The 57,671-nt window shown below is 75.3% G+C and carries 28 protein-coding genes and 3 pseudogenes (1 of these 31 only partly in view); 9 read left to right on the top strand and 22 right to left on the bottom strand.

Annotated features, from left to right (window positions below):
* Positions 1-74 precede the first annotated feature (74 nt).
* The 16 genes and pseudogenes from paaI to OU787_RS27395 all read right to left on the bottom strand — a co-directional run.
* Entirely contained in the window at positions 75-461 is a 387-nt protein-coding gene (gene paaI / locus OU787_RS27470; protein WP_030464574.1) for a hydroxyphenylacetyl-CoA thioesterase PaaI, read from the bottom strand.
* Between the two features lie 155 nt (positions 462-616).
* Positions 617-8,512 carry a WXG100-like domain-containing protein gene (locus tag OU787_RS27465; RefSeq protein ID WP_268660951.1) on the bottom strand — a complete coding sequence of 2,632 codons (7,896 nt, stop codon included), beginning with the start codon at positions 8,510-8,512 and terminating at the stop codon, positions 617-619.
* A gap of 6 nt (positions 8,513-8,518) precedes the next feature.
* Complete coding sequence (locus OU787_RS27460; RefSeq protein ID WP_268660950.1) at positions 8,519-9,493, bottom strand: WXG100 family type VII secretion target; 975 nt, start codon at positions 9,491-9,493, stop codon at positions 8,519-8,521.
* An 18-nt stretch (positions 9,494-9,511) separates the two neighbouring features.
* Positions 9,512-10,543, bottom strand: coding sequence for a hypothetical protein (locus OU787_RS27455; protein ID WP_268660949.1), 1,032 nt, complete (start codon positions 10,541-10,543; stop codon positions 9,512-9,514).
* The gene (locus OU787_RS27450; RefSeq protein ID WP_268660948.1) at positions 10,459-11,367 is read right to left on the bottom strand and encodes a WXG100-like domain-containing protein; all 909 of its coding nucleotides are present in this window, start codon (positions 11,365-11,367) and stop codon (positions 10,459-10,461) included. The genes OU787_RS27455 and OU787_RS27450 overlap by 85 nt, the downstream gene beginning before the upstream one ends.
* A 104-nt stretch (positions 11,368-11,471) precedes the next feature.
* A complete protein-coding gene (locus tag OU787_RS27445) occupies positions 11,472-12,098 on the bottom strand; it encodes a hypothetical protein (RefSeq protein WP_268660947.1) in 627 nt (208 codons plus the stop codon).
* Between the two features lie 278 nt (positions 12,099-12,376).
* Entirely contained in the window at positions 12,377-15,262 is a 2,886-nt protein-coding gene (locus tag OU787_RS27440) for an AfsR/SARP family transcriptional regulator (RefSeq protein WP_268660946.1), read from the bottom strand.
* A 339-nt stretch (positions 15,263-15,601) separates the two neighbouring features.
* The gene (locus OU787_RS27435; RefSeq protein ID WP_268660945.1) at positions 15,602-30,250 is read right to left on the bottom strand and encodes a WXG100-like domain-containing protein; all 14,649 of its coding nucleotides are present in this window, start codon (positions 30,248-30,250) and stop codon (positions 15,602-15,604) included.
* 4 nt (positions 30,251-30,254) lie between these two features.
* Positions 30,255-31,379 (bottom strand): hypothetical protein, encoded by a 1,125-nt coding sequence (locus OU787_RS27430; RefSeq protein WP_268660944.1) that lies wholly within the window; start codon positions 31,377-31,379, stop codon positions 30,255-30,257.
* A 49-nt stretch (positions 31,380-31,428) separates the two neighbouring features.
* The gene (locus OU787_RS27425) at positions 31,429-32,805 is read right to left on the bottom strand and encodes a hypothetical protein (RefSeq protein WP_268660943.1); all 1,377 of its coding nucleotides are present in this window, start codon (positions 32,803-32,805) and stop codon (positions 31,429-31,431) included.
* Positions 32,806-33,515: 710 nt separating this feature from the next.
* Positions 33,516-33,821: pseudogene (locus tag OU787_RS34905) on the bottom strand (WXG100-like domain-containing protein); the annotation flags it as partial.
* Positions 33,822-34,038: 217 nt separating this feature from the next.
* On the bottom strand, positions 34,039-34,770 hold the full coding sequence (locus OU787_RS27415) for a hypothetical protein (protein ID WP_268660941.1): 732 nt from the start codon (positions 34,768-34,770) through the stop codon (positions 34,039-34,041).
* Positions 34,771-35,117: 347 nt separating this feature from the next.
* On the bottom strand, positions 35,118-36,575 hold the full coding sequence (locus OU787_RS27410; RefSeq protein ID WP_268660940.1) for a WD40 repeat domain-containing protein: 1,458 nt from the start codon (positions 36,573-36,575) through the stop codon (positions 35,118-35,120).
* A 716-nt stretch (positions 36,576-37,291) separates the two neighbouring features.
* Positions 37,292-37,861 carry a GNAT family N-acetyltransferase gene (locus OU787_RS27405; RefSeq protein ID WP_268660939.1) on the bottom strand — a complete coding sequence of 190 codons (570 nt, stop codon included), beginning with the start codon at positions 37,859-37,861 and terminating at the stop codon, positions 37,292-37,294.
* Positions 37,862-38,134: 273 nt separating this feature from the next.
* Positions 38,135-38,347 (bottom strand): annotated as a pseudogene (locus tag OU787_RS27400) (LysR substrate-binding domain-containing protein); the annotation flags it as partial.
* A 162-nt stretch (positions 38,348-38,509) separates the two neighbouring features.
* Positions 38,510-39,222 (bottom strand): annotated as a pseudogene (locus tag OU787_RS27395) (LysR family transcriptional regulator); the annotation flags it as partial.
* 139 nt (positions 39,223-39,361) lie between these two features.
* On the opposite strand from OU787_RS27395, the gene OU787_RS27390 reads away from it, so the two are divergent.
* Positions 39,362-40,360 carry an NADP-dependent oxidoreductase gene (locus tag OU787_RS27390; RefSeq protein ID WP_030463043.1) on the top strand — a complete coding sequence of 333 codons (999 nt, stop codon included), beginning with the start codon at positions 39,362-39,364 and terminating at the stop codon, positions 40,358-40,360.
* A 49-nt stretch (positions 40,361-40,409) separates the two neighbouring features.
* Here OU787_RS27390 and OU787_RS27385 read toward each other — a convergent pair whose 3' ends face one another.
* The 4 genes from OU787_RS27385 to OU787_RS27370 form a co-directional block, all read right to left on the bottom strand.
* Positions 40,410-42,611, bottom strand: coding sequence for a DEAD/DEAH box helicase (locus OU787_RS27385; protein WP_268660938.1), 2,202 nt, complete (start codon positions 42,609-42,611; stop codon positions 40,410-40,412).
* A gap of 54 nt (positions 42,612-42,665) precedes the next feature.
* On the bottom strand, positions 42,666-43,931 hold the full coding sequence (locus OU787_RS27380; protein ID WP_268660937.1) for an HNH endonuclease: 1,266 nt from the start codon (positions 43,929-43,931) through the stop codon (positions 42,666-42,668).
* Positions 43,932-43,940: 9 nt separating this feature from the next.
* A complete protein-coding gene (locus tag OU787_RS27375) occupies positions 43,941-45,161 on the bottom strand; it encodes an MFS transporter (RefSeq protein WP_268660936.1) in 1,221 nt (406 codons plus the stop codon).
* 149 nt (positions 45,162-45,310) lie between these two features.
* Positions 45,311-46,063: an MBL fold metallo-hydrolase gene (locus OU787_RS27370; RefSeq protein ID WP_030463047.1), complete on the bottom strand. Its 753-nt coding sequence runs from the start codon at positions 46,061-46,063 to the stop codon at positions 45,311-45,313.
* Between the two features lie 217 nt (positions 46,064-46,280).
* Between OU787_RS27370 and OU787_RS27365 the strand changes: the two genes are divergently transcribed.
* Positions 46,281-46,913, top strand: a complete 633-nt coding sequence (locus OU787_RS27365; RefSeq protein ID WP_268660935.1) for a CGNR zinc finger domain-containing protein — start codon at positions 46,281-46,283, stop codon at positions 46,911-46,913.
* Between the two features lie 96 nt (positions 46,914-47,009).
* On the opposite strand, the gene OU787_RS27360 is transcribed toward OU787_RS27365, so the two are convergent.
* Entirely contained in the window at positions 47,010-48,449 is a 1,440-nt protein-coding gene (locus OU787_RS27360) for a glyceraldehyde-3-phosphate dehydrogenase (RefSeq protein ID WP_268660934.1), read from the bottom strand.
* Positions 48,450-48,858: 409 nt separating this feature from the next.
* Here OU787_RS27360 and OU787_RS27355 point away from each other — a divergent pair, with 409 nt between their 5' ends.
* The 4 genes from OU787_RS27355 (at position 48,859) to OU787_RS27340 (ending at position 52,655) form a co-directional block, all read left to right on the top strand.
* Positions 48,859-49,389: an EF-hand domain-containing protein gene (locus OU787_RS27355; RefSeq protein WP_030463050.1), complete on the top strand. Its 531-nt coding sequence runs from the start codon at positions 48,859-48,861 to the stop codon at positions 49,387-49,389.
* A gap of 241 nt (positions 49,390-49,630) precedes the next feature.
* Positions 49,631-50,848: an isocitrate/isopropylmalate family dehydrogenase gene (locus OU787_RS27350; protein ID WP_268660933.1), complete on the top strand. Its 1,218-nt coding sequence runs from the start codon at positions 49,631-49,633 to the stop codon at positions 50,846-50,848.
* A complete protein-coding gene (locus tag OU787_RS27345) occupies positions 50,845-51,573 on the top strand; it encodes a cysteine hydrolase family protein (RefSeq protein ID WP_268660932.1) in 729 nt (242 codons plus the stop codon). The genes OU787_RS27350 and OU787_RS27345 overlap by 4 nt, the downstream gene beginning before the upstream one ends.
* 143 nt (positions 51,574-51,716) lie before the next feature.
* Positions 51,717-52,655: an SAM-dependent methyltransferase gene (locus OU787_RS27340; RefSeq protein ID WP_081967233.1), complete on the top strand. Its 939-nt coding sequence runs from the start codon at positions 51,717-51,719 to the stop codon at positions 52,653-52,655.
* Here OU787_RS27340 and OU787_RS27335 read toward each other — a convergent pair.
* Entirely contained in the window at positions 52,652-53,686 is a 1,035-nt protein-coding gene (locus OU787_RS27335; RefSeq protein ID WP_268660931.1) for a hypothetical protein, read from the bottom strand. The genes OU787_RS27340 and OU787_RS27335 overlap by 4 nt on opposite strands.
* 71 nt (positions 53,687-53,757) lie before the next feature.
* On the opposite strand from OU787_RS27335, the gene OU787_RS34655 reads away from it, so the two are divergent.
* The 3 genes from OU787_RS34655 to OU787_RS27315 form a co-directional block, all read left to right on the top strand.
* Complete coding sequence (locus OU787_RS34655; RefSeq protein WP_327059427.1) at positions 53,758-55,320, top strand: PIG-L family deacetylase; 1,563 nt, start codon at positions 53,758-53,760, stop codon at positions 55,318-55,320.
* Positions 55,321-55,493: 173 nt separating this feature from the next.
* The gene (locus OU787_RS27320) at positions 55,494-56,519 is read left to right on the top strand and encodes a LysR family transcriptional regulator (protein ID WP_268660930.1); all 1,026 of its coding nucleotides are present in this window, start codon (positions 55,494-55,496) and stop codon (positions 56,517-56,519) included.
* A gap of 98 nt (positions 56,520-56,617) precedes the next feature.
* Positions 56,618-57,671, top strand: the 5' end (the start) of a protein-coding gene (locus OU787_RS27315) for a collagenase (protein WP_268660929.1). It continues 1,592 nt past the right edge of the window; 1,054 of the gene's 2,646 nt are visible here — the first part of the coding sequence; it begins with the start codon at positions 56,618-56,620; its stop codon lies off the right edge, out of view.

Raw genomic sequence — 57,671 nt, 5'->3', positions numbered from 1 at the left:
GACACGCTACGGGCCCCGGGCCGGGGCCCCGGCCGAGCCCCGGTCGAGCGGCGGCAAGGCGGCCGCGGGGCGGCTCAGCCGCTGTGCGGCACCCCGGCGACCAGCACGCTCTGCCCCCGGAACTCGGCCACCACCGCGCCCGCGGCCGTGCGCACCGTCACGTCGTACACACCCTGCCGGCCCGCCAGCGTCCGCTCCACCGCCTCCGCCACCAGCTCGTCGCCGAGCTGCGCCGGGGCCAGGAAGGTGACCTGCGCGCCCTGGGCCAGCGCCACCGGCCCGTAGCTGTTGCAGGCGTACGAGAACGCCACGTCGGCGAGCAGGAACACGTACCCGCCGTGCCCGATCCCGTGCGCGTTGGCCATCTCCTCGGTGACCTTCATCCGCGCCACCGCGCGGCCCCCGGACACCTCCCCGAGCACGATCCCCGCGCCACTGGCGGCCCGGTCGCGTTCGAACATTGCGTCGATCCTGGAACGTCCCACTTCGGCCCCCCGGTGAGCTGCGCGTTCAGCGGCAGCAGCATTAGACCGATCACGTTGACGGCCTGTCAATGACGCCACGGCCCGGCGCCGGCCGGGAAGCCCCCGACCGGCGCCGACGGCCGCACCGACCGCTACGGCACCTGCTCCATCCGGGGCGGCAGGGCCACCCTGGTCCGACCGGGCAGGCCGTCCGGGACGGGTTCCCGGACGAACCGCACCCCCGGGGCCCCGAGGGTCTGCGCCAGCCCGGCGACGGGGGGACGTCCGTCCCACCCCGCGTGGGTGCTGACGTGCGCGGTGCCGACCACCACCACGTACTTGGCGGGAGGCGGGGCCTCGCCCTGGTGGGTGGCGATCGCCTCGTGGGCGTAGGCGTTCATCCGCCGCGCCCGGAAGTACTTGCCCTCGTCCCCCGCGACGTCGGCGATCCCCTCCCGGTTGCGCCGGGCCGGGTAGCCGTCGATCACCCGGACCTCGACGCCCTGCCGGTGGGCCTCGACGATCGTGTCGAGGATGGCGTCCTCGGGCAGCTTCATGCCCTTCGACTGCCGGCGGGCGACGGCTGCCAGCTCCTCCCCGGGGGCCGTGCCGGGCGGCGTCGTGGCGAAGTACCGGTCCAGCATCGGCTGGAACGCCTCGTCGGTGAAGTGCTCCAGGTACAGGGTGCGGACGCCGGAGTCCCGGAGCTGCTGCATGTTCCCCCGCAGGAAGTCCCAGGTCCCCTGGTCTCCGTGGTTCTCGCCGAGGACGAACCCCTGGTGCTCCCCCAGCAGCGCCTGTGACTGCCCCTGGGCGCCTGCGGCGCTCGCCAGCAGGCCGTCCACCTCGGCGGGCCCGGGCTGCTCCGGCAGCCCCTGCCCCGCCAGCAGGTCCGCGTCGGTGTCCAGGTCGGCGTCCCGCTGCTGCTGCGCCTCCCAGTACCCCTGGGTCTCCGGACGGCTCGCCCCGTAGCGCCGCATGAAGTCGACGCTCTCGGCCGACTGGTTGTCCACGGCGAAGCCGTCGCCCCGGCTCCGCAGGCTGTGCACGATGAAGTCGCGGACCGCGGTGGGGACGGACTCGTACTGGCTGTTGAGCATCCCCGGTTCGATGCGGCAGACCACCTCTCCGGTGGCCTTGTCGAACGAGAGGTGGGGGGCTCCGGCCGGGCCGAGTTCGACGAGCGTGCCGGTCGTCCGCCCGCCCCGGTGGTTCATCCAGAACTCCAGGCTGTCCGCGTCCTGCTGCCACTGCTTGGCCAGCCTGCGCCGCTCCTGCTTCTCCGCCTCGTACGCCTTCTGCTCCGGCGTTCCGGGAAGGCGCGCCTTCAGGCCCTTGCCGGGCTTCGGCGGTTCGTCGACCTTCGGGAACCTGCCTTGGACGGGGTTGCCCGGCGGGTTCCGGTGGCTGACGCCGATGCCGTCGGACGGGTCGGTGCCGTGGGCGTTCAGGGTGCCGAAGCGGTCCATGAAGGCCGGGTCGTGCGGGCCGGAGAGGGTCTGCTCGTGCGGGTCGGCGACGGAGGCCCAGACCGTCCAGTCCTCGCCGAAGCCGGTGGGGAGCTCCCCGTCGGCGGTGGTGACCTTGCGGTCGGTCAGGTCGGCCCAGCGCAGCGTGCCGTCCCGGTCGTGGACCAGCGCGACCGCGTGGCCGTCGCCGTCCTTGCCGGCGCCGATCACGGTGGCGAAGCTGCCCGGGCCGCCCTCCTGCACCTGTTCCATCAGCTTCCGGACGGCTTCCGGCCCCTCGCCGAACCGGGCCGGGGCGTCGTGCCGCTTCCACAGGGCGTCGCCGCCCGCGTGCTCGACCTCGCCGTGCAGGCTCTGGCCGGAGACCCGGGGGCGCCCGAAGTGGGTGTCCCGGTACGCCTCGACGTTCTCCAGGCAGGCGTTCAGGTCCTCGGGACGCTTGCCGCCCGGGCCCTCGTGGGCCGGGGCCTCGTGGACCGGGGCCTCGTGGACCGGGGCCTCGTGCGGATTCACCTTGTGCAGCAGCGAGTTGCTCATCGGCGGGTGCAGCTTCGGCTCGCCGCCCAGGTAACCCACCAGCTCCTGCGAGAGCGGGTGCTCCGGCCCGAACGGCCGGAACCCGCGGCCCTCGATCACCGCCGGGTCGTTCTCGTACTCCTCGGTGCGGCGGGACTTCGCCGGGGGCGCGGAGTCGGCGGCCGGGGAACCGGGCTGCTCGTCCGGGTCCGGGGTGCGGTCGTGCTTCCTGGAGGACGGCGGCGGGGGCGGGGAGGGCGGGAGGTTCCCGGGGCTGCCGCCCTCGCCGTCGTTCTGCGGGTGCCCCTGCGGGGGCTCCGGCGAGGTCCGGGGCACGGCGCCGTGGTCGGTGGCGGCCGGGAGGCCGAGGCCGTTCAGCCGCTGGTCGAACTCGCCCACCGCGCCGAGGAACTCGTTGCGTCCCGCGATCATGGTGTCGGCGCTGCGGGCGCGCTCCGCGGCGGGATTCGCCGGGTCGAGCAGGTCGGCGCCCTCCTTGAACTTCCGGATGCCCTGGTCGGCCCGGTCGGCGAGCCCGGCCAGGTCCTCCCGCAGCACCGGGTCACCCGCCGCGGCGGCGATGTCCCGGCGGGCCTGGACGTTCTCGTGCAGGGACCCGGCGAGTTCGTCGGCGGTCCGCCGCACCATCGGGATCTCCTGCCGGACCTGCACGGTGCCCATCGGGTTCGGGTGCGCGGTGCCCTGTCCGGTGGCCAGGTTCGCCTCGTCGAGACCGAAGCTGCGCACGCCCGACATCGACAGCGTGGCGTGCCGGGCGACCTCGTCGGAGGCCCGGTCCCAGGCGTTCTGGAACCTGGCGCCGTGCTCGCCGACCGCGATCGAGCCGTCCGGCAGCAGCGCCGTGCCCTCGTGGTTGCCGGCCGCCCGCCACAGCTCGTGGAACTTCTGCTGGGCCGCCTTCGGGTCGTACGGCAGGCCCTGCCCCTCCTGCTGCCGCAGCCAGGCGGTGAAGTCCTTCTGGTAGGGCGGGTCGGACGGGATCTTCCCGTCCGGGTACCCCTGCTTGATCTCGTCCAGCGCCCGGAAGTGCTCGGGCGTCGAGCTCATCAGGTACCCGGGCGCGGCGGCGGCCTGCCCCTCCCCGGTCCTCGCCGGGTCGTTGCCGTAGGCCGGGCCGAGCTTCGGGTCGGACGCCGACTTCTCGGGCCCCGACCAGAGGTTGTACTGCAGGGTGCCGGTCGGGCCGTCCTCGCCCAGGCCCAGCTTGCCCAGGTTCTCCTGGATCTGCGCGTACACCTGCTCGGTGTGCACCTGCAGCGCGGTCATCCGGTCGCCCAACTCCTGGTTGGTGCGCGGGTCCTGGCTGCCCGAGAACGTCCCGACCTCGGTCAGCTTCGGGTGCACCGGCGGCGGAGGCGGGGGCGGGGAGGCCGGGCGCGATCCGGGCGGCGGCGGGGGCGGCGAGGAGGGGAGGTCGCCCGGCGCCTGCTGCACGGGCTGGACGTCCTGCTGCACGGGCTGCTCGTGCACGGGCTGCTCGTTCGCGGGCTGGACAGCGTCCTGGTGCACCGGCTGGACGGCGTCCCCGTTCACCGGGGCGTCGTGCACCGGGCTCAGCCGGAGACCGCCGGGCTTGGTCTCGCTCGTCGCCAGGTTCCCGTCCGGGCCGGTCAGCTTCACTCCGGGCACGCCCAGCATGTCGGCCGTGCCGCGGATCGGGGCGCCGCCGGTGACCGCGTGGTCGTGGACGTGTGCCATGCCGGTGACGAGCACGTACTTGCCCGGGTTGTCGTTCGTGTCGATGATGTGCCGCGCGTACGAGTTGAACCTCCGGGCGCGGGCCTCCTGCTCCTGCGTGGACTTCTGGGTGTCCGCCGCCGCGGGGTACCCGTCCACGGCACGGACGTCGATCCCCTGGGTCTTCGCTTTCTCCAGCAGACCGCGGAGCGAGCCGTCGGAGCCGGCGTTGTAATGATTGTCGTAGCTGGCCACCAGGCGCCTGAGCTTGTCCGGCATCGGGGTACCGTCCGGGCTGTTCAGGTACTCGTTCAGCAGGGGCTGCGCGGCCTCGTCCTTCAGCGCTTCCAGGTAGATGGTGTCGACGCCGGCGTTCTTCAGGTGCTCCATGTTCCCGGTGAGGAACCCCCAGGTGGCCGAGTGGTTGTGCGCCTCGCCCAGGACGATGCCCTCGTGGTCCTGGAGCAGTCGCTGCGTGCCGTCCAGCGCGGAGGGCGAGCCCGCCAGCCGTCCGGCGACCTCGTGCTCGGGCACCGGGTGCCAGTCGGTCTGCGCGTCCTGGTGGGCCAGCCGTTCCAGGATGTTGCGGCGGACGTCCTGCTGCGCGTGGTGGTCCTTGGTGCGGTAGTCGAGCCGGCTGCCCTCCTCCAGGATCCTGTTGTTCGCCACGTCACCGGGCGGCAGGTGCTCCTTGACCAGGGGGTTCACGTGGTTGGCCACGCTGCCGTAGACGGCCATGAAGGTCGCCGGGTCCTGCTGCACCTTCAGCGCGTGGTCCTTCTCGCTGTACCGGACCTCCGGCTTGTTGTTCGACCCGATCTCCGTCGAGCTGTTGCCGTGCTTGGGGTCCTTCTCCGGGAGGATCGAGTTGAACAGCTCCAGCCTGTCCGGGGTCGGCCGGAACTTGTTCGCCATCCGGTTCACGCCGAGTTCGAACGCGTTCTTGGTCGGTGGGATGACCATCGCCACCCCGCTCGGGTGGGCGTGCATGTACGCCAGCTCGTCGGGGGTGGGCGGCTTGTCCAGCGGTTCGATCTTCGGGCGCGGCCGCGACGGCTCGGGCGGCGGCGCGGGCAGTTCGTCGTCGGTGGCGCGGGGCGGCGGGGCTTCGTCCGACCGGGCGTGCGGCTGCGGTTGTTCGTGCGGTTGCGGTTCGGGGGTGTCGTGGTTGCCCTCGACGAGGTCCGTGAACTCGCGCAGGCCCGCGTACATGTCGTTCTCGGCGGCGGTGGCGTGCACCGGGTTGGCGCCGCCCTGCCGGTCCGGGGCCGGGCCGTACAGCTTCTCCAGCAGCGGCAGCATCTCGGGCTCGTTGTGCCGCACCCAGTCCACGCCGTTGTTGCGCGGTTCGCCGGTGTACGGGTCGGTGCCGTGGTTGGTGCCGAGGTAGGCGTTGGTGAGCTGGGCGAAGTACTCCTGCTCGTCGCGGGACGAGTAGTTCTTCTCGCCGTTCGCGCCCCGGCCCGGGCCGTCCGGCCAGACCGCGTCCGGGTCGCCGTCCTTCTTGCGGAAGGTCTCGGTGATCAGCTTCTGCCCGGCCTCGTCGAGGCCGTGCCGGTGCAGGGTGTGGCTGAACTCGTGGGTGGTGGTGGAGTACCCGTCCTCGTAGTGTCCGCCGTGCCCGATCGAGGTGTCCTCGCCGAGCAGGTTCTCCTCGGTGACCGCCGCGTGCCGCCCGCCCGAACCGCGCATGTCGTCGTACGCCCGGCCGGCCGCCGCGTCGGAGTCGTTCCGCACCGTGCGCAGCTCGTGCAGGCTCGGGACGTCGGTCATCCGGACGTCCTTCGGCACGATCACCACGTCCGCGCCGCTTTTCAGCAGCCGCGCCGCGGTGTCCGGGTCCTGGAGCATCCGGGCGACCTGCTGCTGCGCCTCCTGCCGCGCGGACGCGGCCCGTTCGGCCCGCGGGTCCACGTGCACCAGCAACTCGGACGCCGTCCGGGCGAACTCGTGCGGCGGCAGGCCGTTGCGCAGCGCGTCCACGGTCCGCGGGTCGCGCGCCAGCCAACGCCGGTTCTCCGGCGTGAGGTTGGCGAGCTCCTGGGCCCGCTCGTGCGCCGACATGCCCGGCAGCTCCTGCCGCAGCCGGTCGGCGTCCGCCGGGCGGACGGTCTCCGGCTTCGGAGCGCTGTCGGTGTGCTCGGTGTGCTCGGTGGGCTCGGTGGACGGGCGGTCGGTGGGCTCGGTGGACGGGCGGTCGGGGGCGGGGGTCTCCGGGCGGGCGGGGCGTTCCGCGTCCGTGCGGATCGTTCCGCCGGACGGGCGTTCGGTGGCGCCGGACGGCCGGACCGGGCCGGGCGTGACCGGGCCGGAGGCGGTCGGGCGCGGCGGCTGGTGTCCGCCGGTGCTACCGCCGCCGGTGTGGGCGCCGCCGCCCGTCGGGGCGGCTCCGAGGCCGCCCGTCATCGGCATCTGCACCGGCGCCTGCTGCGTACCGGTACCCGCCGGGGGCACCTGGTCACCGGCGCCGACCGGCTGTCCCGCCGTCGACGCCCCGTCGGACGGCGTCGGCCGGACCGTCGTCGCCCCGGCACCCGCCAACCGGGAGCCGCCGTCGATGTGCGTGGCACCCGCCAGGTTGGGCACCGAGCCGGTCCCGCCGCCCGGCACGGCGCCGGACGTGTGCGCGGCACCGGCCTGGGGGGCGTCGGCCCCCGACTCCCGCAACGGGACGCTCTCCTGACGGACCTCCGCCGGGGACGGCCGGGACGGCTGCTCCTGCGGGCCGCCGTGCCCCGCGTTCGCCTCGTGGACGGGCTGGGCATCCGGGCGGACGCTCGCCGCGGGCTGGGGCGACGGCTCGTGCGCGCCGGACGTGCCCGCGTGGCTGCCCGTGGTCTCGTGCGGCAGGGGCGCGTCGGCGGTGCGACCGGAGCCGGTGGGCGCGTCGTGGCCGCCTGTGCTGCCGGTCGTCTCGGGGTGGACGGGCGGGGCATCGTGACGGCCCGTCGCTTCGGCGTAGGACGGCGGGGTCTCGTGACGGCCGGAGCCGCCTGCCGTCTCCAGGCGGGAGGGCGGCGCCTCCTGACGGCCCGTCGCCTCCGCGTACGACGGCGGGGCCTCGTGGCGGCCGGGCTCGGTGGGCGCGTCGTGACGGCCGGCGCCGGACGGCGACTCGGTGGAGGACGGCGGGGTCTCGTGGCGGCCGGCTCCGGAGGTGGCCTCCGCGTAGGACGGCGGCGCGTCGTGGCGGCCGGAACCGCCTGTCGCCTCCGCGTAGGACGGCGGCGGCGCGTCGCTGGTGCGGCCGGAGCCGAACGGAGTGAGGCCGTTGGGCTTGCTCTCGCTGCCGGTGCCGGTGCCGGTGCCGCTGGCGGTGCTGCTGTTGCCCTCCGGGCCGTGGTAGCTGCTCTCGCCGGTGGGGGTGGAGTCGGGCTTGGTGAAGGACGGCGGGGGGCCGTCCTGGCGGCCGCCGGTGCCGGGGGCGGTGGGGCCGGGGATGTCGAGGTGCGGGCCCTCGCCGGGCTTGGGGGCGTTGGCGTGGGCCTTGGCGGCGGCGCCGGCCGCGTGCAGGCCGACGCCCGCGCCGCCGGAGAGGCCGGAGCCGAGCAGGGAGGAGCCGTCGACTTCGCCGGTGGTGATGAGCTGGGTGAGGGCGTCCGCGCCGACGCCGACGGCCGCGCCGGTGGCCATCTTGCCGACGGTGGAGCCGAGGGCGGCCTCCGCGCCGAGCTTCTTGCCGATGCCGCCGATGCCCGCGCCGAGCAGGTGTCCGGTGGCGCCGCCGATCGCGCCGCCGAGGGCGTTCTGGCCGACTTCCTTCATGTCGATGCTCTTGCGGTGGCCCTCGGCGAGTTCGATGCCCTGGGCGAGCAGGTTGATGGCGGCCATCTGGATGGCCTGCTTGGCCGCCATGGTGATCATCTCGGTGGCGAGCTTCTTCAGGATCCCGAGCACGATCTGCCGCTGGGTCTGGATCATCACCGGCACCTGGAGCATCGAGGCCCCGGCGGTGACCACCGACTCGGCCTCGGCGGTGGCGATCTCGAAGGCCAGGATGCCGAGTTGCACGACGATCTGGATCTTCGCGGTCTCGGCCGAGTTGGCCATCTGTTCGAGCATGTCGCCCATGCCGTTGAGCGCGTTGACCGCGCCGCCGAGCCGGCCGGGCTCGTTCTCGGTGCCCTTGCCGACCGAGAACTTCACCCAGTACGCGCCCAACGACTGGGCGGCGTTTCCCTGTTGGCCGTCCAGGGCGCGTTTGATCGCACTGTCGGCCCCCCGCGAGGCGTCCTTCAGCCCCTCGGCGGTCTTGCGGCAGTGCTCGGCCATGTCGCGGAGCTGGTCCTCGTCGGCCTCGGGCCAGCGGCAGCCCGCGAGCAGCAGGAGCACCCACTGGAGCGGTTCCGGGAGTTCGGTGGCCATCGTGGGTCAGTGCCTTCCGCTCTGGGTGAGGTGCGGCGTCATCGGGACGTGCACGGGGGGACGGGGCGCGGACGGCGCCGGGGGGAGCGGGGCGGCGCCCTGGTCCTGGCCGCCGAAGTCGGCGGTGATCGCCGAGTCCGCGTCCTGGTAGCTCTGGCCCATGGCCTTCAGGCCGTCCGCGATGGTCTTCAGGTCGCCGGACAGCTCCTTGAGGACGGCCAGGGTGTCGTGGCTGTAGCTCAGGTAGCCCTTCTCCCCCTCCGCGAACTTCTTGCCGGAGTCGTCGTTGCCCCAGGGGTTCTGGGACTCCAGCGACGGCAGGTAGCCGCTCAGCGCACTGCTCAGCGCGGCCACCTGCTCGGACGCCGCGAGCAGCGGTGAGACCGCCGCCAGGTACTGCGCCGGGTCGACCCGGAAGCCCGCCCCGGCGTTCCCCGCGCTCCCCGCGCTCCCGGCGGTCTTGGCCACGGCACCCGCGGGCTGACGGGGCGTCACCGTCGTGCCCGCCGGAACGGCGCCCGTCTCCTTCGCCACCCCGGGCACCGTCCCGGCCCGGTCCGCCAACACCCCTTCCGACGCCGCCCGGCCCACCTGCTCGGCCGGAACCGTCCCGTCAGCGGCCCCGAGCGGCACCCCCTCCGACGCCGGAACCCCGGCCCGGTACGCCGGGAACGTCCGCTCACCGAACTCCGCAGGCACCCCCTCCTCGGCGGGCACCCTGTTCTGGTACGCCGGGAAGGTCCGCTCACCGAACTCCGCCGGCACCCCCTCCTCGGACGACCGCGCGGTGTAGGCGGGGAACGTGCCGTCGGGCAGGACGGTGCCGATCCGGGCCGGTTCCACCCCGTCGGGCAGGACGGTGCCGATCCGGGCCGGTTCCACCCCGTCGGGCAGGACGGGTTGGGCGGGGACGGTGCCTTCGGGGTAGTGGCGGGCGGTGTGGGCCGGGGTGGTGAACCAGGCGGGCTCGTCGGTGGTCATGGGGGGTCCTCTGCTGGTTCAGTCGGTCGGGGCGGCGAGGCGGGTGAGGGCGGCGCGCAGGAAGGGGCTGGGGACCTGGTAGCCGCCTTCCTCCCGGATGGGTGCGGGCTTGGCCTCGGCGGCGGCGGTCGGGGCGGCCGGGGTGGTGGACGCGGTGGAGGTGGTGGCCACGTCGGGTACGGCGGGTGCGTCGGGGTGGCCGCGGCGGGCGGCGGCGGTCCTGGCCCGGTCGAGGTAGGCGTCGTCGCGGTCGGCGGCCTGGGTGGTGGCGTCCTGGGTCCTGGCGCCTTCGCCGCCGACGGCCGTCGCGGTGTCGCCGGGGCCGGCGGGGCCGTCGTCCGCGGTGCCGTCGGTGTCGTCGGTGCCGCGCAGGACGCCGGCCAGCAGGGCGAGGGCGTCGTTCTCGCTGGCGGGGGTGACGGGGGTCTCGGCGGGGGCGGCTTCGGTCCCGGGGTCGGTGAGGGCGCCGTCGGCGCGGGCGTCGTCGAGCCAGCGGCGGCGGGCCTGCTGCCACTTGCGGTCGCGCGGGTCGGTCTCGGCGGCCTGGCCGAGGATGCCGCGGTCGGTCTTCGGGAGGTCCTCGTCCTCGATCTCGGCGCCGAACCGGCTGGGGCTGAGGAAGCGGTTGCCCTTCTTGCCGTCCTTGCCGGCGCCGCCGCGTCCGCCGCCGCCCATGCCGCCGGGGCCGTGGGCTCCGGCGGCGGTGCCGCCGGGTCCGGCCCCACGTCCGGACCCGGCGGCGGAGAGGAGTCCGGCTCCGGCCCGGCCGACGGCGGAGGCGGCTCCGCCGAGGCCGTTGGCGGCGGCGCCGGCGGTCCCACCCGCCAGTGCGCTGCCGCTGCCGCCGAGGCCGAACGCCCCGCCCCCCGCCCCGCCGCCCGCGCCGCCGAACGGGGACAGCGCGCCGGAGCCGGAGCCCCCGCCGAGCGCGCTGCCCGTGTCCAGCCCGGACAGGCCGGCCAGGCTCAGCCCCCCACTTGGGCTGAGCGGGAGGGGGGAGTAGACCGGCAGCTTGCCGCTGCCGGAAGTGAAGTCGGGGACGGTCGGCATCGCCGGGGTGAGCGGCTTGAACGGCTGGATCGCGGGCGTCTTGCCCTTGCCCAGGCCCGCGCCGCCGCCGTGCGGACCGAGGCCGCCGGGCCCGCCCGCCCCGGAGCTGCCCGCCCCGGAGCCGAGGCCACCAGCGTCCGCGCCGCTGCCGCCGGGGCCGCTGCCCGCGCCGCCGTCCGCACCGGGGGCGGGGTGAGGCCGTCCAGGCCGGTGCCGGGGCCGCCGGCGGGGCCGCCCGCACCGGCGCCGCCGCCGTTGCTGCTGTTGAGGGCGCAGGTCTTGGCCATGCCGGTCATGTCGGTGATGTGGCCGGCGCTCTGCCGGAGCATGCCGTCGACGTTGCTGCCGACCTGGCCGATGTACTGGTGGTAGACCGCCGCGGCCTGCTTGACGCCCTCGGACTGGGCGATGTCGCTCTTCTTGCCGGCCGGGTGGGACGCCATGTACTCCTTGGCGTACTGGAGTTCGCGGATCATCTCGTTCTTGGTGCCGGTCACGGCCTGCACCGCGCCGTGCAGGCTCTGGGCGATCGCCTGCCCGGCCTGCAGGGTGGTGGCGACGTGCGAGCCGGCCCCGGAGGCGAACTTCTGCAGGTACTGGGCGAAGCTGTCGGCCGCGGGGCCGGACATGCTGGCCATCGCCCGCTGGGCGGCCTGGACGATGCCCTGCACGTGGCCGTCGGCGGCCTCGTTCCACCGGTCCCAGGCGGCGGCGAGGTCCGCGATCAGGTCCTCGTTCCCGTCGGGGAAGAAGATGTCCTTGCCGTTCTCGTTGTTCTGGACGGTCTTGAGCACGTCGGCGAGTTCGGCGGGCAGCAGGATCATGGCGGGCGGCTCTCTCGGGCGCGGACGGGGAGCGGAGCGGGGCAGGACTGAGCGGGGCGGACGCGGGGGCGCGGGGGCGCGGGGGCGCGGGGGGTGACCGGGCGTCAGATGTAGTTGCGCTGGCCGCCTCCGCCGCCCGAGTGGACCTCGGAGGGCGGGGCGGGCTTGTTGTAGTCGAGGTCGGGCGCGGTCGGGTCGTGGTACCCGATGCCGGGCGCCGGGGCCGGGGCGGGCGCGGAGACCGGCTGGCCGGCCGGGACGGACGGCACCTCGGCGGAGACCGGGACCCCTTCGGACGCGGGCACGGCGGGGGCGAGCGGCGCCGACAGCGGCACGGCGGGCTGCGTCCTGGCGACGGCATCCACCGCGGTGGCGCCGGTGCCGCCGGCCTCCGTGCTGAGCCGGCGCAGGTCGGCGGCGTGCTCCTCGTCGACGCTCTGGTGGCGGGCCGCCATGGTCTGGAGGTTGGCGGCGACCGCGGCGGCGTTCCGCAGGAACTCCCGGATGCCTTCCAGGACCTGGGTCTGGTGGGTGCCGAGGCCGCCGATGCCGGAGGTGTCGCCGATCAGGGACTTGCCGAGCAGGTCGCTGCCGTAGACCTTGTCCTGGACCTGCTTGACCTTGGCCTCGAGCTGGTTCATCGGGCCGTTCAGCTCGTCGAGCAGTCCGGCGATGGTCTTGGCCGCCGCCTGTACCTCGTCGAGGTCGATCTGCACCGTCTCGCCCGCCACCGCGCCCCTCCAGGGTTGTCCGTGTCCGATGGGACCGCGGACCGCCGGTGCGGTCCGTACGGTCCGTTCGGCGGCGGAGTGCCGGGGGCCGGTCCGGTCGGGCGGGGTCGGGTGGGCCGGAGCCGTGCACGCGCCTGGGGCCGGCCGGGCGGGTCCGCGCTGCCGTGCGGCCATCCTCCCGAGGGGCGTTTGCCTTTCGGCTGCGCCTGGTTAACGTTCCATTGTCAGGGTGGCGCGTGACGCGGATCACGCCCGGCGCGGGGCCGGTTGACGGGGCATCAGACGGGTGACAGCAGGTCGGCCCGGAGGCGGTGCGCGGCGGCGGCGTGGCCGTGTCCGGCGGCGTCCTCGGCGCGGGCCAGGGCGCGCAGGACCTCGGCGGTGGCCTCGTCGTGGCCGACCTGTTCGGCCTCGGCGAGGGCGGCGCCGAGCCGGGCCCGGGCCTCGGGGTGGCGGCCGAGCGCGGAGAGCGCCTCGCCCGCGGTGGTGTGCAGCAGGACGCGGCGCGGGTCGGAGTGGGTGCCGGTGCTCAGCGCGAGGCCGTGCAGGGCGTGGTCGAGGGCGGGCCGGGGGCGTCCGGTGCCCAGGTGGTGGCGGGCCAGGTTGAGCAGGGCGAGGGCGGTGGTGTGCGGGTGGTCGGCGGCCAGGGCGATCTCCAGGGCCTGGGCGAGTCCGGCTCCGGCGGCGGCGTGGTCGGCGAGTTCGGAGTGGACGGCGGCCAGGTTGATCAGGGCGATCGCCCGGCCGACCTGGTTGTCGGCCCGGGCGGCGAGTTCGGCGGCGGGGGCCAGGCAGGCGGCGGCCTCGTGCAGGCGGCGGTTGGAGACCAGGACCCAGCCGAGCAGGGCTCGGACCTGGCTCTCGCCGTCCAGGTCGCCGGCCTCCACGGCGGCCTCCAGGGCGAGTTGGAGCTGCGGCACCCAGCCGTCGCGGACCCGGCGCAGGATCAGCGGCCACTGGGTGAGCACCAGCCGCCAGGTGCGTTCGGGGGTGGCGGTGGCGATCACCTCGGCGAGCGTCTCGCGGTGCGCGCCGATCCAGTGCAGGGCGTCCCCGATGGTGGTGAACTCCGGTACGGCGCGCGGGCGGTGGCTGCCGGCGGGCGGTTCGCAGCACGGCTTGCTGCCGGGTTCGGCGCACTGCGCGGCGGCCAGGCCCGCGTACAGGTACTGGTCGGCGAGCCGGGCCCGGGCGGTGCGCTGCTCGGCGCGGGAGGTCTCGGCGGCGAGCTGGCGGGCGTACAGCCAGACCAGGTCGTGCAGGGTGTACTGCTCGGCGTCGGTCTCGGTGACCAGGTGGGTGGCCGCGAGCTGCTCCAACGCCTGGGCGGCGTCCGGGTGTTCGAGGTCGGCGAGGGCGGCGGCGGTGTAGGCGTCGACCATCGGGCCGGGGTGCAGGCCGAGGGCGCGGAACAGCCGGGCGGCGGTGGGCGGGAGCTGTTCGCAGGAGATCCGCAGGGCGCTGGTGACGCTGATCTCCTCGGCCGCCAGGTGGTTCAACCGGCGCTGCTCGTGCCGCAGTTGCTCGGTGACGGCGGCCAGGCCGCGGCGCGGGTCGGCGGCGGCCTTGGCGGCGGCGATCCGCAGCGCGAGCGGCAACCCGTCGCACAGGTCGGCGAGTTCGCGGGCGGCCTCGGGTTCGGCGGCGATCCGGGCCGGGCCGAGCACCCGGGCCAGCAGCGCCGAGGACTCCTCCGGGCCCAGCACGGACAGCGGGACGGGGCGGGCGAGTTCGGAGGCGACCAGGCCGAGCATCCGGTGCCGGCTGGTGACCAGCGCCGCCGAGTCGGCGCCGGCCGGGAGCAGCGGGCGGACCTGCTCGGACTCGCGGGCGTTGTCGACCAGGACGAGCAGCCGGCGGCCGGTGGTGGCCCGCCGGTAGAGGGCGGCGCGGCCGGCCAGGGTGGGCGGCAGGTCCTCGTGGGCGGTGCCGAGGGCGGCCAGGAACTCGGCCAGCACGTCGCCGAGTTCGCGGTCGGGGCGGTCGCTGAACCCGCCGAGGTCGGCGAACAGCACGCCGTCGGGGAAGCGGTGGCCGTGCCGGTGCGCCCAGTCCAGCGCGAGCGCGGTCTTGCCGACCCCGGCCGGGCCGGTGACCAGCGCGATCGCGCCGTCCGGCCCGGTGCTCAACGCGTCGCCGAGGGCGGCGAGTTCGGCGCCCCGGCCGTAGAAGCCGCGCGGCGGCCGGGGCAGCAGGTCGACGGCGGGCAGCTCGGCGGCGGCCCGCTCCGGGGCCTTGGCCGACGAGAGCACGGGCGTGGGCGCCGGGGCGACGGGCCCGGGCGCGGTCGGCCGCAGCCGGCCCCGCTGGACGGGGATGCCGGGCACCCCGACCGGCACCGCGGCGGGCCCGGCGGTGTCGGCGGGCCCGGCGGCGTGGTCCGCTCCGCCCCCGTGGTCCGCTCCGGCGGCCGCGGCCGCGGCGCCCTCGCCGCGCAGGATCCGCTCGTACGCGGCGTTCAGGGCCCGGCCGGGGTCGACGCCGAGGCGGTCGGCCAGCGACTCCCGGGTGCGGTGGTACCAGGTGATGGCGTCGGACTGCCGGCCGGCCCGGAACAGGGCGAGCATCAGCGCGGAGACCAGCGACTCGCGCAGCGGGTGGGCGACCGTCTCGGCGCGCAGCAGTTCGGCGGCGCGGGCGGGTTCGCCGAGCCGCTGGAGGTGGTCGGCGAGGGTCTCGACGGCGGCGAGCCGGTTCTCCTCCAGGGTCTGCCGCCAGGCTTCCAGCGGGGCGCTGGGGACGGTGCCGGTGAGGGCGGGTCCGCGCCACAGGCCGAGGGCGTGTTCGAGGGCGCCGACCACCTCGGTGGAGCGCTGCTCGGTGCGGGCGGCGGCCACCAGCGCGTCGAACTGCTCGACGTCGAGCAGCCCTTCGGGCAGGCACAGGGTGTAGGCGTCGCCCGCGGTGGTCAGCCCGACGCCGTGCCGGTCGGCCCCGGCCTCGGCGAGCAGGGCGCGCAGCCGGGAGATGTGGCTCTGCACGACGGTACGGGCGTTGGCGGGCGGTTCGTCGACCCAGAGCGCCTCGGTGAGCTGGGCGACGGACACCGCGCGGTTGCGGCGCAGCAGCAGGAGGGCGAGCAGACTGCGCCGCTTCTCCGGACCGAGCCGGAGCTCGCCGTCGGCTCCGTCCGCGGCAACTGCCCCGAGCAGCCGGAATTTCACCGTATACCCCCCACTGTGGTGCATTGTTCGGTGAGGGAGGCTATCCGGTCGTTATCCGGTGCATACCACCGGGCCCGCCGCAGTGCCCCGCCGGACGGCCGCAGTGCCCGGCCGGACGGGCCCGGTGCCCCGCCGGACGGCCGCAGCGCCCCGCCGGGCGGATCCGGTGCCCCGCCGGGCGGCCGCAGCGCCCCGCCGGGCGGATCCGGTGCCCCGCCGGGCGGCCGCAGCGCCCCGCCGGGCGGATCCGGTGCCCCGCCGGACGGCCGCAGCGCCCCGCCGGGCGGATCCGGTGCCCCGCCGGGCGGCGCGGTGCCGCCCGGCGGGTGCCCGGTGCCGTCAGGCGGACGGCGCCCCCGCCGCCCGCAGCGCCTCGACGTGCCGGCGCATCGCCTCGACCCGGGCCGCCGCCGCAGCGGCCGCCGGTGAGGTGCCGCCGGCCGACCCGCCCGGCCCGGCTTCCGGCGCCGGGGCCGGTACCGGCGCCGGCTCGGGGCGGCGGTGACTGAGCATCAGCTCGCGGCTGCGGTCGGAGCGGGCGGTGACCCGGTAGTCCCAGTCCTGGCCGTGCTCGGACGGGCCGGCGAGCCGGACGGTGACCTCGCGGGGTGAGACGCCCGGCTTGAAGTAGGTCTCCGCCTCGATCTCCCCGATCCGCTTCACCGGGTCGCCGTCCAGGGTGAACTGCCGGTGCATCGGCAGTCCGGGACCCTCGCCGCTGACGGTGAGGTGCAGCACCCCGCCCGCCCCCGCCGCGCCGTTGCCGAGCAGCGGCAGGACGGCGCCGGAGGCGGTGGCCATCGCGGAGGTGAGCAGGCCGCTGGCCGGGCCGTGGTCGGTCCAGCTCTCGCGCCGGACGTCGTACGGCCGGTCGGCCGGCCAGCCCTCGCGGGCGCCGGTGACCAGGTCGTCGAGGGTGAACGGCCCCTCGGCGCTGCGCCGCACCACGTAGTCGAGCGCCTGGCGCACCTCGGTGGCCGGCAGCGGTTCCCCGGCGGGGGCCTTGAGCAGGTCGCCGAGCAGGCCGGCCGCGGACTCGGAGCTGCCGCCGGAGAGTTCGACCAGCCGGTGGGCGGCCCGGATCCGCTGCTGGGCGAGCGGGGTGCCCGAGGTGAGGGCCTGGCCGTAGGCGGCCCGGCCGAGCCGCACGGTGCCGGCCAGCTGCTCGCGTTCGGCGGGCGTGCGCGCCTCGTGGTCGTACCCGCCGCCGCTGCCGTGCACCGCGTCGTGGACCTGGTCGAGCAGGCGGCCGCCCTCGGTGAAGTGCGGGGTGCCGTCCCGGTGTTCGGGGCTGAAGGCCCGGTACTGGTCGCCGGGGACGTCCACGGTGCGGGACTCGCCGCGCGGGACGTCCAGGGTGATGGGCAGCAGGCCCTTCTCGACGACCGGGTCCTTGCCCTTGTCGAAGAACGTCACCTCGACCTCGGCGTAGCCCTGGTAGCGGTCCACGGGGGCCGCGAACTTGCCGTTGGAGACGGTCTGGCCGGCCTCGTTGAGGCTGCCGCCCTCCCGCCACAGCCGCTGGGCCCCGGCGGTGATCCCAGGGCTGGTGGTGACGTCGCCGGTGATCTTGGCGCCGACCTGGGCCTGGGCGCCCGCGTGGTTCGCGGACAGGTCCGAGCGGGCGGTGCCGGAGGCGGTCGTGTTGGCCGGGCTGAGGTCCGTCTTCTCGTTGCTGCCGTCGTGCTCCAGCGAGACCACCTTCACGCCGACCTCGACGCCCTTGCCGCCGCCGAGCGTGACCCGGTTGGTCGGGGCGGTCGCGCTGATCCCCCCGCCCTGGCTGGCGGTGCCGAACATGGCGGACAGGTGGCTGTGCGTGGTGAGCGCGTTGACCTTGGGCTCCAGCTCCTTCCAGGAGGTCTTCCCGAAGTAGTCCTGCCCGCGCAGCCGCACCACGTCCCGGACGCCGCCGACGTCGCCGAGCCAGCGCAGCACGTCGGTGTCGCGCAGCCCGTTCTCCCAGATCCGCTCCGGCGGCACCGGGACCGCGGTCGTCTCCGGCGCCTTCACCGGGACGGTGCGCGCCGGGTCGTCGACGACCTCGTCCCGCCCGTGCTCGTCGTTCGGGTCCGTCTTGTCGCCTTCCGGGGCCTTCGTCGGCTCCGTCTTGCCGCCCTCCGGGGCCTTCGTCGGCTCCGTCTTGCCGCCCTCCGGGGCCTTCGGCGGGGCGGTCTCCCCCTCGGGGGCCTTGGCCGCCGGCGCCTTGCCGTTCACGAAGGGCTCCACCGGGACGGTCTCGCCGGTCTCCACGATGGTCTCGAAGCCGACCGTCGCGGTGCGCCGCTGGTGGACCGAGGCGCCCACCCACGGCTTGCGGGTGATGGTGAACTGGAGTTCCGCCTCGCCCCGGTAGGCGCTGCCGGGCAGCTTCGACTTGGTGGCCATGCCGGCCGTGGTCGACCCGGTCCGGACCTCCGTGTGGTCGTGGCCGTGCCCGCCGGTACCGGTCAGTCCGGCGGTCACCGAGACCGGTGCGCCCGGGATCGGGGCCGCGCCGGTCGCCCCGAGGACGCCGATCTTGGAGTTGCCGCCGCCCTCGGTCCGGGCGAAGGTGCGCTGCACGTCGGTGCCGGCGTTGAACTCGGTGGTGCCGGACTCGCCGAGGTGCTCCATCCGGTCCCGCAGCACGGCGCCGACCCGGACGGTGGTCCGGCCGTGCCGCACCACGATCTCGTCACCGGCGGTCATGCCCTTGAGCCGGGACTGCAGCCGGTCCGGGGTGAGTTCCGCGTCCAGCTTGCGGCTGATCCCCTCCCAGTCGCTGCCGAACGGGTTGCGCTCCGGCCGGGCCGCGCCGTCCGGCCGGGCGCCGCCGCGGCGGGGCTTCCAGCCGGACTCCACCTGGTCCCGGATCGACTCGCCGAGCGTCCGCCGCGGCCCGGGCGCCCCGCCGCCCGTACCGGCCGGACCGTTCCGGTCCCCCAGCGCGTGCACGTCGGTGACGATCGCCGAGGAGTCCAGCCGCCGCCGCTCCACGAAGCCCTTCGGCTGCCGGGAGGTGGTCCGCCCGGCCGGCTCCGCGTGCTTCTTCCCGTCCTTCGAGTCCTCCGCGGGGGCCTCCTTCGGGGCCTCCTTCGGGTCTTCCTTGGGAGCCGCGCCCTCCTCGTCCTTCGGGGCTGCGACGGCGTCCTCCGGCTTCTTCACCCGAACGGCGTCGCGCTCCGGCACCGCGACCCGGGCCACCGTGTCGACCTGGTGGGTGACCGAGCCGTCGGCGATGCCCAGCCGCTTGAACTCGACCTTGACGTCGTACTTGGCGTCCACGTCGAACAGCACGGCCGTCTCGACGTGCTTGCCGCGGTTCGAAGTCGAGCCGACCGTCTCGAAGTTGTGGCCGTACGTGCGGTCCACCCGGTAGCTGGAGCCGCCCGTGACGTCCAGCACCGGGGTCTTCAGCCGGCCGATCCCGCCGCCGTTCAGCCGGGTGCGGTGGTCGCCCAGGCTGCCCTGTCCGCTGGAGGTGCGGGTGCCGGACTCGAACTCGTAGTCCTTCGACGTGGAGTGGTAACTCGACTCCCCGGTCCGGGCGGTGACGGTGATCTCGGCCTTCCAGGTGGCGCCGGAGACCGTCTCGGTGAGCTTCCCGCCGCGGGTCAGCTGGGAGAGCTGCGACTTCAGCGCGAGCCGGTCGAAGGTCTCCCCGAGCTGCTGGCGGGTCTCCTCCGACAGTTCGCCGTGCTTCGTGCGGACGGCGTTCTCCACCGTGGTGCGGACCCGGTCCGCGCCGCTCAGGCTGTGCACCACGTACGAGGCGTTCAGCTCGCCCCGCTCGTGGATCCGGGGCGGCGCGGTGTGCGTCGCGTCCGGGTTGGGCGCCTTCGCGGCGGCGGACACCGGGGCGGCCTCGGGCAGCTTCTCCGGCCGGGTGAAGGTGTGGGTGCCGTCCGCGGTCTTCGCCACCTTCGACTTGACCGTGCTCCCGGCTTCGAGGCCCACCTCGATGCCGAGCGGCGCCGTGGTGTCCGAACGGCCGCCCGGCAGCGTCTCGCCCGGGCGCCCGAAGTGCACGTCCACCGCGAGCTTCGCGCCGTAGATGACCTGCGGCGCGTTGTACTTGCCGTTGGCGTAGACCCGGTCGGCCTGCCGGTCCTGCCCGCCCTCCCGGTCGCGGCGCTGGGCCGAACCGGTGGCCAGCAGGTCGCCGCCGGGCGCGCCCTTGGCGACCGTCCCGCCGAGCTGGCCGTTGCCGGCCGCGGTGCGCGCCAGCATCCGCCGCTCCACGGTGAACGAGCTGTTCTCGTTCACCGTGTTCAGCGCGGCCTTGCCGTCCTCGCGCCGGTAGGTCATCTCCTGCACCCGGGCGGTGGCGGTGACCACCATGTCCTCCTTGCCCGGGATCTTCACCACCAGCGGCTCTCCCCGGGTCATGCCGGTCATCCGGGAGGCCAGCTTCGGCTGGCTGAAGCCCTGCAACACCTGCTCGCGGACGGCGTCCCAGTCCTTGCCGAACCGCTCCCGGCCCTTGGCGTCGACCGCCGCGCGCAGCGCGGACGTGTTCTCCACGTCCCGGACCACGACGTCCTCGCCGAGCCCGCCCCGGTCGTTGCCGCCGCGCCACACCGACTCCGGCGGGCCGGCCACCTCGTGCTGCTCGGGCTCCGGCGCGTCCTTGGCCTTGTCGCCTTCCACGGAGTCCTTGGGCTCCGTGCTGCCCTCGCCCTCGCCCTTGGGCTCGGGCTTGGGCTCGGGCTCCGCGGCGGGGGCCTTGGTGTCCGCCCGGTCGACCAGCAGCCGGACCTCGGCCTCGCCCGCCGGGTGCGCCGTGTCCTTGCCGTTGAACTTCAACTCGTAGTGCACGGCGCCGTCGTAGAGCACGCCGGGCACCTTCGACTTGCTGGTCAGCTGGGAGACCCGGCTGTCACCGGAGATCTCCACCACGTCCCGGCCCAGCCGCCCGGAACCACCGACGTTGATCAGGGCCGCACCCGGCTTCAACCCGAGCGACGCGCCGAGCTGGCCCGCGTTGCCCTTGTTGGTGGCCGTGCTGTGGACCTGCTGGACGGTGGTGCCGATGTTGAACTCGGTCTCCTTCGTGGTGCCGACCTGCTCCAGCCTGCCGACCCGCGCCCCGATCTCGACCGTCCCGAGGCTCTTGCCGTTCCGGTCCGTCAGGTTGACGGTGAGCGGCTCGCCCGCCGTCATCGACTTGAGGTCCCGCTGCAGGCGCCCGAAGTCGACCTCGGCGAGGACCTTCTCCTTCATCGCGGGCCAGTCCTTGCCGAACTCCCGCGCACCCGCCTGCTCGACGTGCTCCAGCAGCCCCTCGACCGGCCGCTTGCCCGAGCCGCCGTCGCGCGGCTTCAGGTCCAGCACGATCTCCTGACCGCCGACCCGGCCGTCCAGCAGCCGCTGCGGGGGCACCCGGCGCTCGCTGTCGGCCCCCATCGTCGGACGCTCCGGCACCGCCACCCTCATCGTGAGGTCCACCTGCGCGGTGTGCCCGGACTCGGTCCGCACCGGGGTCCCCCGGTGGCTCATGTTGCCGAAGTCCAGCTCCAGCCGCATCGTCGAGTCGAACAGCTCCGCGGTCCCGGAGGTCTTCGACCGCGCCACCATGCCGCCCAGGTCCACGTCGACCTGGGCCTGGCCGCGGTCGTGGAAGTACCCCACCATCTCGGTCGGGTCGGCGATGCCCTTCGACTCCCGGACCTGGACGCCCACGTTGTACTGCCACTGCGAGTTCCGGTTCCCGCCGGTCGCCACCGTCCGGTCCGCGCCGTTCTCGAACTCGATCTTGTCGGTCCCCGCGGGCTTCGACTCGGTGACCCGGCCGCGCAACTCCACGCTGCCGCTCCACCCGTGCCGCTCGAACGAGGCCGTCCACACCTCGCCCCGGGACAGCGCCCCGAGCATCGGGCGCAGCGTCGCCGGCCCGAAGTGCTCCTCCGCGAACGCCCGCGCCGCCGCCCGGTCCCCCGGCACCATCCGCTCGATGGCCGCGACCACCTGCTCCCGGACCGCCTTCTCGTTCCCGGTCAGCCCGACCACCAGGTCCGTCCCGGCGATCGGCCGGGGCTCCGTGGACTCCTTCTTGCCCTCGGGCAACGGGGGTTCGGGCTCGGGCTGCTTCTTCTCCGGCTCGGGCTCGGGCTCCGGCTGCTTCTTCTCCGGCTCCGGCTCGGGCTGCTTCTTCTCCGATTCCGGCTCCGGCTGCTTCTTCTCCTCCTTGAGCGCGTTCTCCCACTTCCCGTGGCTCGGCGCCGGGGCACCCTCCGGGCGCGGCACCGGCGCGCTGCCGTCGTAGTGGGCGAGCGCGTCGTGCGCGGGCCCGTCGTTCCGGTACACCGTGACCTGCCGGCCGTTCTCCGGGCCGAAGGTCCCCACGTGCTCACCGTTCGGGTCGAGGACCCGCAGCCGGACGCCCAGCGCGTTGGCCGCCGCGACCGGCAGCATCTCGCCCGCCTGGGTGTTCCAGCGGTTCCCCCAGTCGCGGACGGTTTCGAGCAGCGCCTGCCGCTCGTGCGGGAGCGGCGGCGGGGCGGTGGTGAGGATGTGGTCGCCGACGATCGTCCGCAGCTCGGCGAGCGGCACGTCGCCGAACCCTCCGCGCACGTCCTCGGGCAGGTAGGAGAGCAGTTCCTCCCTGGGCGCGTCGCCCCGGGCCACCAGATCGCCGCGGTAGTTGGTGACGACCTCCTGCGGCCACTGGTCCGCGGGGAGCGTCCGGAAGTGCCCCTCGACCTCGGCCCGGAGCCGTTCGTGCGCGCCGTTCACCCCCGAGAGCTCGGGCAGGCCGACAACCAGCGAACGCAGCAGGCACAGACCGTCGGCCGCCACCGGAACCAGCTTCCCGGCCGGCGGGAACTCGGGCCGCTCCTCGGTGTCGTCCTTCTTGCCTTCGCCCTCGTCGTCCTTCGGGGCCTTGCCCTCGCCCTTGTCCTCGTCGCCCTGCTTCTTGCCCTGCTCCTCGCTGCTGTCCTTCTTGCCCTGCTCTTCGTTGCCGTCCTTCTTGCCCTGCTCCTCGCTGCCGTCCTTCTTGCCCTGCTCCTCGCTGCCGTCCTTCGGAGCCTGGTCCTTGTCTCCGCCCCCGTGGTCCTCGGGGCCCTTGTTGCCCTTCTCCCCCTCGTGGGCCGGGGCGTGCTGGGTGCCGAGTTCGGGCGGGGCCGAGGCGGAGCGGGGGCGAGTGGTTCCGGCGGGCGGCGGCGGGGCGGGGGTGTCCTCGGTGTGCTGCTGCCGCGGGGGTTCCTGGTGCTCGGTGGGCGGCGTGTGGTGGGAGACCGAGCCGAAACCGGGCTGGTTGTCGTTGCCGTGCGGCGTGCCGGTGCTCCCGGTGCTGCTCTGCGGCGGCTGCTCGTTGCCGCGGTCCTCCAGCCGCTGCTGGCGGCGGGCGAGCTTGGCCGCCTTCACCGCTTCCTTCTGCCGGCGCGCCTCGGCTGCGGCTTCCGCCTTCTTCCGTTCCGCTTCCAGCTGCTCCGGGGTCTTCTCCGGCTTGGCCGACAGCGCTTCCCGGCGCTTCTCGAGGTCTTCGTTGTTCTTGACGACCTCTTCCGCCTGCTTCTTGCGGTCCTTGAGCAGTTCGTTGGCCTGCTTGGCCCGCTCTTCGGCGGCGGCGAGCTGCTTCTGGTGTTCGGGGCTCCGGTCGTCCGTCTGCTTGAGGCGCTGGACCTCGGCCTCGGTCTGCCGGACGAACTCCTCGGTGCGGGCGACGGAGTGCTTCGCGGCGGAGACGGCGGGCCCGTACTGGCGCAGCGCGTTGTCGAGGTTCTTCTTGTTCTCGCCCTTGTTGGCGTTCTTGTCGCCCTCGCGCTGCCGGTCGTCGACCCGGTCGGACATCCGGGCGGCGGCGAACGCGAGCGGGTCGAGGGTGCCGTCGTTGCGGTAGCGGCCGTCGCCGTCCGGGTTGTGGACCATGAGCGGGCGGTACGGCGGGCGGCCCTCGCCGGCCGGGCCGGGGCCGTGGCCGGGGCGCGGGTCGATCGGGAGGCCGGAGCCGAACTTCGCCTCGGGGCGGTAGAACCGGGAGACGAGGTCGCCGAGTTTGCGTTCGGCTTCGTCGACCTGCTTCTTCGCGGCGGCTTCGCGGTCGGTGCCCTTGGCGTCCTCCAGGTCGCTCTTCGCCTTGGCCAGTTCGTTGTTGAGGCCGACGGCGTGTTCCCTGAGCGCGGGTCCGCCCCGGTGGATCTCCTGGACGACGGACAGGGCCAGGCCCTCGGCCACGTCCTTGCCGTGGAAGACCTCCTGGTCGAAGGTGACGTGCTGCTTCGCGCCGCCGTTGCCCGGGTAGGTGTGCTCCCACTTGCTCTTCTCGCCGGTGGCGGTGGAGCCCTCGACGTACTTGGTGGTGCGGGCGGTCTCGCCGTTGGGCAGCTTGTACTCCTGCATGGCCGGGCGGTCCAGCGGTTCGAGCTGGTCGTGCAGGGAGACCCAGCCGTCGTGGTGCTGCAGGATGTCGGAGCCGAACACCATGGTGGTGGGGCCGTAGCGGGTGACCATCTTCTCGTCGCCGACCTCCATCCGGAAGAAGGCGAAGTCGTCGTTGCCCAGGCTGCTGGTGTTGGTGTCGCTGCTCTTCCCGGACGCCATGAACTTGACGTCCCGCCGCATGAGGTCGCCCTGCGAGGAGAGCATGCCGGAGTTGGCGATGGCGTGGTAGGCGGGGGTGGAGTGCTTGAGCCGGTAGGGCAGGTCCTTGAGCGAGTCGTGGAGGTCCCGCAGCTCGGGGTCGTCCTTGAGGTGCGGCTCGACCTGGTCGCGCAGGTTGCCGAGGTTGCGGTCGGACAGGGCGCGGACGAAGTCGGCCCGCTTCTCCGGCGGGAGGGTCGACAGGTCCTCGGGGAGGTTCGCCAGGTCCTCGTTGGTGAGCTTCTTCGAGTCCTCGGCCTTGGGCGGGTTCGCCGGGTCGTCCGCCTTGGGCGGGTTCGCCGGGTCCTCGTGCTTCGGCGGGTTCGCCGGGTCCTCGACCCTGGGGGTCTCGGAGACCGGCGGCTTCTGCTGCCCGGCGCTGTCCCTGATGTCCTGCTGGACGGTCTTCCACTGGGTGCCGGTGGGCACGTCGGCGTACGCCTGGTCGCGGCGGAACTCGCGGACCCGGTTGTGCAGCAGGCCCATCAGCTTCGGGTCGAGCGCCAGCGGGACGCGGGTGCCGCCGCCCTCCGGGCGCGGCTCGGACAGGGTCTTGGAGAGGCCGGTGAGCGGGCCGTACTCGTTGCGCAGGTGGTAGAGGCCGCCGTGGTCGGCGGCGCCCGTGACCTGGCCCTTGAGCAGGCGGTCCAGTTCGTCGCCGCGCCGCACCGTCTCCTCCTCGTAGGCGCGCCGCGCCTCGGGGGTCGGGTGGGCCTGCTCGAAGCGCGGGGGGTCCGTCATCAGCTGGAGCCGCTCGCGCAGTTCGTCGCCCTTGCCGACGATCTCGTTGCCGGTGGCGCGCAGGTGCTTGCCGGGGTCGGCCCCGTCGTTGCCCAGCCGGGCCTGCTCGTCCAGCCACTGGGCCCGTTCCAGCACCTTGGTGGCGGTCTGCGGGTAGTCGCTGCGGATCAGCATGTCGGCGAACTGGTGGAGTTCGGGCTGCGACAGGTGGTCGACGTTCACCTCGACCGGGGTGTCCTTGCGGGTGGTGAAGTCCTTGCCCATCCACTCGGAGAACGCGTCCGGGCGGGCCTGGCCGTCGGCGGAGGGGACCCACTTCTTCTGGTCCGCGTCCCACTTGATCCTGACCGACCCGTCCTGGGTGACGGCGGCCTCGTTGTCGCGCCGCTGGGCGGCTTCCGGGTCGTCGTCCTGGTTCTGCTTGTTGTCCTTCTTCTTCGCTCCGAAGCCCTCGTGGTCGGCGGTCGGCTCCGGGAGCGGCCGCTCCTCGGGGCGGTGGAAGTCGGAGTAGGTGTCCATGAAGTCGCGGTCGTGCGGCCCGGAGATGTTGTTCTCGTGCGGGTCGGCGACCGAGGCCCAGACCGTCCAGTCGGAGCGGAAGTTCTCCGGCATCGAGCCGTCGGCGACGGTGACCTTGCGGTCCGTCAGGTCGGCCCAGCGCAGCGTGCCGTCGCGGTCGTGGACCAGCGCGACCGCGTGGCCCGTGCCGCCGTCCTTGCCGGCGCCCAGGACGGTGGCGAAACTGCCGGGGCCGCCCTGCTTGACCTGGTCCATCAGCTTCTGGATGCCGTCCGGCCCCTCGCCGAAGCGGGCCGGGCCGTCGTGCCGCTTCCACAGCGCGTTGCCGGGGACCGGTTCGGCCGTGCCGTGCAGGGTCTGGCCGGAGACCCGGGGGCGCCCGAAGTGGGTGTCCCGGTACGCCTCGACGTTCTCCAGGCAGGCGTTCAGGTCCTCGGGACGCCGGCCGCCCGGGCCCTCGTGGACCGGCACCTCGTGCGGATTGACCTTCTGCAGCAGCGAGTTGCTCATCGCCGGGTGCTGCCGGTCCGCGCCGCCGACGTAGTCCGTGAGGTCCTTGGTCAGCGGGTGCTCCGGGCCGAACGAGCGGTAGCCGCGGTCGTTCAGCACGCCGTCGGTGTTCTCGTACGACGGCGTCCGGCGCCGCTTCGGCTCGTGCTCGGAGACGAGCTGGTCGTCCTCGTCCTCGTCCCGTCCGCGCTTGCGGCTGTTCGACGGGGCGGGCTGCGGCGTGGTGTCGCCGTCCGCGTCCCGCCGGGGCGGGACGGCCCGGGTGTCCTGGGCGGGCGCGGCGGCGTCCGTCGGACGGGGCGGCTGGTGTTCGGGCGCGGCGGTGCCGTGCGCGGCGGTGCCGTGCGCGGTGGTCGGCGCGGGCACCGAGTCCGACGCGGGCGCCGGGCGCGACGGGAGCGCGCCGAAGTCCCGGGCGCCGGTGCCCTGTCGGCTGCCCTCGGCGGGGGGCGAGACCGGCGGCGGCACGGACGTGTTCTCGTCGCCGGACCGGACCGCGTCCGGTCGCGGGGTCACCGGCCCGGGGTTGCCGGCGGAACCGGACGGCTGGGGCTGCCGGGCGGCACTCTCGTCCCGCATCACCTCGATCCAGTCCGACTTCCGGAACTCCGAGAGCAGGGTCTCGGGGGTCCGGTTCGGGTAGGCCGCCAGCGCCTGCTCCGCCAACTGCCGGATGGGGGCCTCGCTGGCGTTCAGGAACTGCTGGTTCGCCTCGTTCGCCCTCTGCAGTCGGGCCACCGTGGCCTCGACGTCCGCGAGGGTCTTGCCGGGCCTCTGGAGCTCGGCGACGAGGCGCTCCTGGGCTTCGAGCCGCCCGCTCATGTCATTGACGAACCTCTTCAGCGTCTGGACGGACGGGTCCCGCGGGTCCAGCCCCTTGGTGAGGCCGTGCGCCGCGTCCTGGAACTGTCCGAGCTGCTGCTTCGCCCTGACGTGGTACGGGTCGACCGTCATCTTGACGAGGTTCTCCGGGGTCTGCGTCGAGACCTCGAACGGGATGGTCGACTGCTTGGAGACCGTCGGCGGACGGTTCGGATCCAGGATGTTCGTGTGCGTCTCCTGGCTGACCAGCTCCCAGCCCTGCCCGTTGTGGCGCAGCATGTTGGTCGCCGCCGGCGTGTGGCCGGGCGGCAGGGGCGCCGCGTAGTCGTGCAGCCCCGCCCACTGGGTGACCGTCTTCCCCAACCGGAAGTCGGCGCCGGCCCGCAGGTTCTCCGAGGCGGAGTACGACTGGTAGTGCCACGCCGTGAACGTGTCCTCACCGGGCTTGACGGTGGCCACGAACGCGCAGCCGTTCATCGCGTCGGTGAACACCAGCCCCTCGCGCGGGAGGTCCGGGTGCGGGCGCAGCGGGACCTCGGCGTGGCCGATGGTGCTGTCGGCACCGGGGCGCTCGCTGGCTTCGTAGGGCACGTACGCGCCCTTCACGTAGTGGCTGTCGTCCTTCAGCGGCGGCAACTGGGACCCGACCGGCTCGGGGAAGCGTTCGAGTCCGGGGAAGCTCTCGGGGTGCTCGGCGAAGTGCGCCGCGTACTTCTCCCACGCGGGCACCAGGTGGTAGGAGGGCTTGCCGCCGCGGCCGGCGGCCGGGTCCGGCTCCATCGTGAACCAGTGCTTGTCGCTGCTCTTCATCGCGTTGAGGAACGCGATGTCCTGCCCCGGCTTCAGCCCGGGCATCCGCTGCTTCACGCCTTCGGAGAAGTCCACCGAGAGGAGGTTGTCCTCCAGGAACTTCGCCGGGTCGTGCATGATCCCGTGCTCCGGCGTGCCCACCGGCGGCAACGGCTCCGGCTCGACGTGCGGCACGGCCTCGTCGTGGTCCGACGGCCGGTCGGTCACGTCCTGGTGCTCCCGGCCCTCGTGCTCGGGGCGGGCCTGCGACGACTCGGGGACGGACTCGTGCCCGGGGCGGAGCGAACCGCCGCCCTGGTGGCTGCCGCCGTTGCCGGTCGCGCCGTTCGGGTGGACGGAACCGGACGCACCGGAAGTCGACGGCGCCCCCGATCGGATCCCGCCGCCCACGTCACCGACACCGCGGACCGGACCGGTCACCAGACCCGACCGGTGACCGTCCTGCCGCGGGACGGCCCCGAACCCCGCCGAACGGCCGGACGCACCGGCCCCGCCGCGACCGGCACCGGCCGCACCACCGGCCGTCGCACCGGGCAGGTACCCGCCGCCCGCCATCGGGGGCGGCGTGGCGGTCGACGACGTGACGTCCGGGACCGCGTCCGGCGACTCCTGACCGGGCAACTGCTCCGTCCCGGCCGGACGCATCGGCGTCGGGGCGGACGCCCCCCGCGTGCCACCGTCCAGATGGGTGCCACCGCCACCGGCCAGGTGCGCGGCGCCACCGAGCACGCCCGACAGGTTCGGCACCGCGGACTGGTGCGCCGCCGCGGAACCGTCGGACTGCTCCGTCCCCCGCGACGCAGGACCCTCCTGGTGCGGCAACGCCGTCCCGTGCGACTGCGCAGCGACCGGCTCCTGGCGCGGAGCCGGAGTCTCGTGCGGCTGCGCGGCGACCTGCTCGTGGCGCGGAGCCGGGGTCTCGTGCGGCTGCGCGGCGACCTGCTCGTGGCGCGGGGCCGGGGTCTCGTGCGGCTGCGGAGTCGGCGACTCGTGCGCCTGGGCGACCGGCTCCGGACGCGGCGCCACGTTCTCGTGCACGGGCGCGGCGGGCTCGTGACGCGGAGCGGCCTGCTCGTGCGGCTGCGAAACCGGCTCCTGGCGCGGAACGGCCTGCTCCTGACGCGGAGTGGCATTCTCGTGCACCTGAGCGGCAGGCTCCTGACGCGGCGTCACATTCTCGTGCACCGGCGCCGACTCCTGACGCGGAACAACCTGCTCCTGACGCGGAGTGGCATTCTCGTGCACCTGAGCGGCAGGCTCCTGACGCGGCGCCACGTTCTCGTGCACCGGCGCCGACTCCTGACGCGGCACCACCTGCTCCTGACGCGGAGCGGCATTCTCGTGCACCTGAGCGGCAGGCTCCTGACGCGGCGCCACGTTCTCGTGCACCGGCGCCGACTCCTGACGCGGCACCACCTGCTCCTGACGCGGAGCGGCATTCTCGTGCACCGGCACCGCCTGCTCCGTACGCGGCGCGACGTTCTCGTGGACCGGCGGGGTGGCCGTCGGCGTGGGATCCGTCTGCGGCCGCACCGATTCGACCTTCGGCGTTGCCGCCTGGGTCTCGGCGTGCGGTGCGGGGGTGTCCTGGATCCGCACGCCCGTCTGCTCGCGCGGCGTGGGCGCGGGGGTCTCGTGGGTGGCGGACCCGGCGGGGGTGGTGGTGTCGTGTGCCTGGGAGGTGACGGGCGCGGTCGTCGGGTGGGTGCCGCCCGCGGTGTCCCCGGCGCTGCGGCCCGAGCCGAACGGCGCCAGGCCGTTGACCTTCGACTCGCCCGCACCGGCGCCCGCGCCCGCGCTCGCACTCGCGCTCGTCCCGGAGCTGTGCCCACCGGACGAACCGGCCGCCGCAGCACCCGCGCCCGAGCCCGCGCCGAGCAGCGAGCCCGCGCCGGTGCTGCCGTGCGTGCCCGCGCTCTCCGCCGAACCGCTGCCGCTGCCGCTGCTGCCGCTTCCGCTGCTGCCACTGCTACCGGAGGAGGACGTCCCGGACGGCCCCTGGTAGGCGCTGTCGCCGGAGGAGGTGGCGGACTTGCTGAAGGTGGGCGGGCCGTCGTGGCTCGCGCCGTCGCCGGTGCTGCCGGTGCTGTGGGGGAGGTCGAGCTTGGGGGCCTCGGCGGGCTTGGGGGCGGCGGCGTGGCCCTTGAGCGCGGAGGCGCCCGCGTGCAGGCCGGCGCCCGCGCCGCCGGAGAGGCCGGAGCCGAGCAGGGATTCGCTGTCGACCTTGCCGGTGGTGATGAGCTGGGTGGAGACGTCGGCGCCGACGCCGACGGCCGCGCCGGTGGCCATCTTGCCGGCGGTGGAGTTGAGGGCGCTCTCGGCGCCGATCTTCTTGCCGGCCGCGCCGATGCCCTTGCCGATCAGGTGGGCGGAGGCGCCGCCGACCGCGCCGCCGAGGGCGTTCTGGCCGACTTCCTTCATGTCGATGCTCTTGCGGTGGCCCTCGGCCACCTCGATGCCCTGGGCCAGGAAGTTGATCGCGGCCATCTGGGCGGCCTGCTTGGCCGCCATCTCGAGCATCTCCTTGAGCAGCTTCTTGAGCAGCTGCGAGACGACCACCCGGCTGGCCGCGATCATCACCGGGACCTCGAGCAGCGAGGCGCCCGCGGTGAACGGGGCCTCGGCCTCGGCGGTGGCCAACTCGAAGGCCAGGATGCCGAGTTGCGCGATGATCTGGATCTTCGCGGTCTCCGCGGAGTTGGCCACCTGTTCGAGCATGTCGCCCATGCCGTTGAGCGCGTTGATCGCGCCGGGCAGGTAGCCGGGGTCCTGCTCGGTGCCCTTGCCGACCGAGTACTTGTCCCAGTACTTGCCGAGCGCCTCGGCGGCGTTGCCCTTCTGTCCGTCGAGGGCACGCTTGATCGTCGAGTCGGCGCTCTGGGTGGCGTCCTTGAGGGAGTCGGCGGCCTTGCGGCAGTGGTCCGCCATCTCGCGGAGCTGGTCCTCGTCGGCCTCGGGCCAGCGGGTTCCGGCGAGCAGGAGCAGGACCCACTGGAGCGGCTCCGGGAGTTCGACAGCCATGGGGTCAGTGCCTTCCGCTCTGGGTGATCCGCGGGGTCATCGGGACGTGGACGGGGGTGGACGGCATGGAGGGGGAGGTGGGCATCTGCACGGGGCTGTCGATGTCGCCGAGTTCGGAGACGACGTTCTGGTCCGCGTTCTGGTAGCTCTCGGCCATCGCCTTCAGGCCGTCGGCGATGCCCTTGAGCGCCTCGGGCAGGCCCTTGACCACGTCCATGGTGTCGTGGCTGTACTTCAGGTAGCCCTTCTCGCCCTCGGCGAACTTCTTGCCGGACTCGTCGTTGCCCCACGGGTTCTGGGACTCCATCGAGGGCAGGAAGGCGCTCAGCGAGCGGTAGACCGAGGCGACCTGCTCGGAGGCGGCGAGCATCGGCGAGACGGCCGCCCGGTACTGGTCGGGGTCCACCTGGAAGCCCGACCCGGCGTTGCCCGACCCCCCGCTGCCGGAGGCCGCGCTCCGCTTGGCGGCGGCGGTCTCGCCCCGCCGCAACGTCCGCTCCGGTGTGGCCTCACCCCGCTGCAGCGTCCGCATCGGCTCGGCCTCGCCCCGCTGCAACGTCCGCTCCGGCGTGGCCTCCTGCGCCGGAACACCCCGGTCGAAGGCCCGCAACGGCTCCGCCTCCTGCGCCGGGACGCCCCGGTGCAACGTCCGCTCCGGCTCGGCGTCCCCCCGCACCCGCACGCCCTGCTCCATCGGCTGCAGCGGCTCGGCCGCCACCCGCTGGAAGGGCTGCAACGGCTCGGCCTCCTGCGCCGGAACACCCCGGTCGAAGGCGCGCAACGGCTCCGCCTCCTGCGCCGGAACAGCGCGCTCGAACGGCTGCAGCGGCTCGGCCTGCACCCGCTGGAACGGTTGCAGCGGCTCCGCCTCCTGCGCCGGAACGCCCCGCTGGAACGGCTGCAACGGCTCCGCCTCCACCCGCTGGAACGGCTGCAGCGGCTCCAGCGGCTCGGCGAGGTGCTGTCCCTCCTCCGCGGTCCGGAGGACCCGGTGCTGCGGCTCCAGCGGGACGCTGTCGGGGATGACCGTGCCGACCCGCAGGTGGGCGGGTTGGACGGGTTCCTCGGGCAGCAGCCGGGCGGTGCTCGGCTCGGACGCGGCGTACCAGGCCGACTCGTCGTTGCTCATGGGAGGGTTCCTTCGTCGGTGCGGGGGTGGCGGCGGGCGGGCGCGCGGGTCAGTCCGCGGCGGGGGCGGCCAGCCGGGAGAGGGCGGCGCGCAGGAACGGGCTGGGCACCTGGAAGCCGCCCTCCTCGCGGAGCGGGGCCCGCTGCGGCGCGGCCGCCGCGCCCTCGGCGGCGGGCGCCGGGGCGGTGGTGGCGGCGGGCGCGTCGGGGTGGCCGCGGCGGGCGGCGGCGCTGCGCGAGCGCTCCAGGTAGGCGGCGTCGTCCGTGCGGTCGGCGCCGTCGGCCGGGGCCTGGGTGTCGGTCAGGGTGCTCGCCGAGGTGTCGGTCCGGGCCGTGGTCGGGTCGGCCGCGGGGGTGCCGCCGGAGGTCCGGTCGGTGTCCGGCGTGCTGTCGGTGGTCGGGGTGCCGTCGGTGCCGGTGCCGTCGGGGGTGGCCGCGCCGCCGAGCAGGACGCCGGCCAGCTGGTTGATCATGTCGTTCTCGCTGGCGGGTCCGGCCGGGGCGACCGTGGCGGGTTCCGGTTCGGCGGTGGTGAAGGTGCCGTCGGCGCGGGCGTCGTCGAGCCAGCGGCGGCGGGCCCGGTGCCACTGGCGGTCGCGCGGGTCGACGTCGGCGGCCTGGCCGAGGATGCCGGCGTCGCCGTAGAGCTCCTCGTCCTCCTCGCCCTCGGCGCCGAACCGGGTGGGGCTGACGAAGCGGTTGCCGCCCTTGTTGCCCTTGCCGCCGCGTCCGCCGCCGCCCATGCCGCCGGGGCCGTGGGCGCCCGCGCCGGGGTGCCGGCGGCGCCGTTGCGGCCGCTGGCGCCGCTCCCGCTGCCGCCGGCCGCCAGGACGCCCGCGCCGCCCGGCCGACCGCGGAGCCGGCCCCGGACATGCCCTTCGCGCTGGCCCCGCCGGCCGCGCCGAGGCTGCCCGCGCCGCCGGAGCCGCCCGGTACGCGGAGCCGCCCGCGCCGCCGAGGCCGCCGGCGCTGCCGCCGCGCCCGGCCAGGGCGCTGCTGCCGGAGCCGATGCCGCCGCCCGAACCGCGCAGGGCCGAGCCGCCGGCGCCGACGGTGCCGCTGCGTCCGGCGGTGCTGCCGCCCAGGCCGAACGGGCTGCTGCCGGTCCCGTTGAAGGGGGTGAGGCCGCCGCGGCCGAGGCTCGAACCGAGGTTGCCGGAGGTGCCCAGGCTGTTGCCGAGGACGCTGCCGATGTTGCCGAGCGAGCCGCCGAGGTTGAGGCTGCTGCCGGGGCCGCCGCCGCTGGTGCCGAGGCTGCCGGGGTTGTAGCTGCCGCTGGGGGTGTACCCGCCGGTGTTGCTGCCGGGGCCGCCCAGGTCGCCCAGGTCACCGAGTCCGGCCAGGCCGAGCGAGCCGGCGCTGCTGGAGAGCGGGCTGAAGGTCGGGGTGGAGGCCACCGGGCCCGCACCGTTGCCGAAGTTGGGCATGTTGGGGGTGAGCGGGGTGAAGGGCGCCAGCCCGCCGGAGCCGGAGCCACCGGAGCCGCCGGAGCCCGCACCGCCGCCGAAGCCGCCGCCCGCGCCGCCGTGCGCACCACCGCCGCCGGTCCCGCCCGCGCCGCCGCTCCCGCCCGCGCTGCCGAGGAGCCCGGGTCGCCGACGCCGCCGAGACCGCCGTACGCACCCGCGCCGCCCGCTCCGGACGCGCCGCCCAGGGCCCCGGGGTTGCCGACGCCGCCGAGCGCACCGGCGCCGCCGAGCCCGTCCGCGCCGCCGAGGGCGCCCGCACCGCCGAGGCCGTCGGCGCCGGTCGCGCCCGGGGCGTACGGGTCGCCGGGCAGGGCGGTGCCCCGGATCCTCATCGCGGCCGCCGTGCCGTCGGCGCCGGTGCCGCCCGCTCCGTCGGCTCCGCCGGTGCCCGGACCGCCGCTCGCGGACGTCCCGTTGAGGGCGCAGGTCTGGCCCATGCCGGTCATGTCGGTGATGTGGCCGGCGCTCTTGCGGAGCATGCCGTCGACGTTGCTGCCGACCTGGCCGATGTACTGGTGGTAGACGGCGGCGGCCTGCTTGACGCCCTCGGACTGGGCGATGTCGTCGTGCTTCCCGGCCGGGTGGGCCTCCATGTACTCCTTGGCGTACTGGAGTTCGCGCACCATCTCGGTCTTGGTGCCGCTGACGGCCTCGGAGGCGCCCTGCAGCGAGTTGGCGATCGCCACGCCGGACTGGAGGGTGGTAGCGACGTGCGAGCCGTCGCCGGCGGCGAACTTCTGCAGGTACTGGGAGAAGCTGTCGGCGGCGGGGCCGGACATGCTGGACATCGCCCGCTGGGCGGCCTCGGTGATCGCCCGGACGTGGGTGTCGGCCACCTCGTTCCAGGTTTTCCAGGCGTCGGCGAGGTTGGCGAGCAGGTCCTCGTCCCCGTCGGGGAAGGCGATGTCCGCGCCGTTCTCGTTGCTCTGGACGGTCTTGAGGACTTCGGCGAGGTCGGCGGGCAGCTCGATCATGGCGGCAGGTCTCCGGAGAGGGGAGGTCGGGTGCGGAGCGGGTGGCCGGTGGCCTGGGCCGACGGGGGCCGGGCGGCGGCAGCGACGGGCGGTGCGCGGCGGGTGCCGGTCCGCGGCGGCGGAGCGGCCCGGGCCGGTGCGGCCCGGTGAGGTGCGGTACGGGGGCGGGCGGCGGGCGGACCCGGGTCCGGGTCCGGCGGCGCCGCCCGACGGCCCGTCAGATCATTCTCGGCCCGGCGCCGCCGCCGTAGCCCGGCCGCAGCAGCGGGTTGGGGTGGTTGTAGTCGAGCTCGGGCGCGTCCGGGTCGTGGTAGCCGACGCCGGGGTCGGTGTTGCCGATCGGGGTGATCGGGGCCGGCGGCGGGGGCGGGGTCGGCTCCGGGACGGGGTCCGGTTCGAGCAGCGGCCGCAGCGGCGCGTCGGGCAGCGAGGCGGGCACCGCGTCGACGGTGTCCGGTTCGAGCAGCGGCAGCCGGGGCGCGAGGGGCAGCGAGGCGGGCACCGCGTCGACGGTGTCCGGTTCGAGCAGCGGCAGCCGGGGCGCGAGGGGCAGCGAGGCGGGCACGGCGCCGGTCGGGGCCTGGCCGACGGGCGCGGAGAGCGTGCCGGTCGGGATGACCTGGCCCATCGCGGCGGCCTGTTCGTCGTCGTTGGCGCGGTGCCGGGCGACCATGGTCTGCAGGTTCTCGCCCACCGCGGTGGCGTTCTGCATCAGGGTGCGGATGCCCGCGAGGACCTGTTCCTGGTGCTGGGCGAGGCCGCCCACCGAGGAGCTGCCCCCCAGCAGGGCCTTGCCGAGCAGGTCGGTCCCGTAGACGGACTCCTGCACTTGTTTGACGGCGGCCTCCAACTTGTTGGCCGGTCCGTTCAGTTCGTCAAGCAGCCCCATGATCTTCTTGGAGGCTGCCTCGACCTCGTCGAGGTCGATCCACACCGTCTCGTCCGCCACCGCACACCTTCCCGAACTCCACCCGCCCCCGGTGGGTACGCGTCCGCACCGGCGGCCCGGTCGGGCATGCCTGAACACCGGAGCGGAACGGCTCCGGGCGTGCCCGTGCCATGCCCGCACCGGCCCTTTTCGCAGGCAACCCTAACCCGCCGCCTGAGCGCGCACAGCCAAGGCCGGGTGCCGGGATGACGATGCGTCATCCCGGCACGAGCTTTGCAGGGCTTTCGACTCCTGTAAGGAGCCTAAAAGCATGCATCAGGTAAATTCACGGCGTGAAACCGTAAGGGAGGTAAAGAGCGGACGTGCGCGTTCCGGGTGGATCGTGAAGGTTCCGGAGAGGTTGCGCGCTAGAGGGTGACGGCACCTCCCGGGGTGACGATCCGCAGGCCCGCCTCGTCCAGCTCGATGGCCAGCGGAGTGCCCTCCAGCGCCGCCTCGTTGAGCAGCGTCGCGCTGGAGAGGTGCCACAGCCGCAGCGTCCCGGCGGCGTCCCCGGCCGCGAGCAGCGCCTCGCCGTCGAACTCCTTGCCGACCACGGCCCGGACGGCCGCGCCGCCGCCGGTCAACTCGGCGGTCCGGCTGCCGTCCTGGACGTCCCAGACCAGCACCGTGCCGTCGCCCGCGCCCGCGATCACCACGGGGCGGCCGCCGATCTCGGCGAACGTCACCACCTCGGCGGGGCGCGGCAGTCCGGCGCAGACCGGGCCGGCCGCGCCGCTGCCCGCGTGCCACAGCCGCACCGTCAGGTCCTCCCCGGCGGTGGCCAGGATCGGCTGCCCGCCGGCCACCGTGGCGGCCAGCGCGGTGAACGGGCCGCGTCCGGTGGCGAAGCGGCGGCTGTCGGCGCCGGTGGCGGCGTCCCGGACGGAGAGCGCGCCGTCCCGCCCGGCGGAGGCCAGCAGCGGCTGCTCGCCGGGGGTGAAGGCGATCCCGGCGACCGGTCCGGCGTGCGGGACGGGCAGCGGCAGCGCGCTGCCGTCGGTCAGCCGGTGGCTGCGGACGGCGCCCGCGGCGGTGCCGCACAGCAGCAGGTCGGCGGTGAGGTCGAGGGTGTGCACCGGGCCGCCCTCGCCGGGCAGGTCGAGGAGTTGGCCGCCGGTGGGGGCGTCCCAGACCGCGACCGAGCCGTCGCCGAAGCCGGCCGCCAGCACCGGGCGGCCGTGCAGGGTGCCGGCGGCCAGCGCGGCCAGCGGGCTGCCGGGGCGCCCGGCGGGCACCGCGGCGGTCGCGGGCCGGCCGGTGGCGGCCTCCCAGACGGTGATCCGGCCGCTCTCGTCGCCGGTGTAGAGCAGGCCCTCGACGGCGGCCAGGCCGGTCAGCCACTCGCCGGCCGGCCAGCCGTGCAGCGGGCGGCCGTCGTACACGTCCCAGGTGCGGACGGTGCCGTCCAACGCGCAGGAGGCCAGCACCGGGCGGTCGTCCAGGGTGGTGAAGGCCAGGCCGGTCACCGTGCCGGTGTGGCCGTCGAGTTCGGCCACCGACTGGCCGGTGGCCAGGTCCCACAGCCGGATCCGGCGGTCCTGCCCGGCGGAGGCCAGCACGGCCTGGTTGTCGAGGGTGAGCACGGCCAGCGCGGCGACCTCGCCGCGGTGGCCGACCAGCAGGTGCATCTGCTCGCCGGTGCCCGCGTCCCAGACCCGGACGGTGCCGTCGGGGGAGGCCGCGGCCAGCAGGTCGACCCCGGCGCAGTGCGCGGCGCGCAGCGCGGTGGCGCCCCGGCCGCCGGTGGGCAGGGTGCCCAGCACCCGGCCGTCGTCGGCCCGGACGGCCCGCAGGTCGCCGGACTGCCCGGCCGAGAAGGCCACCGGGATGTCCCGGCAGACCAGCGCGGCGACGGCCTGCGCGCCCTCGCCGCCGGTGGTGCCGTGCGCGACCTGGCCGGTGGCGGCGTCCCAGACCTGGACCGAGCCGTCGGTGCTGCCGACCGCGAACAGCGAGCGCCCGCCGGCCTCGCCGAGCGCGACGGCGGTGGGCGCCAGGCCGGCGTCGGCGTCGGAGCCGCCGAGCGGGGCGGCGTCGTCCAGCGCGGTGAGGCCGAACGCGCCGTCCTCCTCGACCAGCGCGTACGCGGCGCGGCGGCCACGGTGCCGACGGCGGCGGCGCTACGGGCGGTGCCGGCGGCGGGTTCGGTGCGGGCCAGCGCGGTGGCCAGCGCGGCCGGGGCGCCGGGCTCGCCGAGGGCCTGGCCGAGCAGCGCGGCGAGGACCGCGGCGGAGGCGGGCAGCGGGGCGGCGGTGCCGTCGGTCCACTGCCGGTCGGCCTGGCCGGGCTGGCCCTGGACGGTGAGCCGCCGCCCGGTGGCGGGGGTGCCGTCGGGGGCGGGGGCCTGGCCGGCGCCGGCCAGCACCCGGCGGATCAGCGCGGCGTCGATCCGGCCGGTCCGCTCGCGGTCGGCGCGGGTGGCGCGGAAGGCGCCGTCGGCGGTGATCACCAGTTCGCCGAGGGCGCCGTCTTCCAGTCGTACGCTTCCTGACATGTCGTCACTCCTGGTTCGGTGCGGGGAGTTTGGGGAGCCCCGGGGTCAGCAGAGGTCTTCCGGTACGAGTGTCGCGTGCACCGCGTCGTGCAGCCGGTGGGTGCGGGAGCTGCGGAACAGCGCGGGGCGGTAGCCGGCCCGGCGGAAGCCGATGGCGGCGCCGGTGAGCTGGCTGGGCATGTTGTCGGCGGCGGCGAAGGCGTCGATCCGGCGCAGGCCGATCCGTTCGAAGCCGAACCGGCAGACCAGCCGGAGCGCGGCCTTGGCGGTGCGCAGCCGGCGGTGCTCGGGCAGCAGCCAGACCGCGACCTCGGCGCACTCCTGCTCCGGGTCGAGGTTGACCAGCTCGGCCCAGCCGAGGGCCTCGCCGGTGCCGGCCGACTCGACGGCGAAGTAGGCGGCCCGGCCGGTCTCCCACAGCATCGGCGGGACGTCGGCGAGCCACTGCTCGGCGGCCGCGGCGTCCCGGTGCGGGACGACGGCCTGCAGGAACTCCCGCACCAGCGGGTCGTGGGTGCCGCGGTGCACCAGGGCGGCGTCGCCGGTGCGCGGTCTGCGCAGCACCAGCCCGTCGGCCGCCATCGGTTCGTCCCGCACTTCGGCGAGCGTCAGCATCGCTCCCCCCGTCCCGCCTGCCCCGACCACCTCGCGGACCGCTCTCCCGGAGCCGCCCGGCGTACCCTCCCCCGCCGTCCGACCCGGCGTCAAGTCAGGCCCGATCCCCGGGCGTTTGCGCACGTCAGCGGGACGTTAGTGGAACGTGAGCGGGGCCGCGCAGACTCGTTCGCGGGGTTCGTCACTCCACGTCCCGCCGCCCACCCGGCCCACTCGTTCTCTCCCGGGCCGGGCGCCCCCGCTACGGGCGGCGGGACCCCTCCCTCTGAGGCCTCATCCCGTCAGCGGCCTGGCTCCGGCGGGCAGCGGTGCCTCGCGCAGTGCCCGGACCAGGGCGCGGACGGCGGCGGTGCGGGCGAGTTCGGGGGTGGTGACGTAGCCGACCCGGCGGGACGGCCGGTCGGGGCCGAGGTCGGTGACGGCGAGGCCGGCGGGCGGCCGGTCCAGGCTGAGCCGGGGCATGACGGCCATCCCGAGGCCCTGGGCCTGTCTTCAAACCCCCGTCTGCCCCACGACGCCCGGCACGCACTCTCGCCGCACCGGCCGAAAACCCAAGTACCCCCAGTACGAGGGCTTCCGGCCGGCACGCCGAGAGCACGCACCAGACGCCGCGGGGCCGCCCTCCGGGCGACGACGGGGGTTTGAAGACAGGCCCTGGGCGGCGAGCGAGAGCACCACGGTGTCGTCGGAGACGTCGATGGTGGCGGTCGGCAGCCAGTCCTGGCGCTTCCACCAGTCCGCGGTGTACGAGCCGCAGTTCTCGGCCCAGTCGACCAGCGGCAGGGCGCGCGGGTCGGGGTGGCCCCGGCGGTGGACCAGGGCGTACTCCTCGCGGTAGAGCGGCGCGGCGAGCAGCCCGGGCAGGGTGGTGGTGGTGCCGCGGGCGTCGAGGGTGGCCAGGGCCAGGTCGGCCCGGCCGTCGGCGACCTCGCCGGCGGTGCCGCGGCCGAGGTCGCGCACGATCCGCACCTCGGGCACCAGGTCGGGGCAGCGTTCGGCGAGCCGCGCCAGCACCGGGGGCAGCACCTGGACGGCGGCGCTGCGGAAGGCGGCGATCCGCAGCGGCCCGCTCGGGGCGGCGTCGTCCCCGGCGGCGGCCTGCCGGGCCTCGCCGGGGAGCGCGGCCAGCAGCCGCAGGATCCGGCGGGCGTGCCCGGCGGCCCGCTCCCCGCCGCGGTGGGGGTCGCGCCGCGGCGGCCGCGCTCGAACAGCACGGTGCCGAGCTTGCGTTCGCAGCCCCGGACGGCGTGCGAGACCGCGGACTGGGTCAGTCCGAGCCGTTCGGCGGCGGCCGTGAAGCCGCCGCTGTCGGCGACCGCGACCAGGATCCGCAGTTCCTGCGGGAGGAGATCGTCCGTCACCGGCGCAGCCTACCGCGCAGCCATGAACGCCGTTCATGGCTGCGGCCCGGCCATCGACGCCGCCCCCTGCCGCGCCGCTCCCCCGCCCCGTAGCGTCCTGCCACGTCAACCCCCCTTCCCCCTTCCGGAGCGTTCCGCCATGCCCGTGCCCTTCCGCGCCGTCCACCAGATCGCCCGCCCGAACGGCCGGCCGACCGCCGACCTGTTCGCCTTCGTCGACGGGACGCTGCCCGCGCCCGCCGAGGGGCAGGTCCTGGTGGAGAACGCCCACCTGTCCGTCGACCCGTACATGCTCGGCCTGATGGCGGACGGCGAGGACGGCTACCGGCTGCACGCGCCGCTGGAGGGGCGGGCGGTGGGCCGGGTGGTGGAGTCCCGGTCGGCGGCGCTGCCGGTCGGGACGCCGGTGATCCACCGGGAGGGCTGGCGCACCCACGCGCTGGTGACGCCGGAGCAGGTGCGGGTGCTGCCCGAACTGCCGGGCGTCGCGCTGAGCGCGCACCTGAGCGTGCTGGGCGGCACCGGCCTGTCCGCGTACGTCGGTCTGACCCGGATCGCCGGACTGCGCCCGGGCGAGGACCTGTTCGTCTCGGCCGCGGCCGGCGGGGTGGGCACCGCGGCCGGGCAGTTGGCCCGGCTGCTGGGCGCCCGGCGGGTGGTCGGCTCGGCCGGCAGCGCCGCCAAGACCGCTTTCCTGACCGGGGAGTTGGGCTTCGACGCGGCCTTCGACTACCACGACGGCCCGGTCGCCGAGCTGCTGGCCGCGGCCGCCCCGGACGGCATCGACGTGTACCTGGACAACGTCGGCGGCGAGCACCTGGCCGCGGCGATCGGCGCGATGCGCGACTTCGGCCGGATCGCCTGGTGCGGCGCCGTCGCCCAGTACGGCGCCGCGACCGCGCCCGCCGCCCCGCACAACCTGTTCGAACTGGTGGCCCGCAGCATCCGGCTGGAGGGCTTCCTGGTCCGCCACCACCTGGACGCCCAGCAGGAGTTGTACGACCTGCTGGCCCCGCACCTGCGCACCGGCCGGGTGCGCGCGCCGGAGACCGTGCTGGACGGCTTCGACCGCACCGTCGAGGCGTTCCTCGGGGTGCTGGCGGGCGCGAACACCGGCAAGATGCTGGTGACGATCTGACGGTGCGTCAGTTCGCTTTCCCACCAGGGGCTTTGGGTCGCCCCGTCCGCTACCCGCCGGCCAGCCGCAGCTGCTCGTCCTCGACGATCCGCACCGCGAGCGCCCGGTCCGAGACGTCGACGGCCTCGGGGGCGGCCTCGGCGAGGTCGCTGCGGCGGGCGTACCGGTCGAACAACTCGGCCTTGCCCTTGAGGAGTTCGACCAGCCGGCGGTCCAGGCTGTCGGTGGCCAGCAGCCGGTGCACCCGGACCCGGCGGACCTGGCCCATCCGCTGGGCGCGGGCCACCGCCTGGTCCTCCAGGGTCGGCTTGAGCTGCGGCTCGCACAGCACCACCACGCTGGCGGCCTGCAGGTTGAGACCGATCCCGCCCGCCTGGATCTGGCAGAGCAGCACCGCGTGCCCGGCCGCCGCGGTGAACGCGTCGACCAGCTCCTGCCGAGCCTCCGCGGGCAGCGAACCCGCGACGGTGCCGGTGACGGCGGCGCCGAGCGCCCCGTGCACGGCGGCGAGCACCTCCCGGAAGTACGAGAACACCACCACCTTGTGCCCCGACTCGGCGGCCTCGGCGACGAGTTCGCGCAGCCGCCGCAGCTTCGCCGAGTGCGCGGGCTCGGCGTACGCGGCGCGCCGCATCGCCATGAAGTTGCCCTCGGCGACGGCCGCGGCGTACGCGGCCCGGTCCGGCCCGGACAGCTCGTCCCACTCGTCGACCCGCACCACGTCCGGGAGTTCGGTGAGCACGTCCTGCTGGTTGCGGCGCAGGTAGGCGGGGGCGACGGCGCGCCGGAAGGCCAGCGGGCCGAGCGCGCCGAGGCCGGCCGGCAGGTCGGTGAGCAGCTCGGGCTGGAGGTGGCCGATCAGGGTGCGGAACTCCTCGACCCGGTTCTCCATCGGGGTGCCGGTCAGGAACAGCACGTGCCCGGTGCGGGCCGCCCACTCGGCGACCAGCTGGGTGCGGCGGGCCGCCGGGTTCTTCACGAAGTGCGCCTCGTCGACCACCAGCGCGGCCACCGGGTCGGCGGCCAGCGTGCGCAGCGACTCGTACGTCGCCACCAGCACGCCGCCGCCCGCCAGCCAGCGCTCCCGGGCGGCCTCCCGCCCCGGGCCGTGGTAGCGGTGCGCGGCCAGCACCGTCCGCTCGGCGGTCTCCCGCTGCCAGTTGACCAGCACCGAGGCCGGGCACACCACCAGGAAGCGGTGCGGACCCCCGTCGGCCGCCAGGTGGGCCAGCACCGCCAGCGCCTGGACGGTCTTGCCCAGGCCCATCTCGTCGCCGATCACCACCTTCTTCCGGGCCAGCGCGAACCGGGCGCCGAACGCCTGGTAGCCGCGCAGCGAGACGGTGCAGCCCCGGTCGTCGAAGGGCTGCGCGCGCACCTGCTCGGCCAGGCCGTCCGGCAGGTGGCCCTCGGCCGCGGCCCGGCCGTCGGTGGCGGTCGGACCGGCCAGCCGGCCCTCCTCGGCCAGCACCGACAGCTCGGCGTAGAACTCGGCGGCCCGGTGCTCGAACTCGACCCAGGCCTCCACCTCACCCGCGGGCGGGCGCAGCAGGTCCGCGGACGCCTGGGCGAACCGCAGCGCCACCCCGTCCGCCTCCGCCCGCTCCCCCTCTCCCGCCAGCAACTCGACGGCGCGCCAGGCCCGTTCGCGCTTCTCCGCCCCCACCAGCAGCCCGCGCAGCCGGCCCCGCGCGTACTTCGCCTCCGCCAGCGGCCCCTCGTACCGGGCGTCCAAATCAGCGGCCTCGGCCGCGGCCCGCCGGGCCCCCGGCCCGGCCAGCACCAGCCGGTGCAGGGCGGCGACCAGCGCGGTGGCCTCCGCGTCCGGGTGCGCCGGGTCCAGCCGGACGGCGGTGCCCTCCTGCACGGCGGTGGCGATCTGCCCGGCCGCCGCCAGCAGCTGGGCGGCGGTGGGCCCGCCGATGCCCGGGATCCGCAGCAGGTCCTGCCGGGTCGCGCCGTGCACGGCCGCGACGGTGGCGTACCCGACGCCGCGCAGCGTGCCGACCTGCAGCCGCCCCTCGGTGACGTCCTTCAGCCGCTCGACCGGTATCGCCTCCAGCTCGGCCCGCACCAGCCGCTCGAAGATCCGCCCGTGCGCCTGCGCCACCTCCCCGACCGCCGCCGCGTGGTCCGCCACCAGCGCCCGCGCCGCCGCCCGCTGCCGCCCGGCCGCCCCGAGAACCTCCCGGGCCCACCGCACACCCCGTCCCGCCACCTGCGTCTCCTCGCACTCACCCGGCCCGCCCATCCTGGCACCCCCCGCCGTCACCCCGACCGGACGGGGCACCGGCGGGCACCCCGCTCAGTCGTCCCGGCCGGCCGCGCCGCCGTCCTGCCACCGCCGGTGGGCCTCCCGGGCCGTCGCCAGCAGCAGGGCCCGGAGCTCCGCACGGCGCGAACCGCGGCTCTTCTTCGCGTGGCAGTTCGGGCACAACGCGATCATCTGCACCGGGTGGTCCCGGCCGCCCCCGGCGATCTCCTCGACGTGGTCGACCTCCAGGATCGCGTCACCGCTGTCGGTCACGTCGTCGACCTCCCCGGTGCAGGACGGGTTCTCGCAGCGCCCCCGGCTGCGCAGCAGCACCGCGGCCCTGGCCTCCGGGAGCCGCACCGGCGCGTTCCGCACGGCCGCCCGGCGCTGCCCGCGGGCGGCGGCCTCCCGCGCCTCGACCTGGCCGACCAGGTCCCGGTAGGCGGCGGCGTCCCCCACGGCCGGGGACGGCGGCACCGCCGCTTCCCCGCCGGCCGGACGCCGGCGCCCCTCGCACTGCCGGTGCCGGATCAGCCCGTTGCGCACCGGCGCTTCGCAGACCGGGCACACCGGCTGCGGCCGTTCCCGGGCGGGTTCCCTCGGCGGCGGCACCGGCCGGGCGCCGGCTCCGGGGACGCCCCCGTCCTGTTCCGGTCCGGGCCGGCGGGGCGGAGCCGCCGAGGGCACGGCCGGGAGGGCGGGGGCCGCCGCCCGGAGCGCCACCCGCACGGGCGGGCGCGGTGCGACGGCCTTCTTCCCGACCTTCCCGACCGCCTTCACGGCAACGGCCTTCTTCACCGGTGCCGCCCGCACCGCCGGCGGCACCGGTGCCCGCTCCGCGTCCACCACCGCGTGGAGGTGCGCCGTGAGCACGTCGACCGTCGCACCGACCCACCGCCGGGCCGCCCCCCAGGTCGGCGCGTAGACCCTCGCCGGTGTCGCGCCGGTCGGCCACAGCACCGGGCGCTTCGACAGGAAGGTCACGGCCTCCGGGAAGTCCAGCCGCAGTTCGGCGCCGGTCTTCTCGTTCAGCGCGTTGTGCACCTGCTCCAGCCGACCGAACAGCTTCCGGGCGGCGGAGGGGTTCAGCCGCCCGAGGTGGAAGGTGACCCGGGGGAAGCGTCCGTCGTACAGCCCCACCGTGACGCTGTAGCGCCGTTCCTCGTCCCACTCGAGGAGGAGCGTCTCGCCGTCCGGGGCCCAGGTTTCGCGGTAGTTGCCGACGAAGGCGAGGAAGTCCCGGTGTTCCGCCCTGCGGTCGCTCGCGCACGGGTCCCCGTCGTCCGCGGCGCCGGTCCCCCTGGTGTCGGAAAGCATGCGGTCAAGCTATCCGGCCGGGACGGGGGCGCGGGCCGGACGGGGCAGCAGGAGGGGGGTGGGGAGGACGAGCAGGCCGATGGCGGCGAGGGCGGTGCGGGGCGTGGTGGCGTGGGCGAGCAGGCCGGCGAGGGCGGTGAGGGCGGCGATGGCGGCCTGCTGGCCGACCGACCAGGCGGTCAGGGTGCGGGCGAGCAGGTGGGTGGGGGTGCGTTCGAGGCGGTGGGTGGCGAGGACGGGGGTGTAGAGGCTCATGTTCACCACGATGGCGAGTTCGACGGCGATCACGGTGAGCAGGCCGGGGAGGCCGGGCCGGACGAAGGCCAGGCCGATCAGCCAGACGGCGCGCAGGGTGCCGACGGTCCGGAAAACCGCGGGGCGGCCGTAGCGGGCCACCACCCGGGGCGCCAGCCGCGAGCCGAGCAGGCCGCCGAGGCAGGGGGCGGCGAAGGCGAGGGCGTACTGCCAAGGGGGGAAGGCGAGTTGGCGCAGCAGGAGGACGGCGAGCAGGGGTTCGGTGGCCATGATCAGGCCGGAGACCAGCAGGTTGTTCAGGTACAGCGCCCGCAGTTCGGGATCGCCCAGCAGGTGCCGCCAGCCGTCGAGCAGCCCGGCCGTCCGGCCGCGGCCGGGCGGGGCGGTCGGGGGCGGCGCCTCGCGGCCGCCGATCGCGGCGAGGCCGAGCGCGGAGAGCAGGTAGCTGGCCGCGTCGGCCAGCACGGTCACCACCGGCCCGAACAGCCCGATCGCCGCCCCGCCGAGCGGCGGCCCGACCGCGATCGCACTCCAGTTGGTGGACTCCAGCCGGGAGTTGGCCACCAGCAGGTCCTCCGGCCGGACCAGCGCCTTGAGGTGGGCGCCACCGGCCGCGTTGAACGCGATCTTGGCGGCGGCGACCAGCACCGAGACCAGCAGCAGCTGGACGAATCCGAGCAGGCCGAACGCGTAGGCCGCCGGGACGCTCGCCATCGCCGCGCACCGGACCAGGTCCGTCGCCACCATCACCGGCCGCTTGCGCCGGAACTCCACCCGGGGCGCCAGCGGCACCGCGACCAGCGCCCCCACCGCCGGCCCCACCGCCGACAGCACCGACACCTCGGCGGGCCCCGCGCGCAGCACCAGCACCGCGATCAGCGGCAGCGCCCCGAACCCCAGCCCGGACCCGTACGCACTGACCGCGTACGAGGCCCACAGCCAGCCGAACTGCCGCCCCAGCGCTCTCCTGCCCACCCGGCCGCTCCCCGTCGCACAAACCTCCGTTGACCGGGGAGAGCCAAGCAAGCGGGACAACAGCAGGTCAAACAACCACCAGGCACCATGGCCACAACTGTCCGTTGTATACCGGAGAGGATCCGGGCGGGCGGGTCAGGGCGGGCGGGTCAGCGCAGTTCGAGGACGTCGGCGAGGCCGGCCTCGGTGAAGGCGGCGAGGAGGGGTTCGCGGCCTTCGGTGAAGTGGGCCCAGCTGTCGTAGTGGACGGGGACGACGCGGCGGGCGCCGAGGATGCGGGCGGCCCGGGCGGCGCGGGTGCTGTCGAGGGTGAGCAGGGCGTTGTCGAACAGGCCGACGCGGGCGGCGCCGGCGAACAGGACGGCGGTGTCGACGGGGCCGACGCGGTCGGCGATCCGCTGGACGACGTCGAGCGAGGCGTTGTCGCCGCTGACGTAGACGACGGGCAGGCCGTCGCCGGTGAGGACGAAGCCGATCACCTCGCCGACCACCGGTTCGCTGCCGTCGGGGCCGTGCTGGGCGGGCACGGCCGTGATGGTGACGGGCCCCAACTCGACCTGCTCCCAGGGGGCGAGGCCGCGGGCGGTGCCGCCGAGGCGTTCGGCTCCGCCGCGGGTGGTGAGGGTGAGCGGGACGTCGGCGAGCAGGGCGCGGCCGCCGTGGTCGAGGTTGTCGGGGTGCTCGTCGTGCGAGAGCAGGACGGCGTCGACCGGCCCGAGGGCGGCGGGGTCGACGGTGCCGGGGAGGGTCTTGGTGAGGAACCGGCCGTCACCGCGCGGGTAGTCACCGGGGGCGTCGAAGGTCGGGTCGGTCAGCAGGCGCAGGCCGCCGTACTCGATCAGGGCGGTGGGGCCGCCGAAGACCTGGACGGGCACGGTGGGCAGAGCGGGGACAGCGGTCATGGCACACCTCACGCATCGTCAGTTCCCTCACGGGGAACCATTGCTTTCTCCGTGAGGAGAATCTAGCGTCACCTCACGGAGAACCGCAAGGTTCAACGTGAGATCTGGAGGGTCGCAGCCGCAGCGGCAGCCGATCCGCCCACCGCGCGTCGACCAGTCGACATATCAACCGGCACACCCCTCCTCACGGCCAACACCGGCCTTTACCATGAGGGACATGAGCCAGCGCACCACCAGCACCCGCCCGGCCACCCCGGCCACCCCAGCCGCCCCCGCCGCCCCGCCGCCCGCGCCGGGAGCCGAGCAGCACCCCGCGCTGGACTTCGCCAACTCGCTGCTGACCCTCCCCGCCGGGCCGCTGGACCTGCTGGCGGCACCCGCCCCGACCTCGGAGTGGCTGACGGCCCACGACCTCGCGCCGGAAGGGAGCCAGGTGCGGGAGGCGTGCACGGCGCGGCTGCGGACGTTCCGGGAGGCGGTGCGCGAGCTGCTGGAGGCCGCGGTGGCCGGGCGGCCGGCCCCGGCCGGGGCGCTGGCGGCGGTGAACGGGGCGCTGACCGCGGCCCCGTCGGTGCCGCTGCTGCGCTGGGACGCCGAGCGGGGCCTGCACCGCAGCCTGCCGCACCCGGCCGACCGGATCGCCGACCGGGCGATGGCCCGGCTCGCCGCCGACGCCGCCGACCTGCTGACCGGCCCGGACGCCGAGCGGCTGGCCCGCTGCGGCGGCACCCCGTGCACCCGGTTCTACGTCCGCACCCACGCCGCCCGGCACTGGTGCTCGACCCGCTGCGGCGACCGGGTCCGGGCGGCCCGCGCCTACGCCAGGAAGCGCGCGGCGGAACAGGGCTGACGACCCGTCAGGGGGAAAGCGAGGACCCCGGCCGGCCCGCAGGCCGACCGGGGTCCACTGTTCAGCTCCCGGGCTCCGCCGCCCGGGCCTCGCGCGTCAGTGCGCGGCAGCGACCGGGAAGGTCGGGTACTCGACGCCGGAGACGTGCTGGACGACCCGGACGACCTGGCAGGAGTAACCGAACTCGTTGTCGTACCACAGGTACAGGATCGCGTTGTCGCCCTCGACCTTGGTCGCGCCCGCGTCCACGATCGAGGCGTGCCGGGAGCCGATGAAGTCGCTGGAGACCGCGTCGGGCGAGTCGATGAAGTCGATCTGCCGCTTGAGCGGGGAGGTCAGCGAGACGTCCCGCAGGTGCTCCAGGACCTCCTCGCGGGTGGTCTCCTGCGCCAACTGGAGGTTGAGGATGGCGATCGAGACGTCCGGCACGGGGACGCGGATCGAGCTGCCGGTGATCTTCGCCCGGAGCTCGGGGAGGGCCTTGGCGACCGCGGAGGCGGCGCCGGTCTCGGTGATGACCATGTTGAGCGGCGCGGAGCGGCCCCGGCGGTCGGCCTTGTGGTAGTTGTCCAGCAGGTTCTGGTCGTTGGTGAACGAGTGGACGGTCTCCACGTGGCCGCGCAGCACGCCGTACGCGTCGTTCATCGCCTTCAGCGGCGGCACGATCGCGTTGGTGGTGCAGGACGCGCAGGAGATGATCTGCTCGTCCGGCTTGACGGTGTCGTGGTTGACGCCGTGCACGATGTTCGGGACGTCGCCCTTGCCGGGGGCGGTCAGCACGACCTTGGCGATGCCGGGGCGCAGGTGCTTGGAGAGGCCCTCGCGGTCGCGCCAGCGGCCGGTGTTGTCGATCAGGATGGCGTTGTCGATCCCGTACGCGGTGTAGTCCACCTCGCTGGGGTCGTTGGAGTAGATCACCTGGATCGCGTTGCCGTTGGCGACGATGGTGTTGGTCGCCTCGTCCACGGTGATGGTGCCCTGGAACTGGCCGTGGATGGAGTCGCGGCGCAGCAGCGAGGCGCGCTTGACCAGGTCGTCGCCGCCGCCGTTGCGGACCACGATGGCGCGCAGCCGCAGGCCGCCGGCCTTCTCGACCAGCAGGCGGGCGAGCAGGCGGCCGATCCGGCCGAAGCCGTAGAGGACCACGTCGCGCGGGGCCTGGCGCTCCAGCTTGTTGGCGCCGGTCGCGCCCGCCACCGCTTCGGCGGTGAACTCCGCCGGGGACAGGCCGCGGTCGTCGGCGCGGTGGGCCTCGGCGAGCAGGCCCAGGTCGATCTGGGACGGGCCGAGGTCGAGGGCGGCGAGGGCCTGGAGGAAGGGGAAGGTCTCGGTGATCGAGAGTTCCTCGCCGGCGATCTGGCGGGCGAAGCGGTGCGTCTTCAGGATGCTGACCACCGACTTGTTCACCAGGGAACGGCTGTGCAGCAGGATGGTGACGTCCCGCTCGCGGTGCAGCCGCCCGATGATCGGGATCATCGTCTCCGCGAGTTCCTCGCGGGTCTTCCAGTCCGTGAACACGTCGTCGTTGACAGTCACAATTCAACTTTCGAGGGTGGGCCGAGCTGAGGGTCGGCCGGTTTTGAGGGTTGGCCGAGCTGGGGCGCGCCCCATGCTAGCTTCGGCTTCCCGGCCCGCCCGGCGCCGGTCCCCTCCCGGGCCCGCGGCGGTCCGCCCCCGAACGCCCTGGTCGGCGTGACGGCGGCCACACCGCCGCGCGGCGGCGGCCGGTTGGGCCGGACGGACCACCGGACATGACGGCCCGTCAGGTCCCACCTGCGCGGTCACAGCACGTGACAATAATCACTTGCGTAACATTAGTCACTCCCGTGAGTGACGAGCTGTCAGTTTCCGGGACAACGGACCGGGTTTACCGGCAGAGTAGGAGTTCCCGGCCGAGGCCAGGCCGAGCAGGTCGGGCCCGCCGCGAGCGACGGGACAGCTACCCATGGGACATGAGGCCTTCCAGCGGGCCGCACTGGTGTTCACCCTGTTCGACACCAACGGGAACGGGGTGCTCGACGCCGAGGACTTCGACCTCATGACGGAGCGACTGCTGACGGTCGCCGAGGACTCGCCGGCCGCCGACCGGCAGGCGCTCGCCGACAGCCTCAGCCGCTACTGGCAGGTGCTGTCGGAGACCCTGGACACCAACCGGGACGGCCTGATCAGCCCGGAGGAGTTCCGCGGCTTCGTGCTGAACACCGAACTGTTCGGCGCCACCGCCGCGGCCTTCGCCGAGGCGCTCGCCGTGCTCGGCGACCCGGACGGGGACGGCCTGATCGAGCGCCCCCGCTTCCTCTCCCTGATGACCGCCATCGGCTTCGAGAGGCCCAACATCGAATCCCTGTTCAACGCCTTCGGCCCGGACGCCGAGGACCGGATCACCGTCGGCGTGTGGGCCGAGGGCATCCGCGACTACTACTCGCCCGAGAAGGTCGGCATCCCCGGCGACCACCTGGTCCCGGAGTCCTTCTGACCTGACCCAGCCCGACTCGACCTGGTCCGACCTGTCCTGACCCGGTTCGACCTGTCCTGACCCGGTTCGACCCGAACCGACCGCCGTCCCGCCACGGCACCGCCACACACCCCACCGCCACGGCACCGGCCCTCCGGCCGCCGAAAGAGCCCGCACCGACGTCGGCCCCGCCGACGCCGGTCCCAGCCATGCCGCCGCCCGGCCGCCGTCTCCTCCCGCACCACTCCCAAGGAGCCACGCAGTGACCGCACCCCTCATCGCCCTCGCCGTCGGCCGCGGCACCGGCCCGGACCTCGCCCCCGTCTTCGAGCGGGTGCTCGACCGGATCACCCGGCTGCACGGCCGGCAGGTCCGGGTGGAGCGGTCGCCGCGGACCTACCACTCGTACGTCTCGCTGCGCGCCGAGGCCGCCGGCACCGCGGAGATCGCCGCGCTCACCGAGCAGGACGCCGCGCACTACGAGCGGTTCTGCCGCGAGCAGGCCGCCGCCGGGGCCCGGGCGGTGTTCCGCACCGCGATCAACGCCCAGTCGCTGTACCTGGTCCGGCAGCGGCTGGCCGCCGTCAAGGTCGAGCCGATCACCGCCGGGGACGCCCGGCTGCTGCTGGTCCGCGACCAGGCCCAGGGCTTCTACACCGGCGAGAACCTGCACACCCCCGGCAAGGTGGTGCGCACCATGGAGTTCAGCCGCGACGTCACCGAGCAGGTGGTGCGCTACGCGGTGCGCCGCGCCCGCGAACTGTGGGCCGAGGGCCCGGCCCGGGTGCAACTCGCCTACAAGTACCACCTGCTGGACGGGGCGCTGGACGACTGGGCGCAGGGCCTGTCCGCCGAACTCGGCCTGGACGTCGCCCTGTTCCAGCCCGACACGGTCAACCGCAACCTGATCGCACACGGCCCCGCGGACCGCACCCTGCTGGTCGCCGGGAACGAGTGGGCCGACATCATGCACGTCGTCCTGCTGGACCGCTACGGCTCGGAGCGGCAGGAGAACCGCTGCACCGAGAACGTCCACCTGCACCCCGAGCTGAACGGGCTCCCCGAGTACCAGACCGTGCACGGCTCGGCCGACGACCTGGCCGGCCGCGACCTGGTCAACCCGCTCGCCACCGTCCGGGCCGCCGCCCGGATCGCCGAACGGCACGCCGACTGCCCGGGCGCGGAGGCCGCCGTCGAGGCCGCGATCGCCGCCGCGCAGGCCGCCGGGGCCCGCACCCCCGACCTCGGCGGGACCGCCGGCACCACCGCGGTGGTCGACGCCGTCCTTGCCTCCCTTGCAGGAACGTTCGTGCCGGGCCCGGCCGGAGCGGTCGAGGACACCCGTCCCGCCGGGGCCGACCAGGGCATCCGCCCCGCCGAGGGCCGCCCCGCCGGTGGCCTCCGCGCCAACGAGGACGCCGCGGACTCTGCGGGCGCCACGGACGCCGCGGACGCCACCGCGACGGCGGCCGCCCGATGAGCTCCGCGGCCGCCCGCCCGCAGGCCCCCGCCGGGACGGCGCTGGTCGTGGTCGACCTGCAGAACGACTTCTGCGCGGGCGAGGTCGCCGCCGCCCGCTTCCCCGGCGACCCCGCGCTGCTCGCCCGGGCCGTCGAGGGCAGCGTCCGGGCCGTGCACCTGGCCCGGGAGAGCGGCGTCGAGGTGCTGTTCGTCCGCTTCCTCGGCGACCCCGCCCACCAGGGCCCGGCCTGGCGCAGCCGGGACGCCCGGCTCGGCAAGCGGCCCAAGTGCCTGGAGGGCAGCTGGGGCGCCGAGTTCCACGGCGTCCGGCCCCGGCCCGACGAGGCGGTGTTCACCAAACCGGCCTGCTTCGACGCCTTCCAGGACCCGGAGTTCGAACCGCACCTGCGCCGCCGCGGCCTCCACCACCTCGTCCTGGCGGGCCTGTTCACCGACGTCTGCGTGGACTCCACCGCCCGCACCGCCTTCCAACGCGGCTTCCACCTCACCGTGCTGCGCGACTGCACCACCGCCCTGCACCTGGCGGACGCCGACATCCTGCGCTTCATGAGCCGGGTGTACGGCGCGCGGATCACCGGGCTGGACCAGCAACAGCCGTTCTCCGCCGACGAGTTCACCACCGGCAGAGCCGGCACCGGCGTGGAAACGGACGCGGACGGCGTGCCCGCCGCGCGGGCCGCCGGTGCGGCGGAGCAGCCGGGGGCCACGCCGACCGGGCGGTGACCACCCCCGCCCCGCCCAGGCGCCCCGCTCCGCTGCTTCCCCTTCCACCCCTTCACCGCTTCACCGCTTTCCCCTTTCCCCCTTCACCCCTACCCCTGCGAGAGAACCATGCCCGGAACCCTCGGGACCACGGCGGCCCAGCAGTGACCGCCCTCGGCACCACCACCCTCGACACCCTCGGCACCGCCCGCCCCGACCCCGGGGTGGAGGCCGGCGTCGGCCGGACCGCCCTGCTGGTCGCCAACGCCCGCGCGCTGGAGGCGCGCCGGGCCGAGGCGCTGGCCGTCGACCCGTTCGCCGCCCACTTCGTCCGCGCCTCGCCCGGCTGCGCCGACTGGCCGGACGACCCGGCCCGCGTCGCCCCGGGCGACCCGGTGTGGGAGCGGCTGGCCGCGTACTTCGCCCTGCGCACCCGGGTGCTGGACGACCACCTGCTCGGCGCGACCGCCGCCGGCACCCGGCAGGTCGTCCTGCTCGGCGCCGGCCTGGACAGCCGGGCCCACCGGCTGCCCTGGCCGGCCGGCACCACCGTCTGGGAACTCGACCGCCCCGAGGTGCTCCGCTTCAAGCAGCGGGTCCTGGACGGCCTGGACGCCGCCCCCGCCGCCGACCGCCGCACCGTCCCGGTCGACCTGCGCGACGACTGGACGGGCGCCCTGACCGCCGCCGGGCTCGACCCGGCCGAACCGGTCGCCTGGCTGGCCGAGGGGCTCTTCCTCTACCTCCCCGCCGAGAGCGAACTCGCCGTCGCCACCGCCCTGGACGGCCTCAGCGCCCCGGGCAGCACCCTGGCGTACGAGGTCAAGAACGGCCTGGAGTCCGCCACCGTCCGGGCCGCCCCGGTCTACGCGGCCGCCCGCGAGCGCCTCGGCGTCGACCTGCTGGCCCTCTTCGCCCCGGGCCCCCGCCCGAACACCGCCGCCGCCCTCGCCGCCCTCGACTGGGCCACCACCGTCCGCTCCCCCTTCGACCACGCCCCCGCCTCCCGGCTGCGCCCCGAACCGCACGACGCCCTGGCCGCCAACCGCTGGGTCACCTGCACCAAGCACACCGGGGCCAGGACGGTGGTCCGGCTGCCCTAACCGCACCGCTCCCGCTGCGCCGACTGCCGCAGCCGCGGGCCGAGTTCGGCGATCAGGCGGCGGTAGGTGTCGAAGGCCGGCTTGGGCGTGTGGTCGTCGCGGAGCAGGCCGAAGTGGTGGAACGGGCTCCCGCCGGAGCTGTCCGCGTCGCGCAGGGCGAACAGGGCGTAGCCGTCGATGTTGAGCGGTCCGGCCCGGTCGGCGACGGTGCGGATCACCGTCTCCAGGGCGCGGGCCTGGGCGTCCTCGGGGCGGCCGGGGCCGGTGGGCCAGCCGTTCTCGCAGATCCGGATCGGCGTCCCGGCCGGGATGCCGGCCTTGGGCAGGTCGGTGTGCCGGAAGGTGTGCAGCAGCCAGGCGGTGGCGTCGGCGAGGCGTTCGGCGGGGACGGGGCGGAAGACGTCCGGGAAGCAGTCCAGGCCGACGTAGTCGAGCGCGTCCAGGAAGCGCCGGTCGGCGAGGCGTCCCAGGTCGGGCCAGAAGGTCGCGGCCGGGTCGAGGGTGGGGACGGCGTTGAAGCCGACGGCCGCGTCCAGGCCGAGCGCGCGCACCTCGTCCTTGGCGGCGACCACCCCGGCCACCAGCGCCTCCAGCACGCCCGGGACGCTGCCGTCGAGCACCGGCAGGTCGGCGTTGGGCTCCTCGCAGACCTGCACCGCGCCGAGCCGTCCGCCGAACTCCCGCACCTGGGAGCGGACGTACGCCTCCCAGCCGTCCCGGCTGCCGCTCGGTTCGCGGAACTGGAGGACCAGGTCGACCCGCCGCCCGGGCCGCTCCAGGTACGGCTCCCAGCCGTCGGGGGTCTGCGGCGGCGGGGTGACGGTGCGGGCGAAGGAGCGGTAGATCCGGATCCGGAAGCCGGGTTCGGCGCCCTGCAGCAGGTCGAGCGCCGCCGCCAGCCGGGCCGGGTCGTCGGGGCGGACGGGGTGGACGATGCCGTGCTCGTCGCCGAGCAGCGCGCCCGGGTAGATCCCGAACCCGAACTCCCGCCGCGACCCGGCACCGCTGCTGCTGTCCGTCGTGCTCGCCACTCCGGCCCCCTCGAAAATCTTGGTGTCACTCCAATTTTTCAGTGACCCTACCATTCCGTACGATGGGCGCCATGGGCCTTCGTGAGACCAAGAAGCGGCAGACCCGCACCGCGATCGCGGACGCCGCACTTCCGCTGTTCCTGGCGCACGGCTTCGACCGGGTCACCGTCGCCGAGGTTGCCCGGCACGCCGGGGTGTCCACCAACACGGTGTTCAACTACTTCCCGACCAAGGAGGACCTGTTCTTCGACCGGCAGTCCGAGGTCGAGCAGTACCTCGCCGCCCTGGTCGACCCGCTGCCGCCGGGCGCCTGCTGCCCGGCCGCCGCCGTCCGCGACGACCTGTGCGCCGCCCTCGGACGCGGCGACCCGGCGCTCGGACTCGGCCCCGGCGCGGCCGACTTCTTCCGCACCGTCGAGGCCAGCCCCGCCCTGCGCGCCCGCGAGCGCGAGATCGGCGAACGCGTCGAAACCGCCCTCGCCGCCGCCCTGCCCCCTCCCCCACCGCCCCCCTGCTGGCCGGCGCCCTGGCCGGCCTCCACCGCGCCACCCTGCGCGAACTGCGCCGCCGCATCCTGGCCGGCGACCCGCCCCCCACCGTCGCCGCCGACCTCACCGCGGCCGCCACCGCCGCCTTCACCCCGCTCTGCCCCTGCCCGCCGCCGGACGACAACGGCGCCCCGGCCGCGCTCGACGGGAGCACCGGCCGGTAGCGGGACGGCTCCCCGAACGGATGGAACCGCCCGCCGACCGGGTAGGAGTAACCGTTGTCCGGGTCGGGGGGATCCCCCCGGTCCGCGCAGAGGTCGAACCGTCCGAGGATCGACGAGGCGGCCCCCACCGCCCCGGGATGGGCGGGGCAGGCCGACCGGCGAGGGGAGAGGTGGTGGCGGGATGGAACCGGCCGGTGTGCTGGGGGTGTTCGGGCACCCGGACGACGAGTCGTTGGCGGCGGGCGGGCTGCTGGCGCGGCAGGCGGCGGCGGGGGCGCGGACCGGGGTGGTGACCGCGACCTGGGCGGAGGGGACCCACCGGGTGCCGGAACTGGCCCGGGCGCTGGCCGAGTTGGGGGCGGGAGCGCCGCGGCTGCTGGGGTACGCGGACGCGAAGGTGCCGGAGTCGGCGCCGGGCGCGGCCCGGCTGCTGGACGTGCCGGTGGAGCGGGCGGTGCGGCAACTGGTGGGCCATCTGCGGGAGTTCCGGCCGGACTGGGTGGTGACGCACGACGGGCACGGCGGGATGACCGGGCACCCGGACCACCGGCGGACGCACCGGGTGGCGCTGCTCGCCGTCCGGGCCGCCGCGCTGCCCGGCCGGTTCCCGGAGCTGGGCGGGCCCTGGCGGGTGCGGCGCCTGCTGTGCGCCACCCATCCGCACTCCGCCGCCCGCGCGCTGGGGCCGCTGCTGCTGCGTCCCGGGCGGACGGCGTACACCGTGCCGGACGAGGAGGTGACGGCGCTGGACGTCTCGCCGTGGCTGGAGCGGAAGTTGGCGGCGGTGTTCGCGCACCGCTCGGAGGTGGCGCGCGGCGCCCTCCCGGGCCGGCTGGCGGCCGCCGCCCCGGCGGACCGGGTCCGGATGGCGGGCACCGAGTGGTACCAGGAGGTCCCGCTGCCGGGCGCCCCGGCCGGCTGAGCTCCGCGCCCCCGGAGCACGTCCCGCCGTCCAGGGGGTTGACGCGGCACTCCCGGGAAGCGAAGGTGAGCGAAATCATCTGACATGTTGCGTGTGACATTTCATAGGCTCGATGCCATCGCCGCGGCCGCCACCGCCGGGGCGGGGCCGCCCGCACGCGAGGAGGGCCGGCCGTGGACCTGGAACTGCGACACCTGCGGGTGCTCTGCGCGATCGCCGACAGCGGCAGCGTGGGGCGGGCCGCGGCGGCGATCGGCGCCTCCCAGCCCGCGACCAGCACCCAACTGCGGCGGATCGAACGGTACTTGGGCGCGATGGTGTTCGACCGGACGGCCGCCGGGGTGGTGCCCACCACGTTCGGGGCCGAGGTGCTGGCCGCCGCCCGCGAGGTGCTCGCCCGGGTCGACCGGCTCGGCCAGGCCGCCGCCCCGGACGGCGAACGCCCGCACCGCGAACTGCGGCTGGCCGCCGGCTGCCCGGCCCTCACCCCCGGCACCCTGGCCCGGGCCCGGCAGTTGCGCCCCGAACTGCGCTTCGCGCTGACCCCGCCCGACGACCCCGAGCGGCCCTTCGACCTGGCGCTGCTGCTCGACCACCCCGGCTCGGGCCTGCGCGCGACGCCGGCCCTGGCGGCCCGCGCCGTCGCCACCGAGCCGGTCTTCGTCGCCCTGCCCGCCGCCCACCCGCTGCGCCACCACGCCGAGCCCGCGCTCGCCGACCTGGCCGGCGAGCGCTGGCTGCTGCCCGCCGCCGACGGCGGCCCCTGGGCCGGACTGCTCCGGACGGTCGGCGAGGCGGGCGCGTTCGCCCCCGCCGAGGTGCGCGAACTCCCGTACGGGCGGCGGGAGGTGCTCGACCTGGTGGCCGCGGGGCTGGGCGCGGCGCTGGTACCGGGCAGCACCGCGCCGGTGCCGGGCGTCGCGGTCAAGCCGCTGCTGGGCGCGCCGCTGTGGCTGCGGTACGTGCTGCTCTGGCGGCGCGCCACGGTCGGCCCGCAGCTGGCCGACACCCTGCTCGGCGCGGCCGCCGCCGCGCACCGGGAGCTCGCCGCCGAGGCCCCCACCTGCACAGCTGGGCCGCCCGGACGTTCCGCCCGCCGCGCACCTGAGCCCCCGCCCCGCCCCATCCACGCCCCCGTCCCCGCCCCACCCCAAGGTCTTCCCTTCCGTGTTATGCCGCGTTCATGCAATGTCATATGACCTGTGACATTGTTCTGACGCTGCCTCCGGTGCCAGGATGCTCCCGCGTCACCCACCCCCTCCGCCGTGCTCAGTGAGCTCCCTCCCCAGGAGAAGCAGTGCGTCTGCGCATACCCCTCCCCACCCTGGCCGCCGGTCTGCTGGCCGGCTGCGCCACCGCGGCCACCCTGCTGCCGGTCTCCCCGGCCGCGGCCGCCACCGGCGGACAGCCCGCGAAGACCGCCGCCGTCCGGTCGGCCGCCCCGGCCTCCGCCCCTGCCTCCGCCGCGGACGCCGGGGCTCCCGGCGGGGCCGTCCCCAAGCCGCTCGGCCCGGTCGTCGCGGCCGCCCCCGACACCCGCACCCCGGTCGCCGCCCCGCTGCCGCCCGCCCTGCTCGGCCAGGCCCAGCTGGGCCAGCCCGCGGGCACCGCCGTCCAGACCGCCCCGCGCCCGGCCCAGCAGGACGCCGCCGCCAAGGCCCCGGCCACCAGGGCCCCGGCCGCCATGGGCCTGGCCGCCGCCGCCGCGCAGAGCTGCACGTACGGCGACTTCGGCAGCCGTTCCGGCGCGGACCTGGTGAACTTCGTCAAGGCGTCGACGACCAGTTGCCTGGGCACGCTGTACAACGTGACCGGCACCGACGCGGGCGCGGTCTTCAAGCAGGCCAACATGCTCACCGTCGCGGGCGCGTTCAAGGACCTGGCGGCGTCCTACGACGGCACCAACACCTCCGGCGTCCTGCAGCTGGTGCAGTTCCTGCGGGCCGGCTACTACGTGCAGTCGTACTACCCGGGCCAGGTCGGCGCCTACGACGGCACGCTGACCACCGCCACCAGGGCGGGCCTGGACGCGTTCTTCGCGGGCCCGCGCTGGAAGGACGTCACCGACGCCAACGGCACGGTGCTGTACGACGTGCTGGTGCTGACCGACAGCGCCAACCTCCAGGCCGCGTACCTGGCCACCTACCAGCAGGTGCTGAACGGCTACACCAACGCGTACAACGCGGCGCCGAAGATGGTCAACGCCGTCAACGCGGTGCTGTCCGCCCCGCTGTGGCGCGGCAACTGGAACGGCGACTTCGTGAACGCGCTGAGCGCCGACACCTCGCTGATCAGCACGCTCGGCAGCTTCACCATGAACCACAAGGACCTGCTGGGCACCGCCAACGCCT

Source organism: Kitasatospora sp. YST-16, assembly GCF_026802215.1.
Lineage (GTDB): Bacteria > Actinomycetota > Actinomycetes > Streptomycetales > Streptomycetaceae > Kitasatospora > Kitasatospora cineracea.
This window is presented reverse-complemented; position numbering and strand designations above follow the sequence as displayed.

What these genes read in the sequence shown, in the direction of transcription:
- OU787_RS27435 (WP_268660945.1), bottom strand. Translation starts at nt 30,250, where the DNA reads ATGGCTGTCGAACTCCCGGAGCCGCTCCAGTGGGTCCTGCTCCTGCTC.
- OU787_RS27465 (WP_268660951.1), bottom strand. Translation starts at nt 8,512, where the DNA reads ATGGCCACCGAACTCCCGGAACCGCTCCAGTGGGTGCTCCTGCTGCTC.
- OU787_RS27365 (WP_268660935.1), top strand. Translation starts at nt 46,281, where the DNA reads ATGAGCCAGCGCACCACCAGCACCCGCCCGGCCACCCCGGCCACCCCA.
- OU787_RS27355 (WP_030463050.1), top strand. Translation starts at nt 48,859, where the DNA reads ATGGGACATGAGGCCTTCCAGCGGGCCGCACTGGTGTTCACCCTGTTC.
- paaI (WP_030464574.1), bottom strand. Translation starts at nt 461, where the DNA reads ATGTTCGAACGCGACCGGGCCGCCAGTGGCGCGGGGATCGTGCTCGGG.
- OU787_RS27405 (WP_268660939.1), bottom strand. Translation starts at nt 37,861, where the DNA reads ATGCTGACGCTCGCCGAAGTGCGGGACGAACCGATGGCGGCCGACGGG.
- OU787_RS27370 (WP_030463047.1), bottom strand. Translation starts at nt 46,063, where the DNA reads ATGACCGCTGTCCCCGCTCTGCCCACCGTGCCCGTCCAGGTCTTCGGC.
- OU787_RS27425 (WP_268660943.1), bottom strand. Translation starts at nt 32,805, where the DNA reads ATGCCCAACTTCGGCAACGGTGCGGGCCCGGTGGCCTCCACCCCGACC.
- OU787_RS27390 (WP_030463043.1), top strand. Translation starts at nt 39,362, where the DNA reads ATGCCCGTGCCCTTCCGCGCCGTCCACCAGATCGCCCGCCCGAACGGC.
- OU787_RS27385 (WP_268660938.1), bottom strand. Translation starts at nt 42,611, where the DNA reads ATGGGCGGGCCGGGTGAGTGCGAGGAGACGCAGGTGGCGGGACGGGGT.
- OU787_RS27430 (WP_268660944.1), bottom strand. Translation starts at nt 31,379, where the DNA reads ATGAGCAACGACGAGTCGGCCTGGTACGCCGCGTCCGAGCCGAGCACC.
- OU787_RS34655 (WP_327059427.1), top strand. Translation starts at nt 53,758, where the DNA reads ATGGGCCTTCGTGAGACCAAGAAGCGGCAGACCCGCACCGCGATCGCG.
- OU787_RS27460 (WP_268660950.1), bottom strand. Translation starts at nt 9,493, where the DNA reads ATGACCACCGACGAGCCCGCCTGGTTCACCACCCCGGCCCACACCGCC.
- OU787_RS27345 (WP_268660932.1), top strand. Translation starts at nt 50,845, where the DNA reads ATGAGCTCCGCGGCCGCCCGCCCGCAGGCCCCCGCCGGGACGGCGCTG.
- OU787_RS27380 (WP_268660937.1), bottom strand. Translation starts at nt 43,931, where the DNA reads ATGCTTTCCGACACCAGGGGGACCGGCGCCGCGGACGACGGGGACCCG.
- OU787_RS27450 (WP_268660948.1), bottom strand. Translation starts at nt 11,367, where the DNA reads ATGATCCTGCTGCCCGCCGAACTCGCCGACGTGCTCAAGACCGTCCAG.
- OU787_RS27455 (WP_268660949.1), bottom strand. Translation starts at nt 10,543, where the DNA reads ATGCCGACCGTCCCCGACTTCACTTCCGGCAGCGGCAAGCTGCCGGTC.